This window comes from Mesorhizobium loti R88b, assembly GCF_013170845.1.
GTDB classification, from domain to species: domain Bacteria; phylum Pseudomonadota; class Alphaproteobacteria; order Rhizobiales; family Rhizobiaceae; genus Mesorhizobium; species Mesorhizobium loti_B.
The window spans coordinates 1079038-1136235 of the sequence record NZ_CP033367.1; the positions used below are offsets into that span (position 1 = coordinate 1079038).

The 57198-nt window shown below is 63.6% G+C and carries 54 protein-coding genes and 1 tRNA gene (2 of these 55 cut by a window edge); 29 read left to right on the top strand and 26 right to left on the bottom strand.

Annotated features, from left to right (window positions below):
• The 3 genes from EB235_RS05145 to EB235_RS05155 form a co-directional block, all read right to left on the bottom strand.
• Positions 1-522: the 5' portion of a winged helix-turn-helix domain-containing protein gene (locus EB235_RS05145; protein ID WP_027032028.1), read on the bottom strand. Its footprint begins 162 nt before the window's first position; 522 of the gene's 684 nt are visible here — the first part of the coding sequence; it begins with the start codon at positions 520-522; its stop codon lies beyond the left edge, outside the window.
• A 106-nt stretch (positions 523-628) separates the two neighbouring features.
• Entirely contained in the window at positions 629-1420 is a 792-nt protein-coding gene (locus EB235_RS05150) for a COG4705 family protein (protein WP_027032027.1), read from the bottom strand.
• 28 nt (positions 1421-1448) lie between these two features.
• Positions 1449-1706 (bottom strand): hypothetical protein, encoded by a 258-nt coding sequence (locus tag EB235_RS05155; protein ID WP_027032026.1) that lies wholly within the window; start codon positions 1704-1706, stop codon positions 1449-1451.
• A 257-nt stretch (positions 1707-1963) separates the two neighbouring features.
• Here EB235_RS05155 and EB235_RS05160 point away from each other — a divergent pair, with 257 nt between their 5' ends.
• Both EB235_RS05160 and EB235_RS05165 read left to right on the top strand, forming a co-directional pair.
• Positions 1964-2599, top strand: a complete 636-nt coding sequence (locus tag EB235_RS05160; RefSeq protein ID WP_027032025.1) for a methyltransferase family protein — start codon at positions 1964-1966, stop codon at positions 2597-2599.
• A gap of 76 nt (positions 2600-2675) precedes the next feature.
• Positions 2676-3752: a peptidase C39 family protein gene (locus tag EB235_RS05165; RefSeq protein WP_032925696.1), complete on the top strand. Its 1077-nt coding sequence runs from the start codon at positions 2676-2678 to the stop codon at positions 3750-3752.
• Here EB235_RS05165 and EB235_RS05170 read toward each other — a convergent pair.
• Positions 3749-4234: a hypothetical protein gene (locus tag EB235_RS05170; RefSeq protein ID WP_027032024.1), complete on the bottom strand. Its 486-nt coding sequence runs from the start codon at positions 4232-4234 to the stop codon at positions 3749-3751. The two genes, EB235_RS05165 and EB235_RS05170, sit on opposite strands and share 4 nt — an antisense overlap.
• A 220-nt stretch (positions 4235-4454) precedes the next feature.
• On the opposite strand from EB235_RS05170, the gene EB235_RS05175 reads away from it, so the two are divergent.
• Both EB235_RS05175 and EB235_RS05180 read left to right on the top strand, forming a co-directional pair.
• Entirely contained in the window at positions 4455-4817 is a 363-nt protein-coding gene (locus tag EB235_RS05175; protein WP_027032023.1) for a RidA family protein, read from the top strand.
• A 28-nt stretch (positions 4818-4845) separates the two neighbouring features.
• The gene (locus EB235_RS05180; RefSeq protein ID WP_027032022.1) at positions 4846-6081 is read left to right on the top strand and encodes an amidohydrolase/deacetylase family metallohydrolase; all 1236 of its coding nucleotides are present in this window, start codon (positions 4846-4848) and stop codon (positions 6079-6081) included.
• Between the two features lie 209 nt (positions 6082-6290).
• Here EB235_RS05180 and EB235_RS05185 read toward each other — a convergent pair whose 3' ends face one another.
• From EB235_RS05185 to EB235_RS05200, 4 genes are all read right to left on the bottom strand, one after another.
• Complete coding sequence (locus EB235_RS05185; protein WP_027032021.1) at positions 6291-8078, bottom strand: NAD(P)/FAD-dependent oxidoreductase; 1788 nt, start codon at positions 8076-8078, stop codon at positions 6291-6293.
• Positions 8079-8194: 116 nt separating this feature from the next.
• Positions 8195-9130, bottom strand: coding sequence for a MurR/RpiR family transcriptional regulator (locus EB235_RS05190; protein ID WP_027032020.1), 936 nt, complete (start codon positions 9128-9130; stop codon positions 8195-8197).
• Positions 9131-9320: 190 nt separating this feature from the next.
• The gene (locus EB235_RS05195; RefSeq protein ID WP_027032019.1) at positions 9321-10562 is read right to left on the bottom strand and encodes a M24 family metallopeptidase; all 1242 of its coding nucleotides are present in this window, start codon (positions 10560-10562) and stop codon (positions 9321-9323) included.
• Between the two features lie 169 nt (positions 10563-10731).
• Complete coding sequence (locus EB235_RS05200) at positions 10732-11241, bottom strand: invasion associated locus B family protein (protein WP_245268865.1); 510 nt, start codon at positions 11239-11241, stop codon at positions 10732-10734.
• A 414-nt stretch (positions 11242-11655) separates the two neighbouring features.
• Between EB235_RS05200 and EB235_RS05205 the strand changes: the two genes are divergently transcribed.
• From EB235_RS05205 to EB235_RS05230, 6 genes are all read left to right on the top strand, one after another.
• Positions 11656-23646 carry a beta strand repeat-containing protein gene (locus EB235_RS05205; protein WP_051429723.1) on the top strand — a complete coding sequence of 3997 codons (11991 nt, stop codon included), beginning with the start codon at positions 11656-11658 and terminating at the stop codon, positions 23644-23646.
• A gap of 147 nt (positions 23647-23793) precedes the next feature.
• The gene (locus EB235_RS05210; RefSeq protein ID WP_027032017.1) at positions 23794-24300 is read left to right on the top strand and encodes a phage tail protein; all 507 of its coding nucleotides are present in this window, start codon (positions 23794-23796) and stop codon (positions 24298-24300) included.
• Between the two features lie 11 nt (positions 24301-24311).
• The gene (locus tag EB235_RS05215; RefSeq protein WP_027032016.1) at positions 24312-24833 is read left to right on the top strand and encodes a phage tail protein; all 522 of its coding nucleotides are present in this window, start codon (positions 24312-24314) and stop codon (positions 24831-24833) included.
• Positions 24834-24843: 10 nt separating this feature from the next.
• Positions 24844-25371, top strand: a complete 528-nt coding sequence (locus EB235_RS05220) for a phage tail protein (RefSeq protein ID WP_027032015.1) — start codon at positions 24844-24846, stop codon at positions 25369-25371.
• Positions 25372-25392: 21 nt separating this feature from the next.
• Positions 25393-26709, top strand: a complete 1317-nt coding sequence (locus tag EB235_RS05225) for a hypothetical protein (protein ID WP_027032014.1) — start codon at positions 25393-25395, stop codon at positions 26707-26709.
• Positions 26710-26754: 45 nt separating this feature from the next.
• Positions 26755-27264: a GNAT family N-acetyltransferase gene (locus EB235_RS05230; RefSeq protein ID WP_051429722.1), complete on the top strand. Its 510-nt coding sequence runs from the start codon at positions 26755-26757 to the stop codon at positions 27262-27264.
• A gap of 57 nt (positions 27265-27321) precedes the next feature.
• On the opposite strand, the gene EB235_RS05235 is transcribed toward EB235_RS05230, so the two are convergent.
• Complete coding sequence (locus EB235_RS05235; RefSeq protein ID WP_027032012.1) at positions 27322-27594, bottom strand: DUF6916 family protein; 273 nt, start codon at positions 27592-27594, stop codon at positions 27322-27324.
• A gap of 365 nt (positions 27595-27959) precedes the next feature.
• Here EB235_RS05235 and EB235_RS05240 point away from each other — a divergent pair, with 365 nt between their 5' ends.
• Positions 27960-28745 (top strand): SapC family protein, encoded by a 786-nt coding sequence (locus EB235_RS05240; protein WP_027032011.1) that lies wholly within the window; start codon positions 27960-27962, stop codon positions 28743-28745.
• A 127-nt stretch (positions 28746-28872) separates the two neighbouring features.
• On the top strand, positions 28873-29604 hold the full coding sequence (locus EB235_RS05245; protein ID WP_027032010.1) for a class I SAM-dependent methyltransferase: 732 nt from the start codon (positions 28873-28875) through the stop codon (positions 29602-29604).
• A gap of 102 nt (positions 29605-29706) precedes the next feature.
• Here the strand turns inward: EB235_RS05245 and EB235_RS05250 are convergent.
• Positions 29707-29781, bottom strand: a tRNA-Gly gene (locus tag EB235_RS05250).
• Between the two features lie 212 nt (positions 29782-29993).
• On the opposite strand from EB235_RS05250, the gene EB235_RS05255 reads away from it, so the two are divergent.
• From EB235_RS05255 to EB235_RS05270, 4 genes are all read left to right on the top strand, one after another.
• Positions 29994-30491, top strand: a complete 498-nt coding sequence (locus EB235_RS05255) for a prolyl-tRNA synthetase associated domain-containing protein (RefSeq protein WP_027032009.1) — start codon at positions 29994-29996, stop codon at positions 30489-30491.
• Between the two features lie 86 nt (positions 30492-30577).
• Positions 30578-31582 carry a thioredoxin gene (gene trxA / locus EB235_RS05260; protein ID WP_027032008.1) on the top strand — a complete coding sequence of 335 codons (1005 nt, stop codon included), beginning with the start codon at positions 30578-30580 and terminating at the stop codon, positions 31580-31582.
• Positions 31583-31688: 106 nt separating this feature from the next.
• A complete protein-coding gene (locus tag EB235_RS05265) occupies positions 31689-32360 on the top strand; it encodes an LON peptidase substrate-binding domain-containing protein (RefSeq protein ID WP_027032007.1) in 672 nt (223 codons plus the stop codon).
• Positions 32361-32369: 9 nt separating this feature from the next.
• Entirely contained in the window at positions 32370-32612 is a 243-nt protein-coding gene (locus EB235_RS05270) for a Trm112 family protein (protein ID WP_027032006.1), read from the top strand.
• A 103-nt stretch (positions 32613-32715) separates the two neighbouring features.
• On the opposite strand, the gene EB235_RS05275 is transcribed toward EB235_RS05270, so the two are convergent.
• The 4 genes from EB235_RS05275 to EB235_RS05285 form a co-directional block, all read right to left on the bottom strand.
• Entirely contained in the window at positions 32716-36012 is a 3297-nt protein-coding gene (locus tag EB235_RS05275) for an error-prone DNA polymerase (RefSeq protein WP_027032005.1), read from the bottom strand.
• Positions 36009-37484: a DUF6504 family protein gene (locus EB235_RS05280; RefSeq protein WP_032925692.1), complete on the bottom strand. Its 1476-nt coding sequence runs from the start codon at positions 37482-37484 to the stop codon at positions 36009-36011. Before EB235_RS05280 ends, EB235_RS05275 begins: the two co-directional genes overlap by 4 nt.
• Entirely contained in the window at positions 37426-38436 is a 1011-nt protein-coding gene (locus EB235_RS34670; RefSeq protein WP_032925691.1) for an ImuA family protein, read from the bottom strand. The genes EB235_RS05280 and EB235_RS34670 overlap by 59 nt, the downstream gene beginning before the upstream one ends.
• 105 nt (positions 38437-38541) lie before the next feature.
• Positions 38542-39174: a LysE family translocator gene (locus EB235_RS05285; RefSeq protein WP_027032003.1), complete on the bottom strand. Its 633-nt coding sequence runs from the start codon at positions 39172-39174 to the stop codon at positions 38542-38544.
• Between the two features lie 135 nt (positions 39175-39309).
• On the opposite strand from EB235_RS05285, the gene EB235_RS05290 reads away from it, so the two are divergent.
• Complete coding sequence (locus EB235_RS05290) at positions 39310-39732, top strand: metallopeptidase family protein (protein ID WP_027032002.1); 423 nt, start codon at positions 39310-39312, stop codon at positions 39730-39732.
• Positions 39733-39836: 104 nt separating this feature from the next.
• Here EB235_RS05290 and EB235_RS05295 read toward each other — a convergent pair whose 3' ends face one another.
• The 3 genes from EB235_RS05295 to EB235_RS05305 form a co-directional block, all read right to left on the bottom strand.
• The gene (locus tag EB235_RS05295; protein ID WP_245268863.1) at positions 39837-40007 is read right to left on the bottom strand and encodes a hypothetical protein; all 171 of its coding nucleotides are present in this window, start codon (positions 40005-40007) and stop codon (positions 39837-39839) included.
• A gap of 172 nt (positions 40008-40179) precedes the next feature.
• Positions 40180-40386, bottom strand: coding sequence for a DUF1737 domain-containing protein (locus EB235_RS05300; protein WP_027032001.1), 207 nt, complete (start codon positions 40384-40386; stop codon positions 40180-40182).
• Positions 40387-40436: 50 nt separating this feature from the next.
• Complete coding sequence (locus EB235_RS05305) at positions 40437-41330, bottom strand: HpcH/HpaI aldolase/citrate lyase family protein (RefSeq protein ID WP_027032000.1); 894 nt, start codon at positions 41328-41330, stop codon at positions 40437-40439.
• 130 nt (positions 41331-41460) lie between these two features.
• On the opposite strand from EB235_RS05305, the gene EB235_RS05310 reads away from it, so the two are divergent.
• Genes EB235_RS05310 through EB235_RS05330 form a run of 5 tightly spaced genes read left to right on the top strand, consistent with a single transcriptional unit; the run spans position 41461 to position 46685 of the window.
• The gene (locus EB235_RS05310; RefSeq protein WP_027031999.1) at positions 41461-41658 is read left to right on the top strand and encodes a hypothetical protein; all 198 of its coding nucleotides are present in this window, start codon (positions 41461-41463) and stop codon (positions 41656-41658) included.
• Positions 41655-43202 carry a DUF4153 domain-containing protein gene (locus tag EB235_RS05315; RefSeq protein WP_027031998.1) on the top strand — a complete coding sequence of 516 codons (1548 nt, stop codon included), beginning with the start codon at positions 41655-41657 and terminating at the stop codon, positions 43200-43202. Before EB235_RS05310 ends, EB235_RS05315 begins: the two co-directional genes overlap by 4 nt.
• 3 nt (positions 43203-43205) lie before the next feature.
• Entirely contained in the window at positions 43206-43898 is a 693-nt protein-coding gene (locus EB235_RS05320; protein ID WP_027031997.1) for a response regulator transcription factor, read from the top strand.
• Positions 43889-45490, top strand: a complete 1602-nt coding sequence (locus EB235_RS05325) for an ATP-binding protein (RefSeq protein WP_027031996.1) — start codon at positions 43889-43891, stop codon at positions 45488-45490. Before EB235_RS05320 ends, EB235_RS05325 begins: the two co-directional genes overlap by 10 nt.
• A 28-nt stretch (positions 45491-45518) precedes the next feature.
• A complete protein-coding gene (locus EB235_RS05330) occupies positions 45519-46685 on the top strand; it encodes an NAD(P)/FAD-dependent oxidoreductase (protein ID WP_027031995.1) in 1167 nt (388 codons plus the stop codon).
• A 41-nt stretch (positions 46686-46726) separates the two neighbouring features.
• On the opposite strand, the gene EB235_RS05335 is transcribed toward EB235_RS05330, so the two are convergent.
• From EB235_RS05335 to EB235_RS05355, 5 genes are all read right to left on the bottom strand, one after another.
• The gene (locus EB235_RS05335) at positions 46727-47458 is read right to left on the bottom strand and encodes a DUF72 domain-containing protein (RefSeq protein ID WP_027031994.1); all 732 of its coding nucleotides are present in this window, start codon (positions 47456-47458) and stop codon (positions 46727-46729) included.
• A 74-nt stretch (positions 47459-47532) separates the two neighbouring features.
• On the bottom strand, positions 47533-48027 hold the full coding sequence (locus tag EB235_RS05340; RefSeq protein WP_245268862.1) for an SRPBCC family protein: 495 nt from the start codon (positions 48025-48027) through the stop codon (positions 47533-47535).
• A gap of 43 nt (positions 48028-48070) precedes the next feature.
• Positions 48071-48517, bottom strand: coding sequence for an SRPBCC family protein (locus EB235_RS05345; protein ID WP_027031992.1), 447 nt, complete (start codon positions 48515-48517; stop codon positions 48071-48073).
• Positions 48517-48834: an ArsR/SmtB family transcription factor gene (locus EB235_RS05350; protein ID WP_080680869.1), complete on the bottom strand. Its 318-nt coding sequence runs from the start codon at positions 48832-48834 to the stop codon at positions 48517-48519. Before EB235_RS05350 ends, EB235_RS05345 begins: the two co-directional genes overlap by 1 nt.
• An 86-nt stretch (positions 48835-48920) precedes the next feature.
• Complete coding sequence (locus EB235_RS05355; protein WP_027031990.1) at positions 48921-49346, bottom strand: GNAT family N-acetyltransferase; 426 nt, start codon at positions 49344-49346, stop codon at positions 48921-48923.
• A 211-nt stretch (positions 49347-49557) separates the two neighbouring features.
• Between EB235_RS05355 and leuD the strand changes: the two genes are divergently transcribed.
• The 6 genes from leuD to leuB all read left to right on the top strand — a co-directional run bounded on the left by leuD (position 49558) and on the right by leuB (position 53663).
• The gene (leuD, locus tag EB235_RS05360) at positions 49558-50163 is read left to right on the top strand and encodes a 3-isopropylmalate dehydratase small subunit (protein WP_027031989.1); all 606 of its coding nucleotides are present in this window, start codon (positions 49558-49560) and stop codon (positions 50161-50163) included.
• Between the two features lie 71 nt (positions 50164-50234).
• Positions 50235-51158 carry a hypothetical protein gene (locus EB235_RS05365; protein ID WP_027031988.1) on the top strand — a complete coding sequence of 308 codons (924 nt, stop codon included), beginning with the start codon at positions 50235-50237 and terminating at the stop codon, positions 51156-51158.
• 52 nt (positions 51159-51210) lie between these two features.
• The gene (locus tag EB235_RS05370) at positions 51211-51702 is read left to right on the top strand and encodes an ester cyclase (protein WP_051429720.1); all 492 of its coding nucleotides are present in this window, start codon (positions 51211-51213) and stop codon (positions 51700-51702) included.
• A gap of 38 nt (positions 51703-51740) precedes the next feature.
• A complete protein-coding gene (locus tag EB235_RS05375; protein ID WP_027031987.1) occupies positions 51741-52124 on the top strand; it encodes a RidA family protein in 384 nt (127 codons plus the stop codon).
• The gene (locus EB235_RS05380) at positions 52121-52471 is read left to right on the top strand and encodes a VOC family protein (protein WP_027031986.1); all 351 of its coding nucleotides are present in this window, start codon (positions 52121-52123) and stop codon (positions 52469-52471) included. Before EB235_RS05375 ends, EB235_RS05380 begins: the two co-directional genes overlap by 4 nt.
• Positions 52472-52559: 88 nt before the next feature.
• Positions 52560-53663, top strand: coding sequence for a 3-isopropylmalate dehydrogenase (gene leuB, locus EB235_RS05385; RefSeq protein WP_027031985.1), 1104 nt, complete (start codon positions 52560-52562; stop codon positions 53661-53663).
• 17 nt (positions 53664-53680) lie between these two features.
• Here leuB and EB235_RS05390 read toward each other — a convergent pair whose 3' ends face one another.
• From EB235_RS05390 to EB235_RS05400, 3 genes are all read right to left on the bottom strand, one after another.
• Positions 53681-54058 carry a MarR family winged helix-turn-helix transcriptional regulator gene (locus EB235_RS05390; protein ID WP_245268861.1) on the bottom strand — a complete coding sequence of 126 codons (378 nt, stop codon included), beginning with the start codon at positions 54056-54058 and terminating at the stop codon, positions 53681-53683.
• A 70-nt stretch (positions 54059-54128) separates the two neighbouring features.
• On the bottom strand, positions 54129-54557 hold the full coding sequence (locus tag EB235_RS05395; RefSeq protein ID WP_027031983.1) for a polyketide cyclase: 429 nt from the start codon (positions 54555-54557) through the stop codon (positions 54129-54131).
• Positions 54558-54705: 148 nt separating this feature from the next.
• Positions 54706-55410, bottom strand: coding sequence for a DUF805 domain-containing protein (locus tag EB235_RS05400; RefSeq protein ID WP_027031982.1), 705 nt, complete (start codon positions 55408-55410; stop codon positions 54706-54708).
• Positions 55411-55547: 137 nt separating this feature from the next.
• On the opposite strand from EB235_RS05400, the gene EB235_RS05405 reads away from it, so the two are divergent.
• Positions 55548-56963, top strand: a complete 1416-nt coding sequence (locus tag EB235_RS05405) for a glycosyltransferase (protein WP_027031981.1) — start codon at positions 55548-55550, stop codon at positions 56961-56963.
• Positions 56964-57068: 105 nt separating this feature from the next.
• Here the strand turns inward: EB235_RS05405 and EB235_RS05410 are convergent, their stop codons facing one another.
• On the bottom strand, positions 57069-57198 hold the 3' end of the coding sequence (locus EB235_RS05410) for a DEAD/DEAH box helicase (protein WP_027031980.1). The gene runs 1736 nt beyond the window's last position; only the last 130 of its 1866 coding nucleotides appear in the window; the start codon falls outside the window, past its right edge; its stop codon occupies positions 57069-57071.

Genomic DNA, 57198 nt, shown 5'->3' on the forward strand with positions numbered 1-57198 from the left:
CATGGTGCGGGTGATGACGCGGCCTTCGCCGCGCATCAGCACTTCCAGAAGGCTGAATTCGCGTGGCTGCAGGTCGATCACCTGGTCCTGCCTGACAACGCGCCGCATGATCAGGTCCATTTCGAGGTCGGCGACCCGTAGCGTGGTCTTCTGCTCCTGCGCCGCCGGCCTGCGGCCAAGCGCGTTGATGCGGGCGAGAAGCTCTGAAAAGGCGAAGGGCTTTACAAGGTAATCGTCGCCGCCGGCCTCCAGGCCTTCAACGCGATCGTCGACGCCGCCGATGGATGTCAGGAAGATCGCCGGCGTCCGGACTCCGGCGGCGCGCACTGCCTTGACCATCGACAGGCCGTCGAGGCCGGGGATCATGCGGTCGGCGACGATCACGTCGTAGTTGCCCCGGGTCGCGGCGAAAAGCCCGTCGTGCCCGTTGCGCAGGAGGTCGCAGACATGGCCGGCCTCGGTCAGCCCCTTGACGATATAATCCGCCGTCCTGTGGTCGTCCTCGACGAGAAGAAGTCGCATCGCTGTTCCGGTTGATTTTGCCGATACTGGAGACAGGCTATCACCGGCGCGGGCTTGTTCCTAGGATGGGCGCGGGGTTGGCCGGTTTTGCCTCCCGTAGCGGAGTTCAGTCCGATTCGAGCAGGATTTCGTCCAGTTCGTCGGCGTTCTTCCGCATCGTCATGTAGAGAACAAGCGCAACGATGCAGCCAAGGAAGATCAGGCTGGTGAAGGTGGTGCCGAAGCCGAGGCCGCCATATTCAGCCGGCTGCGACAAGAGATCGCCGAAAGAGGCACCAAGCGGCCGCGTCAGGATATAGGCGAGCCAGAAGGCCAGGATGGCGTCCAGATGAATGAGGTAATAGGCAAGCGCGATCAGCACGATGGCCCCGCCGAACATGAGGCCTGAGGCGAGATAACCCATGTCCAGGCTTTCGGCGACGAGATCGCCGGCGGCGGTGCCGAGCGAGAAGGTGAACAGGATCGCCAGCCAGTAGAAGATCTCGCGGCGGGTGGTGAAGATGGTGTGGATCGACAGCGTCCGCTCGCTCGCGTACCAGACCGCGAAAGTCGCCACGAGTGCTACCGAGAAAGCGATTGTCGTGGTCTGCAGGCGCACGCCGAAATTGTCGACGAGGTTGTCGGTGATCAGCGTGCCGACGACGCTGATCAGCACCACCGCCGTCCAGTAGGCCCAAGGTACGTAGCGTTTTTGCGCGAATTGCAGGACAAGGGCGACGATCAGCACCCCGGTCATGATCAGCGAGGTCAAGGTCAACCCAAGCCCGAGGTTGACGGCGAGATAGTCGGCCGCCGTCTCGCCCATGGTCACCGCCATCAGCTTGATCAGCCAGAAATCGAGGGTGACATCCGGAACCCTGTTGTGGCTGGGAGCGGCGTGGGAATGGGGCGCGAGCATGGCTGGGATCCTCGATTGCTGCGGCGGGCTACTTGCCCATGACCTTCATCGCCTGGGCGAAGAAGTCGTCGGCGCGCTTGTCGTCGTCGGCATTGCAGCGTTCGATGCCCTTGGTCTCCAGCTCCGAAACCTTCGTCTTGTCGGCAGCGCTGAGCGTGGCCGTGGCCTCCGCCGCGCGGAGGCTTTTCAGCGTTTGCTCGCAAGGCACCGTGGCCGCATGAACAGAGGGTATGGAGGCGGAGGCGGCGAGGGTTACGGCTGCGAGGGCGGGTGCAAATCGTCTCATTGAAAAATTCCCTATCTGACGCCGGTGATCCGGCAATTGAAGCCGGCCCCTAAATGGCGGACCGGCATTCGAACGATAGGCGAGCGACTTCACTGCAGCCTGTCTTGCGGCATACAAATTCGTAAGGATGGACGCGGTTGGCGCAAAAGGTCTTTACGAACGTGCCGCGCTGCGCTGATAGAGGGTGGTCGCCTTGTATCCGCCATCAATGGCGCGCCCCAGTGCCGAACTCGCGAAGAGTGCCCCAGGAAACACGAATGACCTACGCGTCCCTCAAGCCGGTTTCACACGCTTTCGTGCAGCGCAAGCGGCTGATCTTCGTGCGAGTGGCGGCAGTGCTCGCGGTGCTGCTTCTGTTTCTCACCAAGCCGGCGCTCAGCGAGGGTTCGAACGGGCACGAAATGCTGGAATTCTTCGGCTTCTGCCTGGTGCTCGCCTGCGTTGCCGGCCGGCTGTGGAGCATTCTCTATGTCGGCGGCAAGAAGAACGAGGAACTGGTTTCGTCGGGACCGTTCTCGATGAGCCAGAACCCGCTCTATTTCTTCTCGACGGTCGGCGCGGTCGGCATCGGTTTGCTCTACGGCTCGGTGCTGGCGGCTTTGGCGCTAGGCCTCGCCAGCTTCCTGATCTTCCGCGTCACCGCGCGCAAGGAGGCCGCATACCTGCTTGGCAAGTTCGGCCCGGCCTATCTGGCCTACACCAAGAGAACGCCGCGTTTTTGGCCAAATCCGCTGATCTACAGTGACGGTGACCAGATGGAGTTCTCGACACGCGCGCTCAAGCGTACTTTTTTTGACGGGCTCTATTTCCTCGCCATCTTCCCGGCCATCGAGCTGGTCGAGTATTTCCGCGAGGCCGGCCTGCTGTTTCCGGCCTTCGTCACGATCTACTGATCGTTAAGGCCTGCTGCCGCTAAATCATGACGTTGCCGGAGGCCCGGCTGGTCTTGGTTTGAACGGAGATGATCCCATGCCAGCTTCGCTGCTGACCAGCCGGGCCAGCCTGACAGTCTTCACTAGCGAAGACGCAGCCGTCTGGGCAAGCCTTACGGCGGCGGTGCCGGCCGAGATCGGCGATCGCCTGGCGGCGCTGCGGAGGATCGCCGGGGTCGCCGGCGTGGCGCAATACAGCGACGGCCGACCGGAGGCGATCGTGGTCGGCCAGCGCCGCCCGGCGGCGGCGATGATGCGCATCGCTCTGTTCTGGTCCGCCACCAGCTTCGTCGCGACCGACGGTCCGCGCCTGCTGGAGACGCTGGAGAAGGAGGCGCATGGGCAAGATGTGCTGTGCCTGCGCGCGGATGAGGCGACGGTGCTGGGCATTGGCGGCCAGTGGGAGCGCCGGGACGGCTTCCTGCAACGCTGGATCGGCATCGAACCGTCCCGCCGGCAGGAGCTGATACCACCCTCCTGGCCGCAGACGGCTGGCTTCACCTGCGGGCCGTCGGCGCTCGCCATGGCCATGGCCGGTCTCGATCCGGCCTTGCTGCCGGACCGGGCGCTGGAAGTCGAACTCTGGCGCGAGGCCACCACCATCATCGGCCCGAGCGGTCCGGGCGGCTGCGACCCCTACGGCCTGGCGCTGGCGGCGCACCGGCGTGGGCTGCGCGTCGAAGTGTTCATAAGCAGTGCCGAGCCGATCTTTCTCGACCGTGCCGCCTCGGAGGAAAGGCGCGGCCTGATGAGCTTCGTTCAGACCGGGTTCAAGCGCGACGTCGAAGCCGCATCGGTGCCGATCGAGCCCCGAGCCTTTGCCGTCGAAGAGATCGCCCAGGCGCTCGATGGCGGCTTGCTGGCGCTGGTGCTGATCGATCAGGCGCCGATGATGGGCTACACCTGCCCGCACTGGGTGCTCGTCCACAGTCATGGCGGCGGCATCTATTTCCTCAACGACCCCTGGATCGAGCCCGACCGGCTGGAACAGAAGACTGATGTCGTCGATCTCCCGATAATGGCGGCGGAACTGGACCGGATGGCCTGGTACGGCAACCCGGCCTACCGCGCCGCGGTGCTGGTTGGACCGGGCTCAACGACGCGGAAGCGCTAGGCTCCCAGCGGATAAGGCATGTAGCCGACGAAGCCAGCGATCTTCCAGCTGCCTTCGACCTTCCGGCAGAAATACAGCGTCTGCCATTTCAGCCGATCGACACTGCCGTCGGCCTTGGCAATGCTCCCGTCGAACTTCTTGTGCAGCACGGCGCGGTCGCCGTCGACGTCGATGTCGCGCAGATTGGTGACGCGAAAAATTGCTTCGCGCAGCGGCTCGGCAAATTCTGTCGCCGCCGTTTCCTTGGCCTGGCGCAGCCACTCGTCGCGATAGATCTCCAGGCGTGGGAATTGCAGCCGCCAGGCGTCGGCATTGGGCAGGAAATGCGCATGCATGCCGAAGAAGCTTTCGGCGATGAAATCATTCTCCACAACAGACCAGTCCTGGCCGATGAAAGCGTCGATGTCGCGCCGCACCAGCATCTCCCACAGCGCGTGGCGGTCGGCATCGCCTGATGGAAACGGGTTCTTGTCGAAGGTCATTCTCGGTTTCTCCGGTCTCACAAAAGCGCCTGTCCGTCCCGGCCGCAAGGCCGTCCGGCAAGCGCGCACGATGCAAGCGCTCTTGTAATAAAGCAACACGGATTCCGAAGAATGTTGCTTTCCAACAAGGGCCCTATCGGGATCGCGGCTATCGCGGTAAATCTTGGCTGAAGTGGGCGCCGCCACAGCGCCTGGCCATGTCATCACAGGAGATCATCCCTTGCCCAAGCAGACCTTTGGAACGTCGCATGTGCCGCTGTCGCCCGCCGTGCGCGCCGGCGACTTCGTCTATATCTCTGGCCAGGTTCCGGTCAGCGACGGCATCGTGGTCAAGGGCGGCATCACGGAACAGACCGAGCAGGTGCTTGCCAATGTAAAGGCGGCGCTTGCATTGGCCGGCTGCACCCTGGACGATGTGGTGAAGACCACCGTCTGGCTGGAGGACGCACGCGATTTCGGCGCCTTCAACGCCGTCTATGCCAGGCATTTTCCGAAGAATCCGCCGGCCCGCACGACGGTTGAATCGCGGCTGATGATCGACATCAAGATCGAGGTCGAGGCGGTCGCCTACAAGCCGGTCTAAGAGACACAGCAAAGCGGAGGTTCCCCCCATGCAATTCGACCTCCTGTTGAAGGGCGGCCGGCTGATCGATCCGGCGTCCGGCATCGATGCGCCGCGCGATGTTGCCATTGCCAATGGCCGTGTCGCCGCGGTCGAGGCCGACCTCCCGGCGGAGCGCGCCAATCAGGTGGTCGACACGACAGGCTGCATCGTCGCGCCTGGCCTGGTCGACCTGCACAGCCACGTCTACTGGGGCGGCACCTCGCTCGGTGTCGATGCCGACCGGCTCGCCGCCAAAAGCGGCACCACCACCTTCATCGATGCGGGCAGTGCGGGCGCCGGCAATTTCCTCGGCTTCCGCCGCCATGTCATGGAGCGCTCGAAAGTGCGCATCCTGGCCTATGTCAACATTTCCTTTGCCGGCATTTTCGGCTTCTCGCAGACGGTTTCGGTCGGTGAATGCAGCGATCTCAATCTGTGCGAACCGCGCGAGGTGGTTGCCGCCGCGCGCGAGCACGCCGATGTCGTCGTCGGCGTGAAAGTCCGCTCCGGCAAGCATGCCGGCGGCACCAGCGGCATCGCGCCGGTGGATCTGGCGCTGGAGGCCGCCGACCAGGCAGGCCTGCCGCTGATGGCGCATATCGACGAGCCGCCGCCCGGCCGCTCGGAAGTGCTGCCGCGCCTGCGCAAGGGCGATATTCTTACGCACTGCTTCCGGCCATTTCCCAACGCGCCGGTGTTTGCCTCCGGCGCGGTGCGGCCCGACATGCGGCTGGCGCGCGAGCGTGGCGTCATCTTCGACCTCGGCCACGGCATGGGCTCGTTCGATTTCGAGGTGGCGCGTGCGATGCTGGCCGAGGGCCTGATGCCGGACGTGATCTCGAGCGACGTGCATCTCTACTGCGTCGACGGGCCGGCCTTCGACATTCTGGTCTGCATGTCGAAGCTGATGGCGCTCGGCATGCCGCTGGTCGAGGTTTTGCGCGCGGCAACGCAAGCGCCGGCACAGGCGATCGCGCGGCCGGACCTCGGCACGCTGGCGGTCGGCACCGTCGGCGACGTCGCGGTGCTTCGCCAGCGCTCTGGCCGCTTCACCTTCGTCGATGCGGTCGGTGCTTCGCTGGTCGCCGACCAGCGACTGGTCTCGGAAGGGATTGTTGTTGGCGGGACCTGGTGGCCGAACGAGGCGGTCAATGATGTCAGCGAGACGGAGCATTTCGAGGCGCATGCCAACCACACGCATGTCGAGGTGGCGGCACGGCATTTCGGGCATCGTCACGATTAGCTGATCTCGGCCGGCAGGGTCGTGCCTGTCTTGCGGCGGATGCGCGTTGGCGAAGGGCTTCCCCCACTCCGTCGCTGCTTCGCAGCGCCACCTCTCCCCCCTCCGGAGGGAGAGGAAGGGTGCCAAGGTTGGCGAACTCGCGCCTTTCCTCTCCCCCGTCGATCGGGGGAGAGGTGTCGAGCGAAGCTCGACGGAGTGGGGGTCGAACCTTACCCGGCGTTGCTCGGCTTCCCATAAACCGGCGTCGCAATCCCCTCCATCCGCGCCTTGATCTGCAGCGCCACATATTTCGAATAAAACCGCGACAGCGCCAGATTGCCGCCGTGAAACCATAGCGCTTCCTGCGCCGTCGGCTTCCACATGTTGCGCAGCTCGCCTTGCCAGGGGCCGGGGTCGCCCTTGACGCCGGAGCCAAGGCCCCAGCACGGCCCGACCTTGTCGGCGACCTCGCGCGAGACGAGCGCGGCGACCTTCTCGTTCATCGACTGGTAGCCGGTGCAGGCGATGATGGCGTCGGCTTCGAGCTCGGTGCCGTCCTCGAACAGGATGCCTTTCGCCGTCAGAGACTTGATGGCGACGCCGCTGCGGATGCCGATCTTGCCGTCGATGATCAGATCCGAGGCGCCGACATCGATGTAATAGCCGGAGCCGGTGCGGTAGGCCTTCATCAGCAGGCCGGTCTCGTCGTCGCCGAAGTCGATGGCAAAGCCCGAGGCGCGCAAGCGATCGTAGAAGGCCGCGTCGCGCGCCTTGATCACCTCGTAGAGCGCGCGCTGACCCTTGGGCACCAGCGCGAACGGCGTCGAGGCGACGATCATGTCGGCCTTTTCGGTGGTAATGCCGCGCGCCAGCGCACTTTCCGAGAAGATCTCGAAGCCGACTTCCATCAGCGTGCTGGACTTGACCACGGTGGTCGGCGAGCGCTGGATCATGGTGACGTCGGCGCCGCTTTCCCAGAGATCGACGCAGACATCATGCCCCGAACTTGCCGCGCCGATGACGGCAACCTTCTTGCCACGGAATTTGTCGCCGCTCGAATACTGGCTGGAATGCAGCAGCTCGCCCTTGAACTGGTCCGCGCCCGCCAGGTCGATCTTTCGCGGCGGGCCATAGGCGCCGGTGGCGAAGACGATGTGCTTGGGTTTCAGCGTGATCTGCCGGCCGACGCGGTCGACCACCACGGTCCACTCTTTCGCGGTCTCGTCATAGGAGGCGCTGAGGCACTTGGTGGCGACCCAGTAGTTGAGCTCCATGACGCGTGTGTACATTTCCAGCCAGTCGCCCATCTTGTCCTTGGGCGTGAAGACAGGCCAGTTTTCCGGGAACGGAATGTAGGGCAGATGGTCGTACCAGACCGGATCGTGCAGCACGAGCGTGCGGTAGCGGTTGCGCCAGGAATCGCCCGGGCGCGCGTTCTTCTCGATGACGATGGTCGGCACGCCGAGCTGCCTCAGACGTGCGCCCAGCATGATGCCGCCCTGGCCGCCGCCGATGACCAGGCAATAGGGTTGTTCCGAGGCGCCGAGTTCACGCGTCTCGCGTGCCCGTGCCTCCGACCAGGTCTCGCGCTCTGGGTCCGCCTTGTGGCGCACGCCGAGCGGCCGCTCCGCGCCCTTGCGCTCCTCGAACCCCTTGAGGTCGGTCATCGCCGTGAATAGGGTCCGGCAACGGCCGTCGCGCAGGCGCAGGCTGCCCTGGCCCGAGGCGACTGCCGTTTCGAATGTGAACCAGGCTTCAACAGTGCCTTCGTCCGCGGTCGCCTCGCCGGTGAGACGCCATGCCGTTGGCTTGGTGGTGGCCAGCGTGGACGTGAGCATGCCGGCGATGGTGTCGCGGCCTTCCATGGTGGTGACGTTCCAGGTGAAGGTCAGAAGGTCGCGCCAGTAGCAGTCGTCGACGAACAGGTTGCTCGCGGCTTGTATGTCGCCGGCTTCTAGCGCTTGCGCAAGGGAGTCGAGCCATACGGCGGCCTGTTTCGTTGGTGCGATCTCGAGCATTCTTTCCCTCTTTGCTGCGGTGCCCAATCTGTATTGGGACGATAATTGTCGAAGCCGGCGCCGCCCCTCATCCGCCTGCCGGCACCTTCTCCCCGTGAACGGGGAGAAGGAAAGAACTAGTCCCCGAGCGGCTCCATCTCCTTGCCGGTGCGGTGGATCTGGGCGTTGTATTTGATGCGTCGGACCGTCTCGCGGGCGGAGCCGTCGAGCTTGTAGGCGGAGGCCACGGCCAGCAAGTCGATCGCCGCCAGGAAGGCATAGCGCGAGGCCGTCGGCTTCAGCGTGTCGGGATATTCTGATACCGCCACCGTCAGCCTGACGTCGCAGGCGCGGGCGAGATCGGTGTCGGGCGCGGTCACGGCGATCGCGTTGGCGCGATAGTGCTTGGCGAGTTCGACGGCCTCGATCACCTCGCGCGTGCGCCCGGTCGCCGAAATGGCGATCACCAGGTCGCCGGGCTTCAAGGTCGAGGCGGTCATGCGCATCAGATAGGGGTCGCACTGGGCGCTGACGGTAATGCCATAGCGAAACAGCCGGTACTGGGTTTCCTGTGCCAGCGCCGAGGAACTGCCGCCGAGGCCGAAGACGGTGACCTGGCGTGCCTTGGCGATCAGTTCAGCGGCCTTTTGCAGCTCACCCGGGTCGATCTGCCGCTCGGCCTCCTGCAGCGCCCGGCGCGCTTCGCCGAAGACGGCGTTCCAGAACGGCATGCCATTGTCGTTGCTGACGGTCGGCGACTTGGCCAGGTAGAGCGCGCCGACGACCAGGCTCTGCGCCAGCTTCAGCTTGAAATCGCGCACGCCCTCGCAGCCGATGGCGCGGCAGAATCGGGTCACCGTCGGTTCGCTGACGCCGGCGCGTTCGGCAATCGCCGCATTGGAGGCATCGACGGCGTATTTGACATCGTCGAGCACGACATCGGCGACACGGCGTTCGGCCGGGCGCAGTTCCGCGTAGGAATCCTTGACCAGCGAGATGATGTCGGGGATGCGCCTGAGGTCGCGTCCCTCCGCATCTCCAGCGCTGCCTTCCCTGCTGTCAGCTTCGGTCATGAAGTCGATCTTCCCTGCACCTTTTTCGACCTGACCTCTTACCATGTTTGCACGCTGTCGTTCCATGCGCCTGGCGGCGTTGCAACCGCTGCGTGCCGCAAGGGAATGTCGCCCGCCTGCGGGCGAGATAACAACGCCGAAGCTTGGCGTTCAGGCAGCGACCAAGATCTATCACACGGCGTCCGGCGACCTACCCAATCCTCTCCAGCCGCCTTGGCAGCCGGTTCATCGGCAGGGGCCCATCTGCAGTGATCAGGAACTGATCCTCGAGATTGAAGCTGGCGAGGCCGTCTATGTAGAGCGGGATCTCGAAGGCCAGCACCATGCCCGCTTCGATGACGACATCGCTGTCGGCCGCAATAAATGGCCATTGCTCGGAGAAGACCGATTGCCCGACGCTGTGGCCGAAATGGCCGCGGCGATAGGAGCTCAGGCCTTGTCGGGCGAGGCTCTCGGTGGTGATGCGGTGGACATGGGCGAGCGTGTTTCCAGGGATCAGCACCGCCAGCCCGTCGTCGAAAGCGCGTTCGGCGATCGCATGCAATTCGGCCTGGTCGGCGGAAGGCGCTCCGAAGGTGAAGTTGCGTGACATGTCGGAGGCATAACCGCCAACCGTGCAGACCATGTCGCATTTCAGCGGATCGCCAGCCTCTGCCCTGGCATCGGCGCCCTTGGCCCGGGCACCGAGCGTCACATATTCGGCTGTCACGACCGGATGCGACAGCCCGGCCGCGGCCTCAGCGACGCCTTTGCGGTAGAGCGCGACGAGGTCGGCCTGGCGCATGCCGGCCATGGCATCGACCTGCAGCCGCTCCAGCCCGGCTTCCGAGAGAAAAATGCCTTGCTGCAGCAGATCGATCTCGCGTTGCGACTTGATGGACCGCAACCTGTCCAGGACCGATGAGCCGTCGACGACAGGGCAATCCGGCAGCAGCGCCTGGATGGCCGCGAAATCGGCTGCGGGAATAAAGTCGAGGTCGATGCCGAGCGTTGCGCGTTCCAGTCCGAATTCGGCGAGCAAGGCCTGCAACTGGCGCACGGAGCCGGCAAGATCGAAGGTCGCGGGACGGGAGAAATCCGGCGCGCGGCCAAGCGCGGCAAGGCCGGCCTCGATGCGCTCGTCTAGAAGACCGTGAGTGCCTGTAGCCAGGGGTACGGATTCGATCCAGATCGGGTGCGACCGCACCACCGCTTCCGGTGCGGCGATCCGCAGCTGCGCCACGTTGAAGTCGGCCACGACAACGCCGATCGGCAGGTCTTGCCGGGCCGGGATGACGACGAAGCCGGCGCCGGCACGCCGGAACAGGCCGGCCGGGCCGATCCATGCGCCGGTCGCATAGTGGAAGGCCTCGGGCGCCGACAGCACGAGTGCTTCGATGCCGGCCTGTTCCATCACATGCGCGGCGCGCTCACGGTCGACGAAGCCTGTCATGGTGCTCTCCGGATGTCCGAAGCGGCAAGGGAGCATTGCACAGAGCGACAATCAAGCCAGTTGCTCGCTGATGACGGTCTGCGGGCGCCTTGCATTGGCGACATTCGAGACTTGCCGAGGCCAATCGCAAAGGCATCCGATCCGTGGACGTTGGCGATCCACCGAACCCCTACTTGATCGTCTCCAGCTTGGCGATGGCCGCGGTGAAGCCGGCCAGTGACACCGGGATGGTGACCGGCTTGCGGGTGACCGATTCCATGCCGATGTTCAGATTGGTTCCCGACTTCATCGCCTTGACCAGCTCCGGCGACAGCGGCGTGGCGGCATAGGCGCCGTTCTGGTCGCTGGTCTGGATGGCGATGACGACCTTTTGCCCCTGGTCGACCTGGTAGCTGGCGCCGGATGGCAGGAACAGGCCGTGCGGCAGAGCGAGCAGCATGGCCAGGCTGCCATTGCCGCTGTCTCGGCGCACGGTCACGGTCAACACGCGCTGGCCGGTCTTGGCCTCGGTCAGGTTCTGCGACACCTGGCATTGAAGCTCGGAATTCGCCGAGCCGCTGGAGCAGTTCACCGCCCACGGATTGGCGTCGGCCGGCTTGGGTTGAGCCTCCTTGGCCTGGGCCGGTTTGGCGGCATCCTCGGCAAGAACGGGTCCGGCGACGGCCAAAATCAGCCACAAGACGCCAAATCCCGCGGTCAGGCCTATTCTATTAGACCGTACTAATATTGATGCCATGTCTTCCGTGCCCGCCAAATTCCCCGCTTCGGACCGGTATTTTCCGCAGCAAAGGCTTGATACTACACTGGGAACCGTTGCGAAAGGCGGAGTCCCGGCAAGACAGCCGACGAAACTACTGTGACCATCCTGCCACACACAAGAACTTTAGCATGAATTCAATGAATTCGAGGCACCCCAGACTCGCTATACAATAGAATTCGCGTAAAAACTTGCACACGTGGGACGTGCAAGTCCCGGAAGGACTCGCCAGGGATGGGAACTACCGAGAAGTCTCGGCAAGTTGGTGAGATGGCAGCGCGTGGGGAGGGTTTCCACGTGCGCGCTGGGTTTCGCCGTTCGCAAATTGCAAGACAGTTGTGGAAGACGACAGCCCTGACGGCACTGACGCTCGGCCTTTCTGGCGTCGTCGCACACGCCGATCCGGACGGGCTCTGGCAGCCGCAGATCCGCGCCATCATCGGCGCCGACAACAATGGCGGCAACGCCGCGCTCGAAGGCTTCATCCCGATCAAGCAGACGGCCGAATCGGTGCTGTTCCTGGATGTCCGGGCCAAGCACGATTTCAAGGATGCTTCCGGCCAGGACATCGGCCTTGGCATTCGCCGCATCGTCAACCCCGACCTGATGCTCGGCGGCTACGCCTATATCAACGTCGAGAACTACAACAGCACGCAGTTCACCGCCGGCACGCTGGGCGTCGAGGCGATCACGCCGAATTTCGACGCGCATGTGAACGTCTTCATCCCGATCAAGGGCGACTCGACCGACCATTCGGTCTCGTCTTCCCTGTCGATGGTCAGCAACCAGCTGATCGAACAGATATCCGTGCTCGACCATCGCGATTACGCGGCCTGGGGCATCGAAGGCGAGGTCGGTGCAAAGGTGCCGATCAACCTGCCCGACAAGCATTCGCTGCGGCTCGACATTGGCGGTTACCATTTCGAGGATCCGCACGGCGACGACGGCAGCGTCACCGGCGCCAAGGCCGGCTTCGAATACACGATCGGCGATGTCTTCGGCAGCGGCACCGAACTGGTGCTGGCCGGCGAGGTCCGCGACGACAATCGCGACCACACCCAGTTCGCCGGCAGCGTGCGGCTGAACATCCCGTTCAATCCCGGCCATGGCTCGGACACGACCGGGGCGATCAGCGACGCGGAGCCGGTCTATCCGGTCAGCGAAGGCCTGCGCAAGCGCGTCAACGAGCGCGTGCGCGGCGATATCGGCGTCAGGGTCCAGTCGCAGGATCTGACCGGCGGCTCGACCACGCGTGTTGCGATCAACGCCGCCACCAACGCGGCGTTCGGCAAGTTCTATTATGCCGATGGCGTGGGTGCCGGCACCGGCACGTTGGCGGCCCCGACGACTCTGGACAGTGCGGTCGCCCAGGCCGGCACCGGTGGCTTCGTGGTGGCACTTGGCGGCAACGGCAATTTGACGACCGCTGGCGTGACGCTGGCGAATGGCCAAACCGTCATCGGCGGCGGCGAAAGCGTCACCGCGAAGCTTTTCGGCGGCGGCACCGCCACCTTCAACCTCGGCGGCAGCGACGGCACGATCCAGGGCACAAACGTCGCCAACAATGTCATAACGCTCGGCAACGGCAACACGCTGAACGGCATCACCATCACCGGCGGCGCCGACGGCATCTTCGGCAACAACGTCACCGGCACGACGCTGACCAATGTCACGGTGACGGGTGCCGGCGCCAACGGCGCCGAGTTCACCGGCAATTCGACCAATGTCAGCGCGTCCGGATTCACCGCGACCGGCAACGGTCTCGACGGCCTGCACATCCAAGACAACGGCACCTACAATTTCACCGGCACGACGTTGCTGCAGAGCAATCTCGACGACGGTCTCGATGTCACCGGCCAGGGCACCTACACCTTCGCGACGCTCAATGCGCAGGATAACCACGACGCTGGCATAACCGTGAAGGGGACCTCGGTCGCAGGCAGCTTCACCACCACCGGCGGCCAGGTGTCGGGCAACCAGGCCCTGGGCGACGACGGTGTCAGCGTCTTCATCGACCCGATTACCGCGCATGTGGTGCTGGATTCGATCACGCAGACCGGTGGCACGTCGGGTGTGGCGCTCGACCACGTTTCGGGCAGTTTCACCGTCAATGGCGCGACGACGATTTCCAACACGACGGGACCGGCGATCGCCATTTCAGATTCGCCGGCGACGATCCGCTTCGGCGACATCAACATCACCAATCCCGGCACTGACGGCATCTCGTTCAGCGGCGTCAACGCCGCGGTGGTGGCCGGCAACATCGTCATTTCCGGCCTCGGCGTCGGCACGGGCCTCGATTTCTCCGGCAGCCAGACGAACTTCACCGCGCAGTCGCTCCACGTCACGGGCACAAATTCTGCCGGTTCGATCGGCATCGATCTCGTCGATACGACCGGCGATGCCACGATCATAATCACCGATGGCGGCGTCATCAGTGACGTGGGCACGGGTGTGCGCCTTGGCATTTCCGGCTCTCTCGCCCATTCGGCAAATGCCGAATTCACCTTCGGCGGCGGCTCCATTTCAGGTACGGCATCACTCGACGCGCGCGGCCTCAACCAGACGCTCGGCCACTATGCGTTCGGCTCGACAACTTTCAGCGTGCCGCAACTCTTCGACACGCAGAATGTTATCTTTGTCGGCGCGACAGCGACCGGACTGATGGATGGATCGTCGCTGTCGGATCTCGCTTCGGTCACCACTGCCGACGCCAATACCAACGCCGACGCGATCTTCGTGCTGGTCAACAATCCCACCAACACGGCCATCGACGCTTCAGGCGGCTTCTCGCTGAGCACGGGCCAGACCCTGGCGTCGTTCGGCAATGGACGCAGCTTCTCGCTTGGCGGTGTCCCGATCAACGTCACTGGCGACAATGTCGCGCATGACGAGGTCGTTTCGGACCCCACCGGCGGTGCAGCGACGCTGACCAATTCCGGAGCGGGCGCCGTCGTCACGGCCGCCAGCGGCAACTCACTGCAGGACTTCAACATTTCCGGCGGCAGCGCAGCGGGTATCAGCGCCTCCGGCGTCACCGGCCTGACCGTCCAGGGCGTCACGGTCGGTGGCGTTGCCACGGGGCTTTCGCTCAACAATTTCACCGGCCCCGGCACCTTCACCAATTTCGACGTCACCAGCGCCGGCACGGGCGTCAGCATCACCGGCGGCACCACCGGCATCCTGACCTTCGACACGGCAAGCTCGATCGCCAACACGACCGGCGTGGCGTTCAACATCGATTCCTCGACGCCGAACCTCACCTATAACGGCACGATCAACCAGACCAGCGCTGCCAGCGCGGTCAAGATCAACGCCATGACTGGCGGCTTCGCCACCTTCGGCGGCAAGATCACCGCCAGTACGGGTGCGGCCAATGCGATCGACCTGACCAACGATACTTCCACGGCGATCGCCTTCAATGGCGGCCTGATTATCAACACGACCTCCGGCATCGGACTGAATGCCACCAACGTCAGCACGCTGGGTATATCGTCGGCCGCAACCAACACGATCACCACCACGACCGGCCAGGCAATCAATATCGTCGGGATGGATGTCGCCTCTGGTGGAATCTCATTCGACAGCATCACCACGGGAGTTGTCACGGCTCAGAATGCGCTGAACCTTGACACGATGGGCGGTGGGGCTGTCTCCCTGGGAGCCGTTACGATCGGCGGAGCGGTGGGTGATGCTATCCGCGCCACGAGTGCTGTGAATCACTTCACATTCGATTCGATCAAGATCGATGGCGCCGGCGGCGATGGCGTCAATCTCATTGGCGCCAGTATCGGCACGGTGGATATCGGTACCGTCGATATTGATGGCGTGGCGGGCAACGGTATCGAGATTCAGAACGGCGTCGATCACAATGTGACCATTGGCGGTGGCACTATCGGCGCAACCACTCCTGCCGGCGGCGCGGCTATACGCATCGAAGGGCAACAGGCATCGAGCACGATTACGCTCACCAATCTGGCGATCACAGCCGGCAGCGGTGGAGGCCTGGCCATCTCCGACTCCGCCGGCGCGATCCAAATGGTCGGCGGCACTATAAATAATTCCGGCACCGGAAATGGCATCGTCGTTTCCGGCGGCAGCGCCGCGATCACGGTCTCGGCTCCCATCTCCAGTTCGGCGACCGGGCTCGGCACGGCGGTCAAGGTCGACGGCATCACCGGCGGCACGGTGGCTTTCTCCGGCAATGTCACCTCGACTGGCACCGGCAATCTGTTCGCTATCGGCACAACCACGGCGCCGACCGGCGGTACGATCAGCTTCACCGGCTCGGCACTGACGGCCAGCGGTGGCGGCGGCGCCGTGATCGGCTCCCTTGGCGCCGGCGCGATCTTCAACGCGACCGCGCCTTTGTCGATCACCAACGCGACCGGAAACGGGCTGTCTATCTCGAACGTTGCTGGAAGCGCCACCTTTGGCGCGGTGACCGTGTCGGGCGCCGGGGGCAACGGCATCGACATCGCTGGCAATGCCGGTTCGGTCACGTTCACCGGCACGACCAATGTGACGCTGGGCTCGACGGCCAACACAGCCGGTATCAATTTCAGCGGCACCAATGCCGACGTCAGCTTCGGCACGACCAATGTGACGATGGGCGCCGGCGGTACTCAGACCGGTATCGACTTCAGCGGCTCCGCCACGACGGCTGATTTCGGCCTGACCACCATCACCGGCACCGGCGACCTCACCTCGCGCGGCATCGACCTGTCGTCGACGACAGGCAACAAGACCATTACCTTCCTGCGCGGCTCCAGCATTTCCAATATCGGCATCGGTGTCGACCTGTCGTCCGGCCTCTCCACGGCGACCTCGGCCAACGCCAATTTCACCTTCGGCGACGGCACGTCCGTCGATGGGCTGCAGTCGTCCATCAGCGCTGCGGCCGGCGGCTTCACCGTCAACACGATCGGGCTCGATCCGGCGCTCGGCAACTACAATTTCAACGACGTGTTCTTCACCGGCAACGCGAATCTGGCGCTGGCGGCCGTCGGGACGATCATGATCTCGCAAAATGGCGGCGTCATCACCACCGGCACGAACGGACTCACCGCCGACGTCGCCACGGTCACGGCAGCCCAGGCCGACGCCATGGTCGGCACGCAGAGCTTCGCCTTCGTCGGCACGGTCGACCTCAGCGGCACGCCGTTCACGCTCGATGCGGGACAGTCGATCATCGGTTTCGGCAACGGCGCCTCCCTCACCACGGCGGGCACCATCCAGCCAGTCAACGTCCAGGGCAATCTCGGCGCGACGGGCGCCACCGTCTCCGGCGACGAAGGCGTGGTCAAGAGCACGGGCAGCGATACGCTGCATCTGATCGGCGGCAATACCGTCAAGGACACGGCTTTCGACTTCACCGGCGGCAGCGGCTCGGTCTTCCTCATCGACTCAAGCGCGGCGGCCTTCGACAACACGGGCGGCGTCGTCATCAATGGCGTCACGGTCAGCAATGTCGCCGTGGGCCAGACAGCGTTCAAGGTCGACGGCGCTACCGGCACTATCGGCAATGTGTCGATCACCAACAACAACATCAACGTAGCCGGCACGCTGCTCGACGCCAATGGCGGCGGCGGCAACATCACGGTCACGCGCGGCAACCTGCCCAACAGCGGGCCGGCCGGCACGCTGACCGGCGGCGGCATCTCGATCGCCAACCATACCGGCGGCACGGTCAAGTTCACCGATGACGTGACGATCGGCGGCGCCGGTGTCACGCTCACCAACAACACCGGTTCGACGATCACCTTCGCCGATCTGGATGTTTCGACGTCGGGCGCGACGGCGTTCACCGCCACGGGTGGCGGCGCGATCAATGTCACGACCGGCACGGTGGCCAACTCGAACGGCCAGGCGGTGGCACTGGACGGCATCACGGCCAACATCAACTTCGCCTCGACGAGCGCGACCTTCAGCGCTGGCAGCGGCGTCGATCTGCAGAACCTCAGCGGCACGGTCGCCCTTGGCACCGGCACGCTGACCAACACCGGTGCGGGCACGGCCTTCAATGTCGGCTCGGCGACCAACGCCAGCGGCGGCAATGCTGATATCTCCTATGGCGGCACGATCGCCAGCAACGGCACGGGCGCCGCGGTTTCGATCCAGGAACTCACCGGCGGCTCGGTGACGCTGTCGGGCAATCTGACGGACGGCCTTGCGGACGCCGGCGGCAATATCATCGTTACCGGCATCGACAATGGCACGGCGGCGACCGTCACCTTCTCCGGCTCGACCAAGCAGATCGACTCGGGCGCCATCGACGGCGTCAGCCTCGGCATCACGGGCAATTACCCCCTTGGCGTGCCGACCCTCAATACAAATGGCACGGTCAACTTCAGCAATGGCGGCCTCGCCATAAAGACGACGACCGGGACAGGCTTTGTCGCGGCGTTTGGCGGCACCGTCAGCGTATCAGGCACTGGCCCCGTTACTGGAAACACGATCGACTCCGGCAGCAATGGGTTGGTCATAGGCTTCGCCGATGTCGGCAGCGCCGGCGTCACCTTCGACAACATCAAGGCTGTCTCCACAGCTGGTGTCGGGGCTGGCGTGCTGCTCGAGGGCGTCGTGCTCGGCGGCGATGTCAACATTGGCGGCCTGAAGGATACTGGCTACATCGGCGCCTCACTGTCCGGCCTGAGCGGCACCGGTGTGGTCAATTTCACCGGCACGATCGATCTCGACACCAGCTACGAAGGGTTCGAGATCGTTGGCCCCCAGATCACCACCGTAAACATCGCCAATGTCGCCGGATCCACCCTGACCATCGATGGCAGCCAGATCGGCATCACACAGACCTCGCAGGGCGGGACCGTCAATGTCGGCGTCAACGGCAGCGCCAGCATCACCAACACCACCGTCGCGGCCCTCAGCCTCGGCGGCGGCAATGACCTGGCCTTTACCACGCTGACCTACAACGGCTCGATCACGATCGGTGCGGGCTCGGTGATAAGCGCCAGCGGCGACGGAACCCGTCTGAACATGAGCGGTTCCGTCGTTTCCACCACGTCGTCGACGGCCTTCGACTTCTTTGGCCATGCCGACGGCATATACGATATTTCGAGTACCATCGATCACAGCGGTGGCACAGGTGTCTCTATCGGCGGCTCGGCCAACGGCACGGTCACCTTCTCCGGTACATCGAAGATATTCAACACCGGCGCCAACGATGCCATCGTCAAGGCGCCGGCGTACGTGCCGGATCCGCAGACCAAGGGCACGCTCAACTTCACCAATGGCGGCCTCGTCATCACCACCACCAGCGGCGCCGGCTTCACCGCCAGCACCTTCGGTCCGGGAACGGTCAGCGTCACCGGCGACGGCAACACCATCACCACCGGCACGGGCACCGCGCTGAAGCTGGGCGACGCGACAGCGGTCCTGGCGGGGGCGACTGGCGCGACGGTCGGCGTGGATGGCATCAAGTTCGATACGATTTCGACCAATGGCGCTGCGACCGGCATCTCGCTCAATGATGTCAGCGGCGGCGCCCTCGATCTCGGCGCGGTCAACCTGGAAGGCATCACCTCGCGCGGCGTCGATGTTTCCGGCACGCTCGGCTCGGCGGTGGACTTCACAAGCCTCAAGGTCGGGCTCAATGCGGCGAACGCGGTCGGTCTAGACCTCAATGGCGCCGCTCTTGGCACGAGCAACATCACGGCGGGCGATTTCGACGTCGATGGCGGCAGCTTCGCCGGCACCATCGGCATCGACATGGCCGGCACGACGGGCACCGGCACGATCCAGCTCGGCGACACCGTCAACAACAATTCGGGCGGCCAGACTTCGACCATTGCCAATGTCGGCTATGGCGTCCAGTTCTCCAGCGCCACCAACGCCAAGCTGGTGTTCGGCGACGGTCAAGGCCCTGCCGAATCGTCGATCGCGACCACTGGCGGCCAGGTCATCCACGCCACCGATAGTTTGCCGACCAATGGCGACTACAATTTCAACGACGTCACTTTCAGCGGCGATACCGCGAACCTGTCGTCGATCAGCGTCTACTACGTCGATCGGGACGGCAACATTTCGGGAACCGGCGACGGCAGCCTCGCCAACCCGGGCAGCCTCGCACAGGCCCAGGCCTCGACGGCCAACGTCGTCGTTTTGATCGACAAGAACACCGGCGGCACGCAGGAAACGCTCGACCTGAGCGGAGGTACGTTCAGCGTCGATGACGGTCAGGTGCTGCTCGCCTTCAAGAGCGGCGACGCGGCCGTCGATGTTTCGCAACTCGGTGTCGACACCAGCGGCGGCGCCTCGGCGGCGTTCCACTTCACCACGGTGCAGAATTCGCCGATCATCTCGGCGCCTGGCGGTATCGACACGCTGCGACCTGTTCTGCAAAGCAACACCGCCGGCTCGGTGGTCAACTTCGCGACATCAGGCACCGGCCTCGTCACCGGCGGCATCCAGAACCTCATCATCCGCAACACAGGCAGCGGCACCGGCGTCGCCGTCACCGCCACGGCCGCCTCCAGTTTCTTCCTGAGAAACGACGACATCGCCGCCGGCGGCCGGGCGCTCGACTTCTCCACCACCGGCGCACCGGCCAACACGCTTCTGCTTTCGATCGATGGCAACACGCTGCAATCGACCGGATCCGCCTTGGCGGCATCCTTCTCCGGCCAGAACATCAGTGCGACGGACAACTCGATCGCGATCAGGTCCTTTGCCGGCAATAAAGTGATCGGCGGCACCGGTGGCGGCATCGCCTTCAACAATGTCTGCTTCGATTCCGACGGCGCCGGCGGCACCGTCAGTGCCGGCTCGCTCGGCATCGGCACTCCCGGTGCGCGGGTCCAGGGCAACGGCCTCAGCTTCACCAACACCAGCGGCACCCTTGATCTGGGCACGCTCAGCCTCGCCAACAATGGCGGTACCGGTGTCATCGCCAACACCAAGACCACCACCTTCACGCTGAACACCAGCGCCGGCGTGGTCACCACCAGCAACGGCACGGCATTCGATCTCGATCCGCTGACCGTCAACATGACGTTCAGCAGCGTGACCGCCAACGGTGGCGCCAGTGGCATCATCTTCGACGGCGTTGCCGGCACCTTCACCGTCACCGGCGCGACGAGCATTACCAACACGACGGGCTTCGGCATCAGTGCGATCAACACCAACACCGGCACGTTCAATTTCAACACTGTGACGGTGAACAATGTCACCACCCCCAACACGGGCGGCGGCATCGGCTGGGCCAGCGGCACGCTGAACATCTCCGGCCTGGCCAACATCGACACCACGAGCGGCGCCGGGCTTTCGCAAACCGGTGGCACGACCGGCTTCACCGGCGGCGTGACGATCGATACCACCAGCGGCGACGGCATGCTCGTCATCAATGGCAGCGCGATCACCGTGACCGGCGCCACGAACACCGTGACGACGGCCACCGGACGCGTCGTGTCGATGCAGACCGCGACCATCGGCGCCAGCGGCGTGACGTTCGGCACGCTCAAGGCGACCGGCACGGTTAGCGGTCCCGGTGTCCAGCTCTCCGGTGTCTCGGGCGGCATCTTCAACGGTGGCAATGTGTCCATTGCAGGCTCGAGCAACAACGCGATCACGGTGCAGAACGCCACCTCGTCCACCGTCAATTTTGCCAGCGCGACGATCAGCGGCGCCAATGTAAACGGCATCGATATCAATGGTGGCGTGACTGGCACCGTGACCTTCGGCACGGTGGCCATCGACAACACCGGCGCATCCGGTGTGCGCCTGCTGAACACGTCCGGCACGGTCAACATCAATGGCGGCTCGATCGGCGCGAGCAACGACCCGGCAGGCATCGGCGTGGAGGTTTCGGGCGGCGCCGCTACCTTGAATGTGGCTGCTTCGCTCACCAAGACTAGCGCCGGCAAGATCGTCGACATCTCCGGCGTCACCGGCGGCACGGTCACGCTGTCCGGCGCGCTCACCGCCAACACTGCCAGCGACAACGGCATTTTTGTCCACGCCAACACCGGTGGCACCTTCAATTTCAACGGCGCCATGACGCTTTCGACAGGTGTCAACACTGCGGTCAATCTGGCGACCAACGCCGGCGCCACCATCAATTTCGCCGGCGGTATGGCGATCACCACCACCTCCGGCCTCGGCTTTGGCGCTACGGGCGGCGGCACGATCAACGTCACCGGCACCAACACGATCAACACGTCCAGTGGCCAGTTCCTGGTCTGGAACGGCATGACCGTCGGCGCCAGTGGCGCCACCTTCAGCACGATGACGGCCATTAACACGATTACCGGCGGCGATGCGGTCAATCTGACCAATGTCGGCGGCGGCGTCTTCAATGGCGGCACGCTCAGCGCCGTGACCGGTACCAACTCCAACGGCATCTTCCTCAACGGCACCGGCGCAACGGTGAACTTCGCCAAGGTGACCATCAAGGATCAGGCGGGCTCGGCAAGCGGCGGCGGCATCAGGATCGACAACAACACCGGCGCGGTTACGGTCGGCGATAACACCAGTGCGATCGGCGGGGCCGGCGGGTTCGGCTCCGTCAAGGGTATCGGCATCGACATCAATGGCGGCTCCGGCGACATCACCATCGCGGCGTCGGTGTCGAAAGGAAGCGCTGCCAACAACGTCGTTCAGATCACCGGACGCACCGCCGGAACGGTCACGCTCAGCGGAACCCTGAGCACCAACGGCGACGTCAACAACGGCATCAACGTCAACACCAACACCGGCGGCACGATCATCTTCTCTGGCGCGGGCAGCACGCTGACCAGCGTCACTAACACCGCCGTCAGTTTGGTCAACAACACTGGCGCGACCATCAACTTCACCGGCGGCGGCCTGGCCATCAACACCACCACCGCCACCGCCTTCAACGCCACCGGCGGCGGCACGGTCAACGTGACCGGCACCGGCAACACGATCGCGTCGACGACCGGCACCGCGCTCAACGTCATCAACACGGACATCGGCGCTTCGGGCCTGACGTTCCAGAGCATCTCGTCGAATGGCGCCGTTAACGGCATCGTGCTCAACAACACTGGCACCAGCGGCGGTGGGCTGACTGTGACCGGCATCGGCACGACGGCGAGCTCCGGCGGCACGATTACGAACTCGACCGGCGACGGCGTAAGCCTGACCTCGACGCAGAACGTCAGTCTGACCAACATGAACATCACCAACTCGCAAGGAAACGGCATCCTCGGCAACAGCGTCAAGGGTCTGGTACTGAACCGCGATACCGTGTCCGGCAATGGTAACTCGTCGGCCGGCAACGGCGAGGGCAACATCTACCTGTTCGAATTGACCGGAGACGCGACGCACCTGACGACGTTCAACAACCTGACGGTCAGCAACGCCTACGTCCACAACGTGTTCATCCAGAACACCGGCGGTACCTTGGCCGACCTGGTGGTGACCAACAGCACCTTCTCCAACAACGGCGCCTCGACGCATGCTGGCGATCAGTTCCAGATCGACCTGACCACGGGCGGACTTGCCGGAACGCCGACCGCGACGGTTCACGCCACGCACAATACCTTCAGCGGCAATTTGGCCACACCGGCGACCTTCACAGCAACCGGCTTCGCCGGCTCGGTCGACGACGGCACCCTCAACGTCCACCTCGGCGACGGCACCGCTGGCGGCCTGAACACGTTCGATACCAACGATTCGGGTATTACGCTGTCCTCCTCGAATGCCGGTTCGCTCAACTTCGACGTGAACGACAATCTCGTCACGCACAATCGCGCGGTCGGAATAGCCATCAATCACTTCGGCACCGGCAACGTGACGGGGTTCTTGCGCAACACGACCGTTGGTACGCAGGGCGATGTGCATTCGGGATCCGAGATCGGCAATGGCGTCGATATCCACGACGAGTCCACCAGCGGCACCGTGACGCTCAGCGTCACCAACAACATCGTACAAAGCGTTGGCGATGGTGCGGGAAGTGGGTTCGAAGGCATTGATGTCCAGATGGGCAACGGCGCCCAGAATTCGGCGACCACCATGAACATCACGCTCACGGGCAACACGATCCGCGACATTCTCGATGACCGCGGCCTGTTCATCAACAATTTCGATATCGCTGGGAGCAGTGTGATCAACGCGCTCGTGAGCGGAAACACGTTCACAAATGCAAATGCCGGCGGAGGCACCACAACCGCACGCGTAGGCGGAGCGCCCGGCGGAACCGACAAGGTCAACGTCACGCAGGCCGATGCGAATGCTCTCGCCGCAGCGAATGGCCTCACTGCCGGTGCAGCGCCCGGAAACACGATGCGCGTCGACACCAATGTCGTGTTCAGTCACGCCGCGCCGGCATTGCCGCCGCCCACACCGTGATGATCGCTGGCAGACTGAGGTCGCGGTAGTGCTCTGTTAACCAATGCGCGCGCTGGACTGGTATTAATTTTCGCTCTGCTGTTAAATACTTGTCGACGTCAACAGTGAAACTGGCTAGGTTACGCTACGGCAGTTGAGGGGACCAAGATGGGCACGCCTTATATAGGTGAACTCAAAGTTATTTCTTGGAATTTTGCGCCAAAGGGCTGGGCGCTCTGCAACGGGCAGCTATTGCCGATAAATCAAAATCAACCTTTATTTTCGCTCCTTGGTACAATGTATGGCGGCGACGGTAGGGTTAACTTTGCTCTGCCGGATCTTCGAAGCAGGGTTCCTGTATACTCGGGCGGTCCCATTGGAGCGGTCGTCGGCGGCAGAGGTGGAGAAGAGTTTCACACGCTCACGCAGGGCGAAATGCCGACCCACAACCATATGATCAATGCGTCGCAGACCCAAGGCGACAAGAACACCGCCTCCGGCAATGTGCTGGCGCGCGAGGTGGGTGTCCTCTACGCAGCCTATGCCAATCCGACGACGTTGAATCCTGGATCTATCTCCAGCGTTGGCGGCAGCAATCCGCACGAAAATCGTCAGCCTTTTTTGACGCTGAATATTGTCATCGCCCTGCAAGGCATTTTCCCGTCGCGGAACTAGAGGAAGCGGCAATGAGCTCACCTTATGTCGGCGAGATTCGCATGTTTGGCGGCAACTTCGCGCCGGCCGGCTGGGCTTTCTGTGACGGCAGTTCACTGCCGATATCCGAAAACGACACGCTCTTCAATTTGATCGGGACGACTTATGGCGGCGATGGCCAGGAGACGTTCGGTCTGCCCAACCTCAGCGGCCGCATTCCAATCCACGCCGGCCAGGGACCGGGGATGAGTCAGAACTACGTCCTTGGCGAGTCTGCCGGCGCCGAATCCGTGACGCTGACGACAAACCAGATCGCTGCCCACGGCCATGCCCTGATGGCATCGTCGAACACGGCGTCCGATCCCAATCCCGCGGGCAACGTCCTGGCAACCTCGCCGACGATCGAAGCCTACGTCATCGACGTCGCGGGGCCTTCACTTGCCGGAAATTCATTGACCACCGCTGGTGGCAGCACCCCGCACGACAATTTCATGCCCTATCTGTGCGTCAATTTCATCATCTCGCTGTTCGGGATTTTTCCGTCGCCGACTTAAGAGGACCGTCATGGCCGACCCGTTCGTCGCCGAAATCCGCATCTTTGGATTCAATTTCGCGCCCACGGGTTGGGCGACCTGCGATGGTCAGTTGATGCCCATCTCGCAGAATACGGCGCTGTTCTCCTTGCTCGGCACCACCTATGGCGGCGATGGCAAGTCGACTTTCGCGCTGCCGGATTTGGCCGGGTCGGCGCCGATGCACCCGGGAAGTTCAGCGGGCGGAAGCGACCATTTTCTGGGCGAGACCGGCGGCAGTACGACTGTGAACCTGATCAACTCCGAAATGCCGATCCATAACCATAATATTCTTGCTTCCACCGAAAACGGGACGCTCAAGGCTCCATCGCCAACGGAATTTCTAGGCCGCTCCAAGGCCGGCACGATTTATCAATCGAATACCGCAAGCAATCTGGCGCTGATGAATTTTCAAGCCGTTTCGCCTGCCGGCAGTTCACTGCCCCACAACAATCTGCAGCCCTACCTGGCGGTTACGTTCTGCATCGCATTGCAAGGCGTTTTCCCGCCAAGAGGCTAGGCAACAGGCAGGACCGAGACCATGGCCAAGAAAGCAGCAACAAAGTCCGAGGCGCCGAGCAAGAAGGTTGCGCCGACTATCGCAAAGAGCACGACTCGCGCCCGCTCACGGCGATCGAGCGTCCCACCCGTCTACCAGAACAAGCCCGCCGGCTCGTCCTTCTTTGAACTGTCGCGGCTGATGGTCGTCGGCATCGATTCCGCCGCCGGGCGGCTGATCCAGAAGGCTCAAGATGCGCCTAACGGGTCGTGGCCCGCAGCCTGGTCGGCCATCGCGCCCGGTGCCTGGATCATCATGACTGCCGGCCTGACCAAGGACGGCCGCGTGGCGGTGGTCGCGCAGCCTTCGGGCACCATCAATCTGTCCTTCATCACCGAAGACCCCAACCAGGTCGGCCCGGTTGACAAGTGGAATGCGCCGGTCGGTATCGGCGCGCCGCCCGGCGCCACCAGCTACCAGAAGCTGACGATGGCCAACGATGCCGATGGCCGCATCGAGGTGTTCCTCACCGACAATCAGGGCCGCATCTGGTGGATCTACCAGAATCCCGACCAGATCGTGCAGGTGAAGAAAACCATCACGCCGCCCGGCACCACGACGCCGATCGTCGTCACGGTCGATGAACTTGTGCCGCCGATCAAGCCGTGGAGCGACTGGCAGCAGCTGACCGGTCAGCTGGTGGCGGTAACCGCCATACGCCAGGCCGATGGCCGCATCGGGCTGTTCGGCATCAATTCGGGCCTGCATCTCTATCGCTGCCAGCAGGCCAACCCGCAGGCGCTGAAGGTGGCCGACTGGACGGGATGGGTGCAAATCGACACCACGCAAACCGGCGGGTTCACGGAAATGGCGCCGGTTGTCGGCCCGCTCGGCGCCACCAATCTGTTCGCCCTGACCCAGAACGGCCAGGTGCTGCACACGCGCCAGCAACCCGCCGGCACGGATACGTGGACGCAGTGGGCGACGACCGGCTACTCCAGGGTGCCCAAATACACGCTTGCCGCCGGCATCCAGGGCGATGGCGACATCGTGCTGGTCTCCTCCGACCAGCAGCGCGTCCACGAGTTCAACGCGCAGTGGGATGCCAACACCCAGAACTGGTCGGGATGGCGTGATTTCGGCGTCTCCCTCTACGCGACGCGCCTGACGCTCAACTACAATGCCGACGGCAGGCTTGCTCTGTTCAGCATGATGATCATGCCGGACAACACCTTCGGGCTGTGGACGATCAACCAGATGGCCATCGACAGCTCCGAATGGGAGTATGCCTGGACATCGCTGACCGACGGCAACCTCAAGCAGATCGTCGTGGTGCGCGACCTGACGCCGCCGGTCTGACGTTCAGGCAGCGTGGCAGAAGCAGGTTTGGACCATCGCCCTCCAGTGTGGGCCCGGTCGAACAAGGTCGGGCTCGGTTTCCGTCCCTCGACAGAGGCGGATTTGCCGTTCCTGTCGCGGCTCTACGCCTCGACGCGCCTGGAAGAACTCGCCGTGACGGACTGGAGCGAGGCGCAGAAAGCTGTCTTCCTCGACATGCAGTTCCAGGCGCAGCATGCCCACTACAGAAAACACTATCCGGACGCCGACTGGCTGGTGGTGGAGCATGCCGGGCAAGACATCGGCCGCCTCTATATCGAGCGCTGGCCGAGCCAGCACCGCATCATCGACATCGCTTTTTTACCCAATCATCGTCGCAAGGGCTACGGCACGGCGCTGCTGCGCGACCTGATCGACGAGGCATGGTTAGCCGGCAAATCACCGTCGATCCATGTCGAGAAGAACAATCCGGCAAGGGGGCTCTATGTCAGGCTCGGCTTCGTGGTGGTGGAGGACAAGGGCGTATATGACCTGATGGCCTGTGCGCCGAAGGTGGGTGGTGCGGCGGGCTCGTGACCTGCATGCTGGCAGGAAGCGCCGTTCGTTCTAGCAAGCTGCCGCAATCTCGAGCGCCTAATTGAACACCGCCTCATAAAGCCGGCCGGCCGCATCGGCGGCGACCGGCACGATGAAGATGTCATGGGTCCCGCCATTGCCGGTAAGGCGATAGGTCGCCTGCGGCAAAGCGATGTCGCACGGCCCCCTGAACATCAGCGAAAAGCCGCCATCCGGGCGAGGGCTCGAAGCGATGCGGTTGACCGCGCTCAGTTCGAGGGCGATCTGCCCGCCACCGGTTTCGATGGTGAACGCCTGCCCGATGGCCTGTTCGAAATCCGCCGCCGTCATGCCATCAGCCTCAACCTGCTTTCTGGGCGGTTCAGTGTCCGACAGGACCCGCTCCAACCTCTAGTGCCCAAGGGAAAACTGCGCCGCACTTTCCCGGAATTGCCTTGGTGGCGGCACTGTCGCCGCTTCGCCGCAAGCTGTCCATAGGCCCGCAGCCAGGCCAAGCGTGCGCGAGACAATTGCCGGGCAAAAACGCAAAATACAGCGGCTTCTGTGCTTTTATGCGTGGCCTGGACACTGTAGTACTTTGTTCCGGCGCGGGAGTCTTGGCCAGCCAAGATCAGTGCAACAAGAGCAGATTCCAGTTGTCGGGGTCTGATGCCGAAGGGCCGGCCTGATCGGCGGGCGGGAGAAAGGGACGGACCATGGCTGATATCAAGGCAAGGACGGAAGCGCCGCCAAGCGCCGCAATGCCGCTGTTCTACTCCAAACCGGAGGCGCTCAACCCGGCGCGGCACGGCTCGCTCGGCCTGACCGCGCGCAGCGATTTTTCCTTCGCGCGCGCAGCGCATGCCATCCCGGTTGTGGCATCGGAAATGCCGGCGGCGATGCGCTCCTATCCGATCGTCTTCATCGGCGACGGCAAGGCACCCGTCATCATCACCGGCGTGCGCCAGAACGAGAACCTGTTCGTCGATGCCGACGGCCGGTGGACCGCGCCGCATTACGTTCCTGCCTATGTGCGCCGCTATCCCTTCATCCTGGCCGAGGATCCGACTACGGCAGGCCGGCTGACGCTGTGCGCCGACCGGGCCAGCGAGCGCGTCGTCGACCAGGCCGTGGCGCCATTGCGTGACGACAAGGTCGCGCCGTTCTTCATCGGCAACGAGCCGACCGAGGCGACAAAGCAGGCGCTCGCCTACTGCAACCAGTTCCAGATCGATTTCAGGGCCACCCGCGAGATGGTCGAGAAGATCGACGCGCACGGCCTGTTTGCGCCGCGCCAGAGCAAGGTGACGCTGGAAGGCGGCGAGGTGCTCAACCTCACCGATTTCCAGGTGATCGACGAGCCGGCCTTCAACAATCTGAGCGACGCGGCCTTCCTCGACCTCAGAAAATCCGGCGCGCTCGGCCTGCTCTACTGCCACCTCGCCTCGACCAACAGCTGGACGTCGCTGGTGCATCAGGCGTCGCTGCGCAAGGCGGGGTAAGGGCGGCCGGCGGTGTGATGGCGATCGGGAAGCGGTGATTCACAGGGCTTGAGCGGCCAGGAAAGGCTCTTCGCCAGACAATGGGGCGTGTTATTCATGCGAGGCTCCCAGGAATCGCGATCCGCAAATGCCTTCACTCAAGCAACTTATCAAGAAGCCCGTTCATGCACTCAGTTCGCGGTTCGCGACCAGCAGGCTGGAGCGGGTGGTTCGTGAAATTGAAGATGCGAAAATGGAAGAGCTTTCGCATAGCACGTTTCTCGAAACGAAAATCCGCCAGATCGGCCTGCGCCACGACCGGCGTGCCCTGTATGGAGATGATGTCGATGACATGAATTTCCATGCGCCCGGTTTGTGGCAGATTCCGAGGCAACTGGCGCAGGCCATGGCGCTGTTGGCTGGCCAACGGATCGTCAGCTTTCTTGAAGTGGGAACCTGCGACGGTTTCACGTTTTCATTCATGGCGGCATGTCTGTCGAGGCTCAACCCGGGCCTCAAAGCGACGACCATCGATATTGCTTCCCGCCTTCCGACTTGCGCGCGAATCGTCTTCAAGACACCAGTCGAGTTCCTTGCCGGCAAGACGTCGGACGCATTCGCCGGCCACGTCTTCGATCTCGTTCTTATCGATGGAGATCACTCCTACGAATGGATCACCCGTGACTACCGGAATGTCGGTCAGCAGGCGCGCCTCTGTATGTTTCACGATATCAACGATCGATTTTGTGGGGACGATACGGTCCCCAAATTCTGGCGGGAGCTAAAGACCGAGGAATCGGGGCGCGCCGATTTCCATGAATTTTTGTATCACTCCAATGCCGACAGAGTGATGGGGATTGGCATTCGGATCAAACGCTGAGCAATCGGGCCAGGGCTGGGCGACGAGGCAGCGCTACGACCTCGAAAGCAAAACGGCCGCCGAAGGCGACCGTTTTCGATGCTTGATTCCCCTTGAGGAAACTGGAGCGGGTGAAGCGATTCGAACGCTCGACCCCAACCTTGGCAAGGTTGTGCTCTACCCCTGAGCTACACCCGCTCACACGGCGTCTTGGCCGCAAGCCGGGCCTATATGGCTGAAGAGCGCGGCGATTGCAACAGGGAAATGTCGGGCTTTTTGCAACCTGTCGGGCGATGCCGGCAAAGTGCCCGCCATGCGCGGATTTCGCCGCTCTATGGCGCGATGGTCTTGTGTCGGCCACCGCATTGGCCGTAAACGGCAAAGCGGAAAAACGACGAAGAAGACAATCGATGCCGAAGACCGAAGCTGACCTTTTTGCCTTTCTTGCCGAACTCGGCATTGCCGTTTCGACGATACGCCATCCGCCGCTCTATACGGTGGCCGATTCGCAGGCACTGCGCGGCGAAATTGCCGGCGGGCACACCAAGAACCTGTTCCTGAAGGACAAGAAGGACAATTTCTTCCTGGTCACCGTCGGTGAGGACGCCGTCGTCGACCTGAAGCAGATCCACCAGCTGATCGGCGCCGCCGGCCGCGTTTCCTTCGGCAAACCGGAGATGCTGCTGGAGCTGCTGGGCGTCACGCCTGGCGCGGTCACGGTGTTTGGCGTCATCAACGACAGGGAAAATCGGGTCAAGCTGGTGCTCGACAAGGATTTGATGGAACATGCCGTCATCAATGGGCATCCGCTGACCAATGAGGCGACGACATCGATCGCCAGGGATGACCTTATCAAATTCGTCGAGGCAACCGGGCATGATGCTGCTATCTTGAAAGTCTCGGCATGATCGCCACATGCATGGCGAAAGCCGACTTCCATTGAGAGACATTGCGCCGACCCGCTGGCCGGCGGCGCGACCGAAAGGGTGACGAGATGAGCGACAACAAGCCATTTGGCGGGTCATTCGGCAGCAGTGGCGGCCAGTATGCCACCACGGTGCAGTATGGCGGAACCGCACCCGCGCCGGCAAAGGTCACGCTTGGCGATGCGCCGGCCGCTGTCACTGGCGATGTCATCAAGGACACCACGACGGCCGCCTTCGCCGCCGACGTCATCCAGGAATCGCGCCGCCAGCCGGTGCTGGTGGATTTCTGGGCGCCGTGGTGCGGGCCATGCAAGCAGCTGACGCCGCAACTGGAAAAGGCGGTCAAGGCCGCGGGCGGCAAGGTCAAGCTGGTCAAGATGAACATCGACGACCATCCCTCGATCGCCGGCCAGCTCGGCATCCAGTCTATCCCGGCCGTCATCGCCTTCAAGGACGGCCAGCCGGTCGATGGCTTCATGGGCGCGATCCCTGAGAGCCAGATCAACGAATTCATCACCAAGGTCGGCGGCAAGGGCAATGGCGCTCCGCCCGTGGCCGATGCGCTGGCGGCTGCGGCTGAAGCGCGCGAGGCCGGCGACATGCAGACCGCCGCCGACATTTTTGATGCCATCCTGGCGCAGGCGCCCGAGACGATCGAGGCGATCGCCGGGCTGGGCGATTTGTTGTTCGAGGCCGGCGACACGGAAGGCGCCGAAGCGCTTTTGGCAACCGCGCCGGAAGCCAAGAAGGACGCGCCTTTGCTTGCCGCGTTGCGCGCCAAGATGGCGCTTGCCGCGCAGGCCGCCGCGCTTGGCAATCCGGCCGAGTTCGAGCGCCGCCTGGCCGAGAACCCCAAGGACCATCAGGCGCGTTTTGATCTGGCCATGATCCAGAATGCCCGTGGTGACCGCACGGCGGCGGCGGATAATCTGCTGGCCATCATCAAGGCCGACCGGGCCTGGAACGAGGACGGCGCCAGGACGCAATTGCTGCAGCTGTTCGAGGCCTGGGGCATGACCGACGAGGCGACGCTGGCCGCGCGGCGCAAATTGTCGGCGCTGCTGTTTCCCTAAAGCAGCGGCTGTTTCGTCGCACGGGCTTGTGATGTCAGGCCAAAGCGCCAGATAGACAGGCTGGATCGAGGACACGCTTCCTGATGGGAGCGATGGGAGGAATGAGGTGCAAGCGGGAAACGCGCATTACCGGCTCGCCAAGGATCTGCCGTCGACGATCCCGATCTTTCCGCTCGAGGGCGCGCTTCTGCTGCCGGGCGGGCGCATGCCGCTCAACATCTTCGAGCCGCGCTACCTGCAGATGGTGGACGAGGCGATTTCCGGCTCGCGGCTGATCGGCGTCATCCAGCCCAGCCTCGACGGTGCGTTGCGCGAGGATGGCGAGCCGCAGCTCTGCAATGTCGGCTGCGCCGGGCGCATCATCGCCTTTTCCGAGACCGGCGACGGCCGCTACCTGATTTCGCTGCAAGGTGTGTACCGCTTCCGCATCGCCAGCGAATTGACGGTCAAGACACCATTCCGGCAGGCCAAGCCCGCGCCCTTCCTCGCCGATCTCGACGACGATCCGGCAGCCAACGAGATAGACCGGCCGGCGTTGCTCAAGGCATTTCGCGCCTATCTGCAGGCCAATGATCTCGAGGCCGATTGGGAAAGCGTCAGCCGCGCCGAAAATGCCATGCTGGTCAACGCATTGTCGATGATGGCGCCCTACGGGCCGGCCGAGAAACAGGCGCTGCTCGAAGCCGCGGATTTGAAGACGCGGGCCGAAACGCTGATTGCCATCACCGAGATGGCGCTGGCGCGGGAGAATGAGGATTTTGGCTCGAGTCTACAATAAGAGGATGCGATGGCGGCGGATGGGCGTGACGGAAAGAAGATCAATGTCGACCCCAAGCTGCTGGAACTTCTGGCCTGCCCGTTGACCAAGGGGCCGCTGGCCTGGGATCCGGAGCGGGGTGAGCTGATCTCGCGGATCGCCAAGCTCGCCTATCCGGTGCGCGACGGCATCCCGATCATGCTGCCTTCGGAAGCGCGGACGTTGTCGGCGGAGGATGTGCTGGCACCGCCGAGGCTGAGTGGGCCTTCGTAAGGGGCGTTCAAGCAGCGACTGCTGTGCAGAAGTCTATGAGAAGTTGGCCCGCCGGCTTTCTATTCATACTCGCTCCGCCCGCGACAACGGAGAGGGCAAATGCTTACTGAAAATTACGCCCCTTGGGCATGACACTCTCCGCCTCTTCCGACAGCGTTGCAAGGTCCCCGACCGGTTTGTCTCGTAGCACCGGTTGACTGGCCCCGCTGACCTTCTCCAGAAGCACGGTCAGCCAAGGTGTCAGATCTTCGATCTTTTCCGCAACGATATGGACCACACCGGATTCCGACTGCAATTTGCCGGTGACCTTCACGAACCGCGCGCCCATGACGATGGGGCGGAAGCGGGTAAAAGTTCGCTCCCAGAAAATGACGTTGGCGACGGCCTTGTCGTCTTCCAGCGTCAGGAAGATGGCGTTGCCCTTGCCGGGGCGCTGCCGCACCAGCACGAGACCGGCGACGGAAACCCGCCTGCCGTCGCGCACCGAAGGCAGGTTGGCATTGGGCGTGACGCCGGCGCGATCGAGCCGCTCGCGCAGGAAAGCGACCGGATGCGCCTTCAGCGACAGGCCGAGCGAGCGGTAGTCGTGGATGACATGTTCGCCGAGCGGCATTTTCGGCAGCTTCGTTTCCGGCTCCAGCTCGCGCAGGCGCAGCGCCGGCTGGTCGAACAGCGGCAGTTTTTCGGCGGCGCTCCTGGCGCCCAGCGCGCGCACGTCCCACAGTGCGGCACGGCGGTCGAGGCCGATCGAACGGAAGGCATCGGCCTGTGCCAGCCTCTCGATCTCGTCGACATCGAGGCCGGAGCGCAGCCAGACATCCCGGACGGATGCGTAACCGTCACCGCGTCGCGCGACGAAAGCCTCCATGCGTTTCTCCGCCAGCCCCTTGATCTGCCGGAAGCCGAGCCGAACTGCATGGTTCGTCTCGATGACGCCGCGCATCTCGGCATGGCGTGGCAGGATGCGAGCCGGGTCGAAAGGCGCCTTTTCCAGGGTGCAGTCCCAGACCGAGAAATTCACGTCGATCTCGCGGATGTCGACGCCATGATCGCGCGCGTCGCGCACCAGCTGCGCCGGCTGATAGAATCCCATCGGCTGCGAATTCAGGATCGCGGCGCAGAACACGTCGGGATAGAAGGTCTTGAACCAGCAGGAGGCATAGACGAGCAAGGCGAAGGACGCGGCATGGCTTTCGGGAAAGCCATACTCGCCAAACCCCTCGATCTGCTTGAAGCAGCGAACGGCGAAGTCCTCGGTGTATCCCTTGCCAACCATGCCCTTGATCATACGGTCGCGGTAATTGCCGATCGTGCCGGTGCGCTTGAAGGTGGCCATGGCGCGGCGCAATTCGTCGGCCTCGCCCGGTTTGAAGCCGCCGGCGACGATGGCGATCTTCATCGCCTGTTCCTGGAACAGCGGCACGCCGAGCGTTTTGCCGAGGATCTCTTTCAATTCCGACTTTTGATATTCGGGCTTCTCCTTGCCTTGCCGGCGGCGCAGATAGGGATGGACCATATCGCCCTGGATCGGGCCCGGCCGAACGATCGCCACCTCGATGACAAGGTCATAGAAATCTCGTGGCTGGAGCCGCGGCAGCATCGACATCTGCGCGCGAGACTCGATCTGGAAGACGCCGAGCGTATCGGCGCGGCAGATCATGTCATAGACGCGTTGGTCCTCTGCCGGGAGAGTGGCCAGCACATAGGGTTGCCCATATGGGTCCCGTGCCTTTGGATAGTGGTCGGTAAGCAAGGTGAAGGCGCGCTGGAGGCAGGTCAGCATGCCGAGCGCCAAGATGTCCACCTTGAGGATCTTCACCGAGTCGAGATCGTCCTTGTCCCATTCGACCATCTTGCGCTCGTCCATCGCCGTCTTGACGATGGGCACGATCTCGTCGAGCCGGTCCCGGGTGATGACGAAGCCGCCGACATGTTGCGACAAATGACGGGGGAAGCCCATGATCTCGTTGGCCCGTTCCATCACATGCCGCGATGTGGGATCGCTGCGGTCGAGGCCGCCGGCGCGGGCTTCCTTCTCGCCGAGTTCCGAGGTCGACCAGCCCCAGATCGAGCCGGACAGGGACGCCCGGACATCCTCCGACAGGCCCATGGCCTTCGACACTTCGCGCAAAGCCGAGCGGCCGCGATAGCTGATGACGGCGGCGGCAAGCGCGGTGCGTTTGGAACTGTATTTCGTATAGATGTACTGCATCACCTCTTCGCGGCGCTCATGCTCGAAGTCGACGTCGATATCGGGCGGCTCGTTCCGCTCCTCGGAAATGAAGCGCTCGAACAGCGTATCGATCTTGTCAGGGCCTACTTCTGTGATGCCGATGCAGAAGCAGATGATCGAATTGGCGGCGGACCCACGGCCCTGGCAGAGGATATTCTGGCTGCGGGCGAATTTGATGATGTCGTAGACGGTCAGGAAATAGCGGGCGTAGTTCAGCCGCTCGATCAGAGTGAGCTCTTCCTCGATGCGTTTAATGACGCTGGCCGGGACACCGCCCGGGAACCGCCGGGTCGCCCCTTCCCGCGCCAGTCTTTCCAGTTCGGCCTGCGGGCCGAGACCCGATTCCGTCGGCTCGTCGGGGTAATTGTACTGGAGGTCGCTGAGCGAGAAGGTCAGCTCTTGCGCAAACCGCAAACTCTCGGCCAGCGCTTGCGGATGCCTGCGGAACAGGCGGGCCATCTCCAGCGGCGGCTTCAGATGGCGCTCGGCATTGGCGGTGAGCTCCAGCCCGACTTCGGCGACGGGTGTGTTGAGGCGGATCGCGGTCAGCACGTCCTGCAGCGGGCGCCGTTCAGCCGTGTGGTAGAGAACGTCGTTGGTCGCCATCAGCGGTATGCCGGCCGTCTCGGCAAAAGCCGCTGCCTGCTCGATGCGGAAACGGTCATTGCCCGCATAGTCGGGCGACACGCCAAGCCGCAGGGCCCTGCCGAAGCGATCCTTGAGCTGGCGAATGAGGGCGAGGCTGTCTTGTGCGTCCGCCGTCAGATCGGGCAGGACCGCGAGCGACATCAGGTCCCCCCATTCGAGCAGGTCGCTGCGCTGGAGAAGGGTGGCGCCCTTTTCGTTCTCGTCGCGCAGATTGGCCTGCGTCAGCATGCGGCACAGATGCCCCCAGCCCCTACGATCCCTGGGATAGGCGAGAATATCCGGCGTGCCATCGCCGAAAACCAGCCGGCAGCCGGGGTGATAGGAGAGCTTTTCGACCTTGGCCTGCTGCCAGGCGCGCACCACGCCGGCCACCGTGTTGCGGTCGGCAAGGCCGATCGCGGAGAAGCCAAGCAGCTTGGCGGCGACCACCAGTTCCTCCGGCTTGGAGGCGCCGCGCAGGAAGGAGAAATTCGACTGGATGCCGAACTCGGCATAGGGAATGACGGTCAGCGCGTTCACGCGAAAACCCCATGCATGAACCAGCGCGGCGGCACTTGCGGGTTGCCGTAAAGGCCTTGCCGGTAGAGCCAGTAGCGGCGGCCATCGCCATCCTCGATGCGGAAATAGTCGCGGGTCGATGTGACCGGATCGCTTGACGCCTCACGCCACCATTCGGCAGCGAGGCGTTCCGGTCCCTCGGCGCGGGTGACGCGGTAGAGCGCGCGGCGCCAGCGAAAATGCAGTGGCGGACCCTCCGGCATCTCGGTGGCCGGCACGTCGATGGGCTCGGGCGCGCGAAACAGCCGGATCGGACGCTCCGGCGGGAAGATTGTCGTGGGCACCTTCATCCTGTCCGGCTTCTTCGGCGGCGTGGTCCGGCGCGGCGCTTCGGAGAACGGGATGGTGGCGACGGCGCGTTCCGGCAGATGGCTTTCAACGAGGACCGGCTGCAGCACCGCGCCCTCGCCGAGCCTGGCGCGGATGCGGTCGGCGAACAGCGCGATGTCGGCGCCGTCGTCGGTCACGTCACCGGTCAGATCGGCCTGCGCCATGTCGAAAGCCGCCGCCGCCAGCACCGAGAGCCGCACCAGATCGAAGCCATAGCCGGCGTCAATGTCCTGCTCGAGCGCGGCCAGCCTTTCATGGAACAGTTTCTGGATCAGCCGGGGGTCGCGCATCGGCCGCGAGGTGCCGAGCGCAATGCGGCTGACGGCGCCGTCGACGCGGAAGAGCAGCAGCGCCAGCGTCCGGGCGCCCTCGCCACGGCGCTCGAGGTCGGTCTTCAAGGTCGCGGCCAGCATGCCGACCAGCCGCTCGATCTCCTCGGTCAAGGTGATTGGCTCCGCGAGATGGCGCTCGACCGAAAGCGGCGCGACGGGAAGCCGCGGCGAGACTGCCTCGTCGAGACGGCCAAGCGCCTGGTCGAGACGCAACAGCAAGGTGGCGCCGAAGCGGCGGGCGAGCGGCGCGCGTGGTGCCGCCATGACGGCGCCCGCCGTGCGCAGGCCGACACTTTCCAGGCTGGCGCGGGTCGCCGGGTCGATACGCAGTGCGGCGAGCGGCAAGGGGGCAAGCAGGGCTTCCTCGTCGCCTGACACAACGATGCGGTCGCCGCAAAACCGGGCCGCCGCCCAGGCCGCGCCCGGTGTCGGGGCAAGGCCGGCGCGGACATCGAAGCCCTGATGGAAGAAGCGCGACAGGATGTCGTCCAGCATGGCGCGTTCGCCGCCGAACAGATGGGTGCAGCCGGTGACGTCGAGAAACAGACCGTCTGTCGCGTCAATCGCCACCAGCGGCGTGTAGCGGTCGCACCAGTCGGCAAGGCCTTCGAGCAGGCGACGGTCGGCCTCCGGATCGGCCTCGACAATGTCGATCGACGGGTGCATGGCGCGCGCATCGGCAATGCCCATGTCGCGTTTCAGGTGCAGCGCCTCAGCCCGCTCGTCGAGGGCCGAGATGCGCTGTGCGTTGCCCTGGCGGTGACTGATCACCAATGGCGGATGATCCGACGACGGCCGGGAACGCCACGATCGCCCCAGACGCTGCCGCAGGATCCTTTCGGCCGCCAGATACGGAAACCACAGCGACAGGATTCTCTGTCCGTTGTTTCTGGCCCCTTCTTTCGTCAAATGCGCGTTCATCGGGGTTCCACTCCAGTGTGAATTGTCCAGGCAGGGCCGTGCGGCTCTTGCCGATGGTGATGGTGAAGGCTGGGCGGCCGATCGAACCGGCGAGCGGCCCGGCGACAGTGGCGCGCGACACGGCCGGCGCCGACGAGACGATGAGGCGCACGGGTGCTGCCGTCGGTTCGGGCTCGGCCGCCTGCCGCAGCAGGAACACTGGCCGGCCGGCGCTTGCCGCCCTGGCATGCAGCCGGCGCGTGGCGGTCAGGTCCAGCCGCTGCGGATTGCCGCGGATTTCGAGGATGACGGCGGCGAGTGCCGTCATCCTGGCGGCCTCCTCGGCGATCCACAGCGCATCGACGAGCTTTGGTGCCTCGGAAAACAGCAATTGCTCCGGCTCGATGCCGAACGACGCATGCAACCCCCTGGCATAGGGAAAGCCGGCCTCGCGGAATATTTCTGATGTGCCGATCCATAATATGGGCAGCCCTTGCGCCTGCTTGAGGATCAGGCTGGTGAGCGACAAGGCAAAGCCGGCGACGGCTCCGGCATCGCGGGTCTCCAGGCCATGGATTTCGCTGAGCGCGGCTTTCGGCAGACCGCCGCTCAGGGCGGTATCGAACCGTTCGACGCCGACGGGCAAGAAGGCATCCGGCAAGGCCGCGGCAAGGCCGCGCCGGACGATTGTGAGGTCGCTGGCGTCATCATCAAGCGGTGCGCCAGTCGGCGCCTGCAGGCGCTCGGGCAGCGTTCCCTCGATCTTCGCGATCTGGCGGCGCAGGGCAAAAACAGTCTCCCGCGCCACGGCTGTCATCGCCATGACGGTCAGTGTCCACTCACAATTGTTCCTGTTATGTTCCTATAGATTCCAGAGGGTGACCCAAGAGTCAAGCAGAGTCATAAGGAATTTATTCCTGCGCCTGGGTCAGCGCTGGCCACCGAAGGCCAACCGCGCGGCCAGCCCGGCGAATACGGTTCCCAGCAGGATTTGTGGCGCCCGACGGAACCGCGTGCGCTTCGACAAGGCCGCTCCGATCCGGCTCGCGGTCAGGATGACAAGGCCATTGACCACCAGCCCGATCAAATTGAGCACGGTCGCCAGCAGCAGAATCTGGCCGGCGACGGAACCGGTCTCGGGGCGTACGAATTGCGGGAACAGCGCCAGCACGAACAGCGCCATTTTCGGGTTGAGCAGATTGGTCAGCAGGCCTTGCCGGAAGATGCGGCCGTGCGAATAGCGCGGCAGGCCGGCGATCGGGGCAAATGCCGTTCCGTCGGAACGGAACGCCTTCCAGGCGAGCCAGGCGAGGTAGGCCGCGCCGGCATAGCGCACGATGTCGTAGGCGATGGGCGCTGCCAGGAAGAGTTGCGACAGGCCGAAGGCGGCGGCCAGCGCGTGGCAATAGGTGCCGGCGGCGATGCCGGCATAGGTCGCAAAACCCGAGGCACGCCCCTGGCTGGCGCTGCGTGAAGCGATCAACAGCATGTCCGGCCCCGGGGTCGCGGTCAGCGCGAGGCAGGCAATGGCGAAAAGTCCGATGGTGGAAAGGTCCGGCATGAGAACTCCTGAGAGATGGCCGGAACCGACCCCTACGCGATTCCCCGGCAGTGGCAAAGCCGTCGAGCCAGCAATCGACGCTCCATTTGCCTCGACCGGTGCGAAAGCCTATATGCCGGGTTCAAAGGAAAAAGCATGGCCCGTATCTACAAATCCCGCACCTGGCATGGCGAACTCGCGCCCTCGATGGAGGAGATGGAGTTCCTCGCTTTGGAGGCCTACGCCCATCTGCCGGAGGACTTTCGCAAGCTGACCGGCGAGATCGTCATCCAGATCGCCGAATTCCCGACCGATGAGATCATGGACGATCTGTCGCTGGAAACGCCCTTCGACCTGCTCGGCCTGTTCGAGGGGCGCGGCATCGCCGAACGCTGGAACCCGCAGACCGGCGAAGGCCCGAACCGCATCACGCTCTATCGCCGCGCCATGCTCGACTACTGGGCCGAAAACGAGGAAACGCTGGGCGACATCGTCACCCACGTCCTGATCCACGAGATCGGCCACCATTTCGGCCTGTCGGACGATGATATGGAGAAGCTCGAAGAGGCTGCTGAATAGGATCGAACCTTCGTCATCCTAGGGCGGAGCAAGGAGCGAAGCGACGCGCGCAGACCCTAGGATCCATGCCGTGACCTGGGCGCGTTGCAACGGTGCAAAAACGCTCACCATCCAGTTCCGCGAAAGAGCTCGAACCATTCTGGATTGGCTTTTTCGATAAGCCCGATCTTCCATTGGCATCGCCAGCGCTTAAGCGACTTCTCGCGTTGGATGGCGTCTGTAATGTCGCTGGTGACGCCGATGTAAATCGTGCCGCGCTTCTGGCTTGCAGTCATGTAGACGTAGCCGGAAGGGTAGCCCGCGTCAGTGCGCGTACAAGCGCCATTTCTGATCCGCCGCATACTACGACCAACGTCACGGCATGGATCCTAGGGTCTGCGCCGCGTCGCTTCGCTCCTTGCTCCGCCCTAGGATGACGAAGAGAGGGAAGGGCCTCGGCGCCGATCCCTACCAGTCGCTGAGCTTGGTGTCCGGCCCGTATTCCTGGCCGTCAATATCCTTCACCACGGCCTGGCCGCAGCGCATGGTTTTGGCTTTCTTGTCATAGGCATAGGTCGGCGAGCCGAACAGGTGCCAGCCCTTGTTCAATGCGGCCGTCACCTTGTGGCAGAAGCTGGCATCGTCCGGGCCGGTCAGAAAGCGGTAGAGTTTCATCGGGTTAGTTCCTGTCGTGAGTGCCCATGGCTCGCAAGCATGGGGTGATATCATGCGCCGATGGCGGCCGCCTTCGCCAGCAGTTTTTCCGCTTGCGCCAAATGCAGCCGCTCGACCATCTTGCCGTTCAGCGAAATCACGCCTTTGTTGGCATTCTCGGCAAGTGAAAAGGCGTCCTTTATCAGCCGCGCCTCGGTCAGCGCTGCCGGGGACGGCGCGAAAGCTAGGTTCGCCGCTTCGATCTGGGCCGGATGGATCAGGGTCTTGCCGTCGAAGCCCATGGCGGCCCCCTCCGCGCACTCCCGGGCAAAGGCATCGAGGTCGCGAAAATCGTTGGAGACGCCGTCGAGCATGTCGAGGCCACCGGCGCGCGCGGCCAGCACCATTTGCATCAGCCAGGGCACGAGGTAGCGCCGGTCAGGCGTCGCCAGCACACCGGTGTCCTTGACCAGATCATTCGTTCCGGCAACGAAACAATCGAGCCGTGACGCCGGGTCGCGGCCCAGTTCTGCTATAGCGCCGATGTTGAGCAGTGCCTTTGGCGTCTCGATCATCGCCCAGAGCTTCACGCTGTCGGGGGCAAAATTGTCATCGAGCACGTCGCCGACTTCGAGGATATCGCGCGGTGTGGCGACCTTGGACAACAGGATGCCGTCGGGCTCGAATTTTGCCGCGGCCAGCAGGTCGTCGGCGCCCCATTCGCTGGCCAGCGCATTGACGCGCACCACCATCTCGCAGCGGTGGCCAAAGTGGTTGGTATCAGGGCGATTGGCGAAGATTGCGGCTAGCTTCTCACGGGCGGCGATCTTGTCGGCGGGGGCGACGGCATCCTCCAGGTCGATGATGACGGCGTCGCAGGATAATTGCGCGATCTTGGCCAGCGCCTTGTCGTTGGAGGCCGGGACGTAGAGCACCGAGCGGCGCGGGCGGTAGGGTTCGGTCATGACCGATCTATGCCGCGTGTGGTTGGAGGAGGCAAGCTGTCTCCCGCTCTGCACGAAAACTGCACACGCCTGCGGAAAACCTCCTCTGTTCCGCCCTGCGATCTCCCCGCCCGCCTGCGAAACAGGCGGCATGCACAAGCGAGCAGAACCCCGTTGGCCCCTGCCCTACCGGCTGCGCAGCGAAGGCTGGTGGCTGATCGATCCGCCGCGCGCCAACCCCGAAGCGATCCTCATTCCCTTTGTCCGCAAGAGCCCGCCGCCAAGGCGGCCGGAAGCGATCAGGCCAGATGCCATCAGGCCGGACACAATCAGGAAGGTCAGCCCATGACAGCGTTTTTCACCGCAGCACCAAGCTATTGCAGCCGCTTCGGTGTCGCCGTGCTGCTGGTCGTCCTGGCGGATTTCCTGTTCTACGGCCAGCCCGCCGGCATCACGGTTTTCCTGTTCGCCGTCCTGATCGCCGCAGCGGTGGTGGCCGTGCATCCCACAGCCTTCAACGACATCAGGGTCTGGTTCAAACCCGCCGCTTTGCTGGTCGCGCTGCTGCCGCTTGCCGAAAATGTCAGTGCCTTGTCGGTCTCGATCGCGCTTGCGGCCCTGGTCGTGTTCGCGCTTTCGCTGAGCGGACGCCTGCGGCACAGCATGGCGCGCATTGCCGGCCAGATCGCGCTGTTCTGGCTGGCGGCGCCGTTTCGCTTCATCAGAGATTTCATCCGCTGGCGCAAGACGGCGCGGCGGTTCGGCGGGCGTCGCGTGCGGCTGGCGGCGATCGCTGTCTGGGTGATGCCGCTGACGCTGGGCGCCGTCTTCCTGGCACTGTTCGGCGCCGCCAATCCAGTCATCGACTATTGGCTGTCGCTGATCGACCTGATGAAACTGCTCGATCTCATCCAGCTGGCGCGGATTTTCTTCTGGCTGTTCGTGCTCGCCGGCGTTTGGGCTTTCCTGCGGCCACGCTTGCCGCGTTTTCAGCAACGCATCCCTCGGCCAAATCATGCCCTTGTCAATGCTCAACCGGTGGCCAGTGCGCAAAGGCACGTCGTTGAGAACGTCCTGTTTGGCAAGGCCGCCATCCTGCGCGCACTTGTCGTCTTCAACATCCTGTTTGCGCTGCAGACCGGGCTCGACGCCACCTATCTGTGGGGCGGGGCAGCACTCCCAGACGGGTTGAGCTACGCCGCCTATGCGCATCGCGGCGCCTATCCGCTGGTTGTCACCGCGCTGCTTGCCGCCGGTTTTGTCCTGGCGGCGCTCAGGCCCGGCAGCGAGACATCAGGCGATCCGCTCATCCGCCGGCTGGTCTATGCCTGGGTGGCGCAGAACATCATGCTGGTCGTCTCCTCGATCCTGCGGCTCGACCTCTATATCGGCATCTATGCGCTGACCTACTGGCGCATCGCGGCTTTCGTCTGGATGGGGCTGGTGGCGGCAGGGCTTGCGCTGATCATCGCCCGCATCGCGCTTGGAAAATCCAACGAATGGCTCTCCTCCGCCAATCTTCTGACGTTATCCCTGACGCTTTATGCCTGCTGTTTCTTCAATTTCGCGGCTACGATCGCCAATTACAATGTCGACCATTCCCTTGAAATGACCGGCCAGGGAATTCCCCTCGACGCCTGGTATCTGCGCTCGCTCGGCCCGGGCGCGTTTCCGGCGCTCGATCGTTTCTTCGATCATCAGGACAAGACGCCTGCCGCCGGCGCTGTCCGCGAACTGGAAGGATTGCGGGCCAGCGACGAAGACTGGTATCGCGCCGTCCAGCTGAACTGGCGGGCCTGGAGCTTTCGCGACTGGCGCCTGCTGCGATATCTCGACAGCAAGGGGTCGCTCGTGCTTCCTCAGCCTCAGCAACCTTCCTTGCCGGGCCGCTGACCGATGCCGCATCACATCCTCGTCGCCGACGATGACCCGCATATCCGCGAGGTGATCTGCTTTGCCTTGGAAAAGGCGGGCATGAAGACGATTGGAGTAGCCGACGGCGCCGCCGCCTTGCAGGAGATCGAGCGCCGGGCTCCCGATCTCATTGTGCTCGACATCGGCATGCCGGAGATGGACGGGTTGGAGGTCTGCCGGCGGCTTCGGCACACCTCCGATGTGCCGGTGCTGTTCCTGTCCGCGCGCGACGAGGAGATCGACCGCATTCTCGGGCTCGAAATGGGCGGCGACGACTATGTGACGAAACCGTTTTCCCCGCGCGAGCTGGTCGCCCGTGTCAATGTCATCCTGCGCCGCGCGCGCCCGGTGCCGGCCGAACCGGCCGACGACAGGCAGTTCACGCATGGCAAGCTCGTCTTGGCGCCGGCCAGCCATGGCGCGAGCTTCGACGGCAAGCCGCTTGCCCTGACGGGGATCGAATTCTCGATCCTGAAAGGGTTTCTGGCGCGGCCCATGCATGTGCTCGACCGCGACGCGGTGATGGCCAATGCCTATGCGAGAAAAATCCATGTCGCCGACCGCACCGTCGACAGCCACATCAGAAACATCCGCGCCAAGCTGGCGGCGGTGGGCTGCCTGGATGCCATCGAGACCGTGCATGGCGTCGGCTTCCGGCTCGGCCGATGCGGCTGAGGGCTTCGCGCAAATGGATCGGCCGCAAATGGCGGCCCCGGCTTGCCACGGTCGTCGTCGCCATCCTGATCCTGGTCATGGCCTTGCCACTGGTCGGCCTGTTCTTCTTCCGTCTCTACGAGAACCAGCTGATCCGCCAGACCGAGGCGGAGCTGATCGCGCAAGGTGCGGCCATCGCGGCGATCTATGCGCAGGATGTGCGTGACGCCGGCATTGCCCCGGACAAGCTTGGCGCGCCGATGCCGCAGGCCAATGGAAGTGCCAGCCGAAGCGTTAATCCTGATGGCCCCTACCGGCCGATCGAGCCGCGTCTCGATCTCGCCTCCGATTATGTACTTCCGACCCGGCCGGCCGCCATGCCTGCCATCGCCGATCCTGCCTTCGCCGCGGTCGGCACGCGCCTGTCCGGCATTCTCGACGCCACGCAGAAAACCACGCTGGCCGGTTTTCGGCTGCTCGACCCCAGGGGCGTCGTCATCGCCGGGCGAGGTGAAGTCGGGCAGTCGCTTGCCGAGGTCGATGAGGTGCGCGAGGCACTTGCCGGCCGCTATGCCAGCGCGCTCCGTCTGCGCATTCCCGACCAGCCGACACCACCGCTCTATTCGGTCAGCCGCGGCACCAAGGTGCGCGTTTTCGTCGCCTTGCCGGTGGCTGTCGATGGTCACGTCGCCGGCGTGGTCTATGTCTCGCGGACGCCCAACAACATCGTCAAGCATCTCTATGGCGAGCGCGGCAAGGTGACCCTGGCGGCGATCGCCATCCTTGGCGGCACGCTGCTCATCGGCCTCGTCTTCCTGCGCACCGTCAGCCGGCCGATCTATGCGCTGATCGACCGCACGCAGCGCATTGCCGCCGGCGAGCGCGATGCCATCCGGCCGCTCGACCATCACGGCACCTACGAAATGGCCGAGCTGTCCGCCGCCTTCCTCGACATGGCCGAAAAGCTGCAGGCGCGCTCGGACTCGATCCAGACCTTTGCCACCCATGTCTCGCACGAGCTCAAATCGCCGCTGACGGCGATCCAGGGCGCGGCCGAATTGCTGCGTGATGCCGGTTCGACGATGGACGATGACGAGCGGCGGCGTTTTTCCAACAACATCGTCACCGATGCCGGGCGGCTCAACCTGCTGGTCCGGCGCCTGCTCGATCTGGCAAAGGCCGAAAATCTTGCGCCGAGCGGCGAAAGCACCTCGGTCGGTGCCGCACTTGCGCTGCTGCCCGTCGACACCAGGCTGACGGTTCGCGTCGAGGCCGGCGGTGATCTGTCCTTGCGCATCTCGGCCGAAAACGCTGCAATCGTGCTTGCCAATCTCATCGACAATTCTGCCCGGCACGGGGCGACGCAGGTTTCGATCACCGCCGCGAGCGCCGGCGGCAAGGCGACGCTGCTGGTCGGCGATGACGGCGACGGCATTTCGCCGAGCAACCGGGCGCGCATCTTCGAGCCGTTCTTCACCACCCGGCGCTCTACCGGCGGCACCGGCATGGGTCTCGGCATCGTTCTGGCCCTCCTGAAAGCGCATGATGGTATGATCCGGCTGGTTGACAGCGAGCGCGGCACGCGCTTCGAGATCATTCTGCCGGCGGCATAGACAGGCCGCCGCCCGGATCGGAGAAGAAATGCGCTACGACATCGTCATCATCGGCGGGGCCATCGTCGGGTCCTCCATTGCCTACTATCTCCGCGAGGAAGGGTTTTCCGGCTCGATCGCGCTGATCGAGCGCGACCCGCAATTCGCGCATGCGGCAACGACGCTGTCCATGGCCTCGATCCGCCAGCAATTTTCGATTCCCGAAAACATCCGCCTGTCGCAGTTCACGCTAAAACTTTTCCGGCGGCTGAAGGAAGAATTCGGCACGGACGCCGATATCGGTTTCCGCGAGGGTGGCTATCTCATCCTCGCCGGAGAAGCCGGGCTGCCGATCCTCAAGGCCAATCATGACGCGCAGATCGCCGAGGGCGCCGACATCGTGCTGGAGGACGCCGAGCAGCTGACGCGGCGCTTTGCCTGGCTGTCGACCGAAGGCATTTCCGCCGGCGCCTATGGCCGGAGCGGCGAAGGCTGGTTCGACGCGCATGCGATGCTGACGCTGTTCCGCAAGGCACTGCGCGACAAGAAGATCGATTTCATCGCCGCTTCGGTCACCGGCATTGCGCGCGACGGCAACCGCGTCACGGGCGTCTCCCTCGACAATGGCCAGACGCTGGAGGCCGGCATCGTCGTCAACGCCGCCGGGCCAAACGCCGGCAAGGTCGCGGCTTTCGCCGGACTGGCGCTGCCGGTCGAGCCGCGCAAGCGCAACGTCTTCGTCTTCGAGGCGCGCGAGAAATACGCCGACATGCCGCTGCTGGTCGATCCCTCCGGCATCTATGTCAGGCCGGAAGGCTCGGTCTACCTCACCGGTGGCGCCGAGCCGGAAGAGGGCGACGGCCCAGCCGACCCCAAGGATTTCGAAGTCGACTGGCCGTTGTTCGAAGAGGTGGTCTGGCCGGTGCTGGCAACCCGCATCCCGGCCTTCGAGGCGATCAAGGCGACCCGCGCCTGGGCTGGGCACTATGATTACAACACGCTGGATCAGAACGCGGTGATCGGGCCGCATCCCGAGGTTGGGAATTTCCTGTTCGCCAACGGATTTTCGGGCCACGGCCTGCAGCAGGCGCCGGCGGTTGGCAAGGCGCTGGCCGAGTTCTTGGTGCATGGCGGGTATCGGACGATCGATTGCTCAGCGTTTGGCTATGAGCGCGTGGCCGAGGGACGGGCGTTTCGCGAATTGAATGTGATTTGAAGAGTGCTTCTTCCTTCTCGCTCACAAGGGGGAAGGAAGGCCTAGGCAACCATCGCATCAACCTTGAGTGCGTTGCCAAGTGCATGGCCTGATGCCGTGTTGTCGAAAATCCCCCAGACTTCGGCGCCCGAAGCGGCCGCTGCTTGCACCTGCCGGCTGATTCGGTCGAGGCTTTCGGCGTCGTAGTCCGAGTAATAGACGCGCGGCGTGCCGTGCCAGCGGAAATAGGCGAGGCCGGGCCAGCCGCCCGGCGTCGCCGCGAGAGGAACCGGAGCCGGGTCGGCTGCCACACGCGCGATCTGGCGGCCAGCCAGAAGCGCCTCCGCTTCTGCTTCGAACCAGCCGGGGTGGCGCGGTTCGCAAACGAGCCTGGCCTTTGTTCGCTTGCTCAACATGTCGAAGAAATTGCCGGCAACATCCGCTTCGAACGGCAAGCTCGGCGGCAGCTGCACCAGAAGCACGCTCAGTTTTTCACCGAGACCTTCGACCTGCTGCAGAAACGTATCGGCAAGCCCATCGCAATCCGACAGACGATGCTCGTGGGTCATTGCCTTCGGCGTCTTGACGGCGAAGCGGAAGTGCTCCGGCACGGAACTTGCCCAGCGTTCATAGGTCTCGCGGCGATGCGGCTTGTAGAAGGATGTGTCGATCTCGACGATCGGGAAGCGCTGGGAATAACGTTCGAGATGCGAGCCGGGCTGCGGGAAATCTTGCTTGTATCGGGTTGGAATTCCCCAGCCGGCCGTGCCTATGAAATATCCCCGCTCTTCCATACCTGGGATGTGGACCAGATGCGGTGCGGGTCAAGGCGAAGGTGCGTGAAGATCGCTGCCAACGGACCCGATGCTCAGGCCGCCGACAGTCTTCCAGCCTCGACATACGCCTGGAGCCAGGCCAGCACCCGGCCCCAACCCTCGGCATGCTCAGTGGCCGCTGCACGCAGCCCGGCAAAACCGCCATGGCAGATGGTGAGGCGCGTGCCCTTGGCAATGGGTTCCAGGAGCCAGGCAACCGTCGTCTGCCGCCTGCCAAGCGTGGGGTGATCCCATGCATAGGCCCGCGTCTGCACGATGCGGCGCGGCGCTTCGATCTCGAGGAATTCGCCGCCGGCCGGCAGATCCCTGCCGTCAGCCGTGCGGACGACAACCGTCCAGTGGCCGCCGACGCGAAGGTCGGCTGACCAATCGAGCACCCGGTCGGTATGGGCGGACCCCCACCATTGCTCGACTTCCTTGCCGACCAGTGCCCTGAAAATGTGCTCCGGAGGTGCTTCGATGTCGGCCGATGCCATGACGGTTTCGCCGTTGGTCATGCTCTGCGCGAAAGGGCTGTGCATCATCATGGGCGCTTCCAGCGATATTTGTTTCGGTATCGGAACGAGCCTTTCATCCCTTCGATGGCGGGCGCTCAAAACCCTTGCCGGTCTCAAGCAGGCTCTTCAGGCTGGCCAGCACCAGCGGCCATCCCTTGGCGACGTTACCGATCAGGCTGTGTGGCCCGTCTGCTTCATGGGTGACGGCAAGCTTCATCAACTCGCCATCCTGTTCGATGGTGAAGGTGCAGCGCGTGTAGCCGTCTTCCCTCACCTCGGGCATCCATTCGTTGCGCCATTTGATGACCAGGCGTCGCGGCGGATCAATCTCGAGGATCTCGCCGCTGTCGGCGACGCGGCCGTCGGGGAATATCAGTTTCCAGCTGGAGCCCACTTTCCAATCGCTCTCCTGATAGGAGCAGAGGAAGAATTGCCGGTTGAACTCCGGGTCGGTCAGCGCCTCCCAGAGCTTCTCGGGCGTGGTGCGGATGTAGGTCACGTAAACGAAGCTGTTGGTCATCAGTCTTCCCTTTCGAGGCGTTTCTTCAGATCGCTGAGGGCTGTCAGCCGCCCTCGCTCGAATTTGCCGATCCAGCGTTCAGCGATCTCGTTGATGGGAACTGGGTTGAGGTAGTGCTCCTTCTCACGGCCCCGGCGGAGCGTGGTGAGGAGGTTTGCTTCCTCCAGGATCGCCAGATGCTTGGTCACCGCCTGGCGCGTCATGGCCATCTCCTCGCATAGAGCGTTCAGCGTCTGCCCGTTCCTGGCATGGAGGCTGTCCAGCAACTGCCGTCGTGTCGGGTCGGCCAGGGCGCGAAAAACTGCATCCATGCTCATGGCTTTAATATGCAACCATTTGGTTGCATGTCAAGCGGCAAGAGCGCGCGCCATTTGCCGGCTGGATACAGTCACAGGCGAGAAAATCAGCCCTTGCGGTCGAACCAAAAGGCATCGGGCATGCGCTTCATGCCGATGCGCTCGTAAAAGCCAACGGAGTCAGACACGGAGAGAAGGCTGATGGCGACGGAGGGTCCGAGTTGCCGCCGCGCCTCATTCAGCAGGCCCTTGCCAATGCCAAGTCCCTGCGCCGATTGGGAAACGGCGAGCTCCGAAACATAACACACCCAGGAGAAGTCGGTGACGGCGCGAAGGAGGCCGATCAGGGGCTTGCCTTCGATGTCGAGGCGCGCCGTCAGGACCAGATTGGCGCCTAACAGCATCGCCTGCAGCCTGGCTGGGTCATCGACAGGCCGTGTCTCGCCGAGGCCGGATTCCACCAGAACGCGGCGGAATTCGGCGATGTCGAGCGCGGGTTCGCTGTTGTAGAGGACATGGGAGTTTTCAGCCATGGCAGCCAGACTGCACCAATGGGTGGCGAATTCGAAGCCGTTGCTGGCTATTATTTCTATGCATGTCGTTCTCCCAAAACCGGGGCCACTTTTGGGCGACATGCATTACCTCTTGTGCCAGCGCGCACAAACAGTTGCCTTTTATTTGCCCCCGGCTTTGTGTAAACCGTGCCTCAGCAAATCCCCCGCAACGAAAACACGGGCCTAAGCCATGGAAAAATTCACCAAGCTCACCGGCGTCGCCGCTCCCATGCCGATCGTCAATGTCGACACCGACATGATCATCCCGAAGGATTATCTCAAGACGATCAAGCGCACCGGGCTTGGCACCGGCCTGTTCGCCGAAATGCGCTACAAGGACGATGGTTCGGAAAACCCGGATTTCGTGCTCAACAAGCCGGCCTACCGCAAGGCGCAGATCCTGGTTGCCGGCGACAATTTCGGCTGCGGCTCGAGCCGCGAGCATGCGCCGTGGGCGCTGCTCGATTTCGGCATACGCTGCGTCATCTCGACCTCGTTTGCCGACATCTTCTACAACAACTGCTTCAAGAACGGCGTGCTGCCGATCACCGTCAGCCCCGAGGATCTGGAAAAGCTGATGGATGACGCCTCGCGCGGCTCCAACGCCACTTTGTCGGTCGATCTCGAAGCCAAGGAAATCCGTGGTCCCGATGGCGGCGTGGTCAAATTCGACCTCGACGAATTCAGGCGGCACTGCATGCTCAACGGGCTCGACGATATCGGCCTGACCATGGAGAAGGCCGGCGCCATCGCCTCGTTCGAGAAGCGCAACGCCGAACAGCGCCCCTGGGCCTGAACGGCAGCACCTGACGGTAACCCCGGCCGCTTTCAGGCCGGGTTCACGGCGACTGAATTGGGGGGACAGCCATGACACGTTCGCTTCTAGCCGGCGTCTGCGGGCTCGCTCTGTTGCTGGCGCCCGCCGCGTTCGCGCAGACCCAGACACCCGCCGCGCAGCCGGCGCCGGCGACGGATCAGCCGGCAGCTGACCCGGCAGCGAACGCCGCCGATGCCGCCGCCGACGACAAGCAGGCGCCCGTGCCATTCGAGGGCGGCCAGCTGACCATCACCCAGCCGCAGCAGGACGGTGAGAAGGTGCTGGCCTATGACGGCCAGCAACTGGCGAGCAATTATGACGTCTTCTTCGACAAGATTGTCGAGGTCGGCGGCGTCAAGGTGGCGCTGTTCGATGTCGGCGATGGCGGCAACCAATGCGGGCCGGCGACAGTGATCATCTGGAAGCCGGAAGGCGGCACCATCCAGAGCACCAAGGTCGAGCAGGATGAATGCGGCGCGCCGCCCACGGCGGTGTCCGACAGCGCCATCTATTTCGTGCCCTATCTCCTGCCGGGGGAAGAGAAGCCGGCTTTGCAATGGTCGCCGACGGACGGGCTGACGATTTCGGGCAATCTGACCTACATGCCGGAACCCGGCACCGACTGGAAAGACATAAATCCGGAAAAATACCAGAACATCATCGATGCCTTCCACAATGAGGCCGTCTACAAGGAAGCCGAGACGCTGCTGGGCAAGGACATGACCGACATGGCGACCAGCCTGCTGGTCGGCGGCGGTACGGAAAAGACCGCTTCAGGCGCCTTCTATGCCACAGGCTGCGTGCCGCATGATTGCGGCGGCAATGACGGCTTCATGGCGGTCGACCCGGCCAAGCAAAAGCTCTACTTTGCCCGCCGCGGCGACGATGGCCAGCCGAAAGGCTGGCCGGCGCTGGCGACATGGCCGGCCGATATCAAGGCAGCGCTGGACAAGGCTCAGGGCGCGGCGAACTAACGGGCCTCGCCAAGGGACGTCTTCCTGCTGCCATTTCCGGACGGAGGTTACGATGCAGAATCGGCGACAAGTAACGACGGCCGGGCTGCTTCTCGGCGGCGGCCTGCTCGCACCGACGCTGGCTCGGGCGGCGACCTCGCCTCAATCACTGGCGGAACGGTTTGCGGCGACATTGAGCGCAGGCGATATCGATGGCTTCTCCGGATTGTTCGCCGACACCTATGTGAATCATCAAAAAAGCGCCGCGGCACCGCCACCCGCGAACATCACGCCGAAACAGGGAACCGTGGCCTTCTTCAAGGCGCGGCTGGTGGCAATGCCGGACCTCAAGGTTGCCACGGAAGTCGTGGTCGCGGACAAGGACCATGTGGCCGCGAGCTTCGTCTATAGCGGCACACACAAGGGCACCTATTTCGGTGTAGCACCGACCGGCCGGACACTGCGCTTCACCTCCTGCGACATTTTTCGGGTGCAAGAAGGTCTGATCGTCGAGCATTGGGGCATGGGCGACATCGCAGGCGTCCTGGCGCAACTGCGAGCCTGACCATCCAAAGCGATCGAACATCCTGCAGAGGGGCATCCATGCGAAAACTCATCTCCACCGGTTCGCCGTTCGAAAAGACAGCCGGCTATTCGCGGGCCGTGGTGCAGGGCGACTGGTGCTTCGTGTCGGGGACGACCGGCTACGACTATGCGACGATGACGATGCCGGAGACCGTCGAGGCGCAGACGCGCAACTGCCTGGCGACGATCGGCAAGGCGCTTCACGATGGCGGCTTCGACATGGCAGATGTGGTGCGGGCGCATTACTACATCACCGACCAGGCCTTCGTGGACGTGGTCTTCCCGATCCTGGGCGAGACCTTCGGCGACATCAGGCCGGCGGCGACTATGATCGTCTGCCAGCTCAACAAGCCTGAAATGAAGATCGAGATCGAGGTCACGGCGCTGCGGCGGACAGCATGAAGGTCCGGCGCATCATCGCCAATATCGCGACATCGGATATCGCGGCGGCCAAGCGATTCTATCAGGACGTGCTCGGCCTCGTCCTGCTGATGGATCACGGCTGGATCGCCACCTATGGCTCGCAAGAAAAAATGGATGTGCAGATCAGCTTTGCCGAGCAGGGCGGCTCGGGCACGCCGGTGCCGGATCTGTCGATCGAGGTCGATGATGTCGAGGCTGCACTCCAAGGCATGAAGGCCGCCGGCTTCGCCATCGAATACGGACCGGCCGACGAGCCCTGGGGCGTGCGGCGGTTCTATGTGCGCGATCCCTTCGGTCGGCTGGTCAACATTCTCTCGCATCGGTGAAGGGTGCTTCTCAACGCCAGGCTTGCGCCGCAAGCGCTTGGCGTTTAGCAAAGCGCCGGTTCAAATCTTTTCTGGGACGGTTTTCTCCATGGCAACGAAGCATCTTTTCCTGCTCCCCGGCGACGGCATCGGCCCCGAGGCCATGGCCGAGGTCAAGAAACTGATCGCGGCCATGAACGACAAGTTCGCCAGCGGCTTCGTCACCGATGAGGGCCTGGTTGGCGGCTGTGCCTACGATGCGCATGGCGCGGCGATTTCCGATGCCGACATGGCAAAGGCGATGGCGGCCGACGCGGTGCTGTTTGGTGCCGTCGGCGGCCCGAAATGGGATGCGGTGCCCTACGAGGTGCGCCCCGAGGCCGGCCTGCTGCGGCTGCGCAAGGACATGGAACTGTTCGCCAATCTGCGCCCGGCCATCTGCTATCCGGCGCTGGCTGCTTCCTCCTCGCTCAAGCAGGAAGTTGTCGAAGGCCTCGATATCCTCATCGTGCGTGAACTGACCGGCGGCGTCTATTTCGGCGAACCCAAGCAGATCATCGATCTCGGCAACGGCCAAAAGCGCGGCATCGACACGCAGGTCTACGACACGTTCGAGATCGAGCGCATCTCGGGCGTCGCCTTCGAGCTGGCGCGCACCCGCAAGAACCACGTCACCTCGATGGAAAAGCGCAACGTTATGAAGTCGGGCGTGCTGTGGAACGAGGTCGTCACCCAGACCCACAAGGCGCGCTACTCAGACGTCAAGCTCGACCACATGCTGGCTGACGCCGGCGGCATGCAGCTGGTGCGCTGGCCAAAGCAGTTCGATGTCATCGTCACCGACAATCTGTTCGGCGACATGCTGTCCGACATCGCCGCCATGCTGACCGGCTCGATCGGCATGCTGCCATCGGCCTCGCTCGGCGCGCCCGATGTGAAGACCAAGAAGCGCAAGGCGCTCTACGAGCCGGTACACGGCTCGGCGCCCGACATTGCCGGCAAGGGCATCGCCAACCCGATCGCCATGATCGCCTCCTTCGCCATGTGTCTGCGCTATTCCTTCGGCATGGTCGAGGAAGCCGACCGCGTCGAAAGCGCGATCGCCGCCGTGCTCGACCAGGGCCTTCGCACCAAGGATATTTTGTCCGAGGGCATGACCGAGGTCGGGACGGTTGAGATGGGTGACGCGATCATCGCCAAATTCCTGGCTTAAGTCGCAGGGGACTTGGCTTAGCGGACATCGCCGGCAAGCTGCCGCAGCAGGCCGACGAGCTGCGCCTCGTCCACCGGCTCGAAAAAGGCAGCATCGGCGGTCTCGACGGCAACGATGGCACGCTGCGCCGCCGCGGCCCCTGTCGGGGTGATGCGGATCACCTTGGCACGGGAATCCCTGGGGTCTGCCTCCCGCACGATCAATCCTTTTGCCTCGAGCCGGGCAACGACATCCGACGTCATCTTCACCTCGGTGCCGGCCTGGGCGGCGAGTTGCACCTGGTTGGGTGGCTCGCCATTGCGGCCGAGCCACATCGCCGAGGCCAGCAGCACGAACTGGACATGCGTCAGGTCGAGGGGAGCGAGCGCCGCGGTCATGACGCGCTGCCAGCGCATGGTGGTTCGCCAGAGCAACAAGCCGGGGCTCTCTGAAGGTCCGCTGAAGCGCGTGTTCAAATCCTGCCCATCAGCCATTTTTCGCCAATGCCTCCGCCTGCTCGAACAGTTTGGCCATCGACACGTCGAAATCGCCGCTGATCTGCGGGCCGAGTTCGGGGCCGACCTCGGCGGCCGAGGGGCCGGAAATTTCGAGCCTGTGGGTCACCTGCGTGCCGCCTTCAACCGGCACCAGCGTATGCCGGAACAAGAGCCTGGTGTCACCAAACGAGGTCTCGTCGGCATAGGTGACGTTATCGACGAGATCGACGATGACAGATTCGAACGTGTCCTGGCCAACCGGGGTCACCGAGACGCGGGTGCCCTTGGCGAACGGCCCGTGCAGCACGAAAGTGTCGGACCCTTCATAGGTGAGGCGGCCTTCATGCAGCGCCTTGAGCGCGTTCCAGATGGCTTGCGCGGGAAGGGACGAAATCGCGGTGTATTCATTGGTCCACATTGTCTTGGCTCCTGTCCGATCGACCATTCAATCTGTGCACAGACTATCTGTGCACAGATTGAATTGCAAGGGGAATCTTGCTGCTACGCCTGGATGGTGCCAACTCCTTGTTTTTACGCGGTTTCGGACGGGTATGCCGCTACAGTCGTTATATTCGGACGCCCGCCGGCACCGGTCCCCACTGGTTTTCGCGGGCCTGCGTCGGGATGAACGCAAAGACCAGGATGATCAGACTGCCGATGGTGGGGATCAGGATCACCAGGCAGAGCCAGCCGGTCAGCCCGATGTCGTGCAGGCGGCGCACGATCATGCCGAGGCTGGGCAGGAAGGTGGCCAGCAGGAAGGTGCCGCACAGGCCAACGGTGACCGCCGCTGATATGCCGGTGTCGAAATTGCCCATTTCGATGTCGGTGAAGATGCCGATGCCGCCGATGATCAGCAGGCAAACCGTCCAGAACAGGCAATAGCTCCAATATTCCTTGCGCCGGGCGCGGCCGGCAAAATTGAAGTAGTTCTGGGTCACGCTACGCCAGAAATAGCCCCAGAGATCGGTGGGCTCGGCCGTGTCGGCCGTCCGGCCGAAATTCTGCGTCTGCGGTACGGCGGGCGCAGGTGCAGGGTTGGCTTGAACCGGCGCGGCGCTTGTGCCGGCGGCCGGGCTTGCGGTCTGGGCGGCCACCGGAAAGACGTCGCGCGCCTGGCCGCCGCCTGGCTGGAACTCGACCGCCGTGCCGTTGGGCATTGCTGCCTGGCGGCGCAGGTTCTCGCGGGTGAAGGTGTAGCGGTTGCCGTCGGCTCCGGTGATGAAGCCGAAGCCCTGGTTCTCGTCATAGTGAAGCACTTCGCCGCGCATAACCCACCCCTTGTCACCGCGTCCCTGCCAAGATGTGGCACAGGGCCGAGCTTGGGGGCAAGCCGTGTTCCCCGGCTACCGCCATCGCGGCAAATAAAGCATAAGACATCGAGTGCAACCGTTTCGCCAAGCAGACAATGACAGTCGAACGTTCCGATGCCGGCGCTGTGATCGAGGACGGGAACATCGCAACGTCCTCCCCGATATTGGCCATCGACGCCACCGGCCTGATGTTGTGGCCTCCCGGCAAGGGCCTGGCGGGCATTCCGCGCGTGGAAAGCTTTCTCGTCAACGCCGCTTTGGCGGATCCCGATCCTTGCGTCGAGGTGGTGGTGTTCAGGTCCGGGGAAGGCCGGTTCCGTCCACTTGCACCTTATGAACAGGACCATGTCGCGGCGGGCGAGATTTCGCCCCATCGTGTGAAACGATGGCCGGGGCTAAGGGTGGCGCTGTCGCAGGCCTTCGAGGCGGTGCGGCAGCAGCCCTGGGCCAAGCGCGAGACGGACCGCCACTTGGCCAAGACGGTGACCAACGGCCGCAAGGGGGTCGCCTACCAGGCGACGCGGCTGCTGATCCGCTTCTATCGCCTCTGCCAGCGGATGAAGATCGGGTTGGGCTTACCCCTGGATGCCGCAAGCCAGCCGGCCGGGGCTGAACAGGGCCTCGCGCTGATCAGCCATCATATCCTGACCCAGGAGGACCGGTCCGCCGTCTCGGGCGAGGCCGGCAAGCTTGCCTTCCTCTGCCACGATATCATTCCGGCATTGCGCCCCGACATGCTTGGCGCGGGCACCGGCGAGCGCCGCTTCGGCTCCTATCTCGAACACCTCGTGCGCCAGGGCGCGCCGGCATTTTGTGCGTCCGACGAGGTTGGTGCGACACTGACCGAGCATATGCGCGAGGCCGGCATCGCCGCGCCGGTGGTGTACCGGTTCCCTATGCCCTCCATCCTGCATGCAAACGCATCGCGCGCCGGCACGACCTCGCGCATCGAAGGCGGCGAGCCGTTCGTGCTCTACTGCTCGACCATCGAAGTGCGCAAGAACCACATCCTCTTGGCGCGGATCTGGCAGCAGGCGCTGGAAGACGGCGTCAAGCTGCCGCGGCTTGTCTGCGCCGGGCGCTGGGGCTGGATGATCGAGCCGCTGCGCGCCTATCTCAAGGCGCATCCCGAGCTGCCGCAGTCGGTGACGTTCACCGGGCTGGTCAGCGACGAGCAGCTCATCCAATATTATCGCAGCGCCACATTCGGCGTTTTTCCCTCGCATATAGAAGGCTGGGGCTACGGCGCCTCGGAATGCCTCGATTTCGGCGTTCCGGTCATCGTCTCGACGACGCCGTCGTTGATCGAGGCGACCGGCGGGCTGATGCCGGCGATCGATTCCAACGATCAGGCCGGCTGGTATGCCGCCATCCGCAAGATGGCCGACGATCACGCCTGGCGATCCTCGCTGGCGGAGCGCATCGCCAGGCAGCATCGGCCGACGCCGGCATCGGCCAGCTGGGCCGCCATCAAGGCCGGTCTGCGGGAGAGCGCATCTCGCCGTTTTTAGATTTCACGAGCAGTTCATCATTTCACGGAAACGATGAACTGCTCTAACTCTTTGTCTGACGCAATTCCGAACGGAAAACCGCTACACACTTTTCCTGGAATTGCTTTAGGACGGCCGCTTCGGCTTCTTGTGCTTCGGCGGGCCGGCATTGTCGAATTTCGGCTTGCCCGGCTTTTTCGCCCATGGCTTTGCCTCATGCGCGGCTGCCGGGCGCTGGTCGGCTGCGGCCGGCGCA

Bases quoted from the DNA above. Each gene is read 5' to 3' on its own strand.
- EB235_RS05400 (WP_027031982.1), bottom strand. From the start codon at position 55,410: ATGCGCGGCGAAGTGCTTCACTATGACGAGAACCAGGGCTTCGGCTTC.
- EB235_RS05240 (WP_027032011.1), top strand. From the start codon at position 27,960: ATGGCTGATATCAAGGCAAGGACGGAAGCGCCGCCAAGCGCCGCAATG.
- EB235_RS05220 (WP_027032015.1), top strand. From the start codon at position 24,844: ATGGCCGACCCGTTCGTCGCCGAAATCCGCATCTTTGGATTCAATTTC.
- EB235_RS05160 (WP_027032025.1), top strand. From the start codon at position 1,964: ATGACCTACGCGTCCCTCAAGCCGGTTTCACACGCTTTCGTGCAGCGC.
- EB235_RS05270 (WP_027032006.1), top strand. From the start codon at position 32,370: ATGGCGGCGGATGGGCGTGACGGAAAGAAGATCAATGTCGACCCCAAG.
- EB235_RS05210 (WP_027032017.1), top strand. From the start codon at position 23,794: ATGGGCACGCCTTATATAGGTGAACTCAAAGTTATTTCTTGGAATTTT.
- EB235_RS05395 (WP_027031983.1), bottom strand. From the start codon at position 54,557: ATGTGGACCAATGAATACACCGCGATTTCGTCCCTTCCCGCGCAAGCC.
- EB235_RS05375 (WP_027031987.1), top strand. From the start codon at position 51,741: ATGCGAAAACTCATCTCCACCGGTTCGCCGTTCGAAAAGACAGCCGGC.
- EB235_RS05325 (WP_027031996.1), top strand. From the start codon at position 43,889: ATGCGGCTGAGGGCTTCGCGCAAATGGATCGGCCGCAAATGGCGGCCC.
- EB235_RS05190 (WP_027032020.1), bottom strand. From the start codon at position 9,130: ATGACCGAAGCTGACAGCAGGGAAGGCAGCGCTGGAGATGCGGAGGGA.
- EB235_RS05350 (WP_080680869.1), bottom strand. From the start codon at position 48,834: ATGAGCATGGATGCAGTTTTTCGCGCCCTGGCCGACCCGACACGACGG.
- EB235_RS05320 (WP_027031997.1), top strand. From the start codon at position 43,206: ATGCCGCATCACATCCTCGTCGCCGACGATGACCCGCATATCCGCGAG.
- EB235_RS05180 (WP_027032022.1), top strand. From the start codon at position 4,846: ATGCAATTCGACCTCCTGTTGAAGGGCGGCCGGCTGATCGATCCGGCG.
- EB235_RS05405 (WP_027031981.1), top strand. From the start codon at position 55,548: ATGACAGTCGAACGTTCCGATGCCGGCGCTGTGATCGAGGACGGGAAC.
- EB235_RS05255 (WP_027032009.1), top strand. From the start codon at position 29,994: ATGCCGAAGACCGAAGCTGACCTTTTTGCCTTTCTTGCCGAACTCGGC.
- EB235_RS05335 (WP_027031994.1), bottom strand. From the start codon at position 47,458: ATGGAAGAGCGGGGATATTTCATAGGCACGGCCGGCTGGGGAATTCCA.
- EB235_RS05150 (WP_027032027.1), bottom strand. From the start codon at position 1,420: ATGCTCGCGCCCCATTCCCACGCCGCTCCCAGCCACAACAGGGTTCCG.
- EB235_RS05305 (WP_027032000.1), bottom strand. From the start codon at position 41,330: ATGACCGAACCCTACCGCCCGCGCCGCTCGGTGCTCTACGTCCCGGCC.
- EB235_RS05380 (WP_027031986.1), top strand. From the start codon at position 52,121: ATGAAGGTCCGGCGCATCATCGCCAATATCGCGACATCGGATATCGCG.
- EB235_RS05330 (WP_027031995.1), top strand. From the start codon at position 45,519: ATGCGCTACGACATCGTCATCATCGGCGGGGCCATCGTCGGGTCCTCC.
- EB235_RS05290 (WP_027032002.1), top strand. From the start codon at position 39,310: ATGGCCCGTATCTACAAATCCCGCACCTGGCATGGCGAACTCGCGCCC.
- EB235_RS05355 (WP_027031990.1), bottom strand. From the start codon at position 49,346: ATGGCTGAAAACTCCCATGTCCTCTACAACAGCGAACCCGCGCTCGAC.
- EB235_RS05235 (WP_027032012.1), bottom strand. From the start codon at position 27,594: ATGACGGCGGCGGATTTCGAACAGGCCATCGGGCAGGCGTTCACCATC.
- EB235_RS05225 (WP_027032014.1), top strand. From the start codon at position 25,393: ATGGCCAAGAAAGCAGCAACAAAGTCCGAGGCGCCGAGCAAGAAGGTT.
- EB235_RS34670 (WP_032925691.1), bottom strand. From the start codon at position 38,436: ATGGCGATGACAGCCGTGGCGCGGGAGACTGTTTTTGCCCTGCGCCGC.
- EB235_RS05310 (WP_027031999.1), top strand. From the start codon at position 41,461: ATGCACAAGCGAGCAGAACCCCGTTGGCCCCTGCCCTACCGGCTGCGC.
- EB235_RS05165 (WP_032925696.1), top strand. From the start codon at position 2,676: ATGCCAGCTTCGCTGCTGACCAGCCGGGCCAGCCTGACAGTCTTCACT.
- EB235_RS05285 (WP_027032003.1), bottom strand. From the start codon at position 39,174: ATGCCGGACCTTTCCACCATCGGACTTTTCGCCATTGCCTGCCTCGCG.
- EB235_RS05185 (WP_027032021.1), bottom strand. From the start codon at position 8,078: ATGCTCGAGATCGCACCAACGAAACAGGCCGCCGTATGGCTCGACTCC.
- EB235_RS05215 (WP_027032016.1), top strand. From the start codon at position 24,312: ATGAGCTCACCTTATGTCGGCGAGATTCGCATGTTTGGCGGCAACTTC.
- EB235_RS05300 (WP_027032001.1), bottom strand. From the start codon at position 40,386: ATGAAACTCTACCGCTTTCTGACCGGCCCGGACGATGCCAGCTTCTGC.
- EB235_RS05245 (WP_027032010.1), top strand. From the start codon at position 28,873: ATGCCTTCACTCAAGCAACTTATCAAGAAGCCCGTTCATGCACTCAGT.
- EB235_RS05315 (WP_027031998.1), top strand. From the start codon at position 41,655: ATGACAGCGTTTTTCACCGCAGCACCAAGCTATTGCAGCCGCTTCGGT.
- EB235_RS05295 (WP_245268863.1), bottom strand. From the start codon at position 40,007: ATGACTGCAAGCCAGAAGCGCGGCACGATTTACATCGGCGTCACCAGC.
- EB235_RS05170 (WP_027032024.1), bottom strand. From the start codon at position 4,234: ATGACCTTCGACAAGAACCCGTTTCCATCAGGCGATGCCGACCGCCAC.
- EB235_RS05365 (WP_027031988.1), top strand. From the start codon at position 50,235: ATGACACGTTCGCTTCTAGCCGGCGTCTGCGGGCTCGCTCTGTTGCTG.
- leuB (WP_027031985.1), top strand. From the start codon at position 52,560: ATGGCAACGAAGCATCTTTTCCTGCTCCCCGGCGACGGCATCGGCCCC.
- EB235_RS05340 (WP_245268862.1), bottom strand. From the start codon at position 48,027: ATGATGATGCACAGCCCTTTCGCGCAGAGCATGACCAACGGCGAAACC.
- EB235_RS05195 (WP_027032019.1), bottom strand. From the start codon at position 10,562: ATGACAGGCTTCGTCGACCGTGAGCGCGCCGCGCATGTGATGGAACAG.
- leuD (WP_027031989.1), top strand. From the start codon at position 49,558: ATGGAAAAATTCACCAAGCTCACCGGCGTCGCCGCTCCCATGCCGATC.
- EB235_RS05390 (WP_245268861.1), bottom strand. From the start codon at position 54,058: ATGCGCTGGCAGCGCGTCATGACCGCGGCGCTCGCTCCCCTCGACCTG.
- EB235_RS05155 (WP_027032026.1), bottom strand. From the start codon at position 1,706: ATGAGACGATTTGCACCCGCCCTCGCAGCCGTAACCCTCGCCGCCTCC.
- trxA (WP_027032008.1), top strand. From the start codon at position 30,578: ATGAGCGACAACAAGCCATTTGGCGGGTCATTCGGCAGCAGTGGCGGC.
- EB235_RS05370 (WP_051429720.1), top strand. From the start codon at position 51,211: ATGCAGAATCGGCGACAAGTAACGACGGCCGGGCTGCTTCTCGGCGGC.
- EB235_RS05345 (WP_027031992.1), bottom strand. From the start codon at position 48,517: ATGACCAACAGCTTCGTTTACGTGACCTACATCCGCACCACGCCCGAG.